This window comes from Curtobacterium sp. Csp1, from assembly GCF_013347185.1.
This window is the reverse complement of sequence record NZ_CP054594.1, coordinates 2178660-2234563: the sequence shown is the minus strand read 5'-3', so window position 1 is coordinate 2234563 and position 55904 is coordinate 2178660. Positions and strand designations below refer to the sequence as shown.

Here is a 55904-nt window from a genome sequence, read left to right as displayed (position 1 = left end):
CGGGTACATCTTCCAGGCCCTGCTCAAGCCGGCCGGCGGGCTCAACGCCATCCTCGGCTTCCTCACCGGCCACGAGGTCACGATCGCCTGGCTCGGCAGCACCACCTGGACGCTGCTCGTCGTCGCGATCATCCACGCCTGGAAGTGGATGGGCCTGTCGATGCTCATCTACCTCGCCGGACTCAAGACCATCCCCGGCGACGTCCTGGAAGCCGCGCGCATCGACGGGTCCGGCTGGTGGAGCACCTTCCGGTCCATCCGCTTCCCGCTGCTCGCCCCCGCGGTGACGTTCAACGTCGCCACCGCCCTGCTCGGGTCGATGAACGGCTTCGACATCGTCCAGGCCACCACCGCCGGCGGACCCGGCGGCACCACCGAGCTGCTCAACATCTTCATCTTCCGGACCTTCGGGCAGGGACTGTTCGCGCAGGCCACCACGATGAGCCTGTCGCTCTTCGTGATGGTCACGCTGCTGGCGTTCCCCGTCATCTTCTTCCTGCGCAAGCGAGAGGACGTGCTCTCATGACCGTCGCGAATCCCGCCTTCCGCCGCCGTCGTCCGGTCAGTCGCTGGCTGCAACCGGTCGTGGTCGTACTGCTCGTCGTCGCGCTGCTCGGGGTGCCGTTCTGGATGGTCGTCGTCACCGCGGGCAAGGACCAGGCCGAGGCACTGAACCCGAACCTCTCCCTGCCGTCACACTGGCAGCTGCTGCAGAACTTCGGCACCGTCCTCACCCAGGGCCGAATGGTCCCCGCGTTCCTCGGCAGCATGCTCGTCATGGTCCCGTCGGTCCTGGGCGTCCTGGTCCTCGGGGCGATGGCGTCGTGGGTGCTCGCCCGCCGGAAGGGCCGACTCGTCTCGATCGTGTACGCGCTCGGCATCAGCGGCATCGTGCTGCCCCCGGCCGTCGTGACGATCGTGCTGCTGCTCCGCCAGCTCGGCCTCGCGGGCACCGCGGTCGGCATGATCGGCGTCTACATGGGCATGTACCTGTCGACGGTGATCTTCTTCGTCACCGGCTTCGTCAGGACGATCCCCGCCGAGCTGGAGGAAGCCGCCCGCGTCGACGGTGCCGGACCGGTCCGGGTCTTCGTGCGGATCATCCTGCCGCTGCTCGGCCCGACCCTGGCAACCGCGACGATCCTGATCTGCCTGTACATCTGGAACGACGTCTTCTACGCGCTGTTCGTCGTCGGCGGCCGGCTCGACACCCTGCCGCTGAACCTGTACCAGGTCGCCTCGAGCGGGCTCTACCTGCAGAACTGGCACCTGATCTTCGCCTACATCATCCTGATGAGCCTGCCGCTGCTCGTCACGTTCGTGGTGATGCAGCGGAAGATCATCGCCGGGATCACCAGCGGAGCGGTGAAGTGAGCGTCATCGTCGGCAGGTCGTATCGTGAGGGGACCATGACCCCGCCGCGCCGCGACAAACCCGTCACCATCAGCGACGTCGCCCAGCTCGCCGGCGTCTCCGTGCCGACGGTGTCCCGCGTCCTCACCGGAGCGGCCAAGGTCAGCGAAGGTCGTCGGTCGCGCGTCCTCGACGCGATCGCCGAGCTCGGGTACCGCCCGAGCGCCGCAGCGCAGACCCTGGCCTCCCGCCGATCGAACGTCATCGGGATCGTCGCCGGGAACACGTCCCGGTACGGCTACGCCGAGGCGATCCGCGGCGTCGAGGAGTCCGCGCGCGCGGCCGGGTTCCTGAGCTTCATCGTCGTGGTCGAGACGGCGGAGCAGGACGACGTGGCCGCGGCGACGGACGCTGTGCTGCGGCAGTCACCCGCCGGCGTCGTCGTCCTGAAGTTCGATCCGCCCGGCGTCGCGGCCCTCGCCGCGCTCCAACCGCACATCCCCGTCGTCGCGCTCTCCGGTGTCCCCGAGAGCGGTGTCCCGCAGGCCGTGCTCGACGAGTCGCACGCGGCCGCGGCGCTGACCCGGCACCTGCTCGGTCTCGGCCACCGCACCGTCCACCACGTGCGGGTCCCGCCGTCGGGCAAGGAGGACGGGCGTACGTCCGGGTGGCGGCACGCCCTGAACGAAGCCGGGATCGCCGTGCCCGAGATCCGCGACGTCTCGTGGGACCCGCGTTCGGCGTACGAGGTCGGTGTCGCCATCGCCGGGGAGTCCGACGTCACCGCGGTGCTCTGCGGCAACGACGAGACCGCCATGGGCCTGATCCGCGGACTCCACGACGCGGGCAAGCGCGTCCCCGACGACGTCAGCGTCGCCGGGTTCGACGACCACCCGCTCGCGGCGATGTTCCTGCCGTCCCTGACGACGGCCCGCCAGGACTTCGCCGAGCTCGGCCGGCACGGCATGGCCCAGCTCGACGCCCTCCTGACCGGGGCCGCGCCGCTCGCGCTCGACACCGTCGACCCGCCCGTCCTGATCCGCGAGAGCACCGCGGCACCGCGCGACGCGGCGCCGCGGGACTGACCGATGCCGTCGTCGGAGCGGCCGACGATCTACGACGTCGTAGCAGCCGCAGGGGTCTCGCACCAGACGGTGTCCCGGGTGCTGAACTGTCCGGAGACCGTCCGGCCCGCGATGCGGACCCGGATCCTGGCCGTGATCAGCTACCTCGGCTACGAACGCAGCCCCGAGGCCGTCCGACTCGGTCGACGGCCGCGGCGCTGAACGGACGTCGGTCTCAGGGGGCGTTCCGACCAGTCCGACTCACTCGCCCGCGTCGGACCGTCCGAGGAACGGCGTCACCCGCCCAGTCCGGTGGTCCTCCCGCAACAGCCCGTACGCCACCGAGTCCCTCGGCGCCGAGCCCTCGACGGGCCACGCCCGCCGGTACTGCGCCTCCTGGACCCACCCGCACCGGACCAGGACCTTCCGCATCGCGACGTTGTCGTCCCGGGTCTGCGCCTCGAGCCGATCGACGTCGGGGTACCCCGTGAACACGGTGTCGGCGAGTGCGCGGACGACCGGCACGCCGAGCCCCCGCCCTCGGGCCCGCTCCGCGAGCCGCACGTCGATCAACGGTGCGCCGTCGTCCAGGTCGTCCAGGGCGACCATCCCCACTGCCGCGCCGTCGGCCTCGACACGGAACAGGGCGTGCGCCGGACCCGAGAAGTCCCCGTCCGCGACGCGCCGCTCGACCTCGTTGCGCGTCGGGGCCGACGTGACGTGGAACGGGAAGCGGTTCGTGGTCAGGAAAGCGACGAGCCATGACCGACCGACCGGGTGCGCCAGGTCCACCGGGAGCAGCGCGACGCTCGGCGCGGTCACGGACCGCACACCGCCCCCGTGACCGGGCACCGGTTCCCGTCGAGCTCGTCCGTGTACTCGTCCCCGTCCCCGAGCAGCACGTGCCGGTACGCCGCGTCACCGATCGGCTCGGCCGACCGGACCGCGGCCCGCAGCACCGTCTCGTCGACCGCGCGCAAGGCACTCACTGCGACGAAGGTGTCCCCGACGACGGCGGCGACCTCGTGTCCGTGCGCACTCGTGCGGACCACGACCCCGTCCGTGGTGGTGCACCCGGTCTCGGGCTCCGACGCACCGTCCGGACCGACGCCCTCGAGCGCCCGTCCGCACGACGGCGCATCCGCGGCAAGGGTGACGACGGTCAGGTCGTCCCCGCTCGTGTTGCCCGGGTAGTGCGCCGGGGAGGCGGGGGACGAGAACACCTGCAGGAAGCCGGGCAGCCGCCGCTCGATGTTCGCCTCGAAGTCGGAGCCGTAGCCCGGCGGCGAGATCGTGACGGGGCGGAAGTCGGCGCCGATCGCGACCTGAGCCCGCGCGATCGCCTGCTGGTCGCGTTCGACCGCGCGGCCGTGCGCCTGCACCCCGAGCACGGTGACGAGCGCGGCGACGGCGAGCACCGCGGTCCCGCCGGCGACCAGCCCTGCGAGCCGCGGCCTTCCGGGGTGCACCAGGAGCGCGGGGACGGCACCGACGACCGCCCCGATCAAGTACGGCAGCGGTGACGGCGCGAGCAGCAGCGGACCCGGTGCGGGGACGAACCACGGGACGACCTCGGTGACGAGGGCGCCGGGCACCAGCACGAGCGACGTCGTCCCGAGCCACCACGCGCGACGACGACCGGTGCCCACGAACCCGCAGAGGCCGAGTCCGACACCGGCCAGGACGGTCACCACCGGCAGGGCGACGAGGCCCCCCACGCCGGTGAGGAACAGCAGGACCACGCCGACGTGCACGAGGTACGCTGCGCCGACCCCGACGAGCGTCGCCGACACGACGTGCCACCACGGCCTTCCTCCGGAGCGGTCGTTCACGGCGCGCTCGGCTCGAGCGTGACCCACTCCTCGTCGCGGACGTAGCCGAGCGCGGTGTTCGCGGCGATGATCGCCGGGTTGTCGGCGGAGCCTCCGGTGCGGAACCGGGTCACGCCGGCGTCGAGGAGCGCGAGGACCGACGCGGCCTTCACCGCGGTCCCGATCCCGCGCCCGCGGTGGTCCGCGGCGACCACCGTGACGTCCGTCTCCGCCGAAACGGACGCGGCAGCGCAAACGGCAGTGGCATCAGAACCGGCAGCGGCATCGGAACCGGCATCAGAACCGGCAGCAGCACCGCCAGCACCGACCAGCACGTCGACGAACGTCATCGCGACGAGGTCGTCCCCGGACCATGCTCCGAACGCTCGCCGCACCGCCGAGGGCGTCGCGCGCTCGCGGTCGAACGGCTCGTGCCGCGTCGCGACGCTGCCCGGGTAGTGCCCGACGGTCGCCACGTCGAGGGCGAGCACCGCGTCGACGTCGGCGACGTCGAGCGCGCGGACCGGCAGCCCGGCCCGGTCCACCAGGGAGCGGAGCCGCGTCCGGTCGACCGCGTCACCGTCGAGCTGCGCCCCGAACGAGCGCGCGACGACCCGCCACCCCCGCCGTTCCAGCTCGACCCGGCGCGGCGCATCCGCCGGCAGCACGACCACGTCCCCCATGCCGCGATCCTGCCACGGCCCGTGGTCACGCCGGGGTCACGATCAGCCGCGGGGCCGGAACCAGCGGATCAGCTCACGGAGCGCCGGCAGCGACGTGACGGAGTCGCCGCCCGCCGCGTCGAGGTCGTCGAAGGTGGTCCGGTACCCGGGCGCCTGCTCGACGTCGGTGTCGGCCGCCGGGTAGCCCATGGTCCACTCCGGGAACTGCCGTTCCTCGATGACCTCCTCGAGCAGCACGGTCACCTTGGTGTGCCGGGCGTCGTGCTTGATGGTGTCCATCTTGCGTCGCACGGCCTGGTCCGGGCCCTCGAGCAGCTGCAGGAAGTAGCCGTTCCGGAACAGGAGCACCCCGGTGATGTCGTTCTCGGCGTTGGCCCGCCGGCTCTGCGCGAGCAGCTGCGCGAGGTCGGCGTCGTCGAGCGCGTCGGTGGCGACGCTCGAGTAGGTCAGGGACAGCATCGGAGCTCCATCTCGACGGTCGGGTCGGGTACGGCCGAGTCAACTCCCCGGCACACGTCCGGCACACGGGAACCAGGGGACGGACGGGAGGATCGTGGTGCGTCCGTCAGGCCGCTGCCGTCACGGGGCGCGCACCTCTGTCAGGCTGGTCGCCATGAGCAGCGTCATCGTCGTCGGAGAAGCCCTGGTCGACGTCGTCGACCGCCCCGAGGGACGGTCCGAGCACCCCGGCGGCAGTCCGATGAACGTCGCGGTGGGGCTCGCCCGGCTCGGCCGTCCGGCCCGGCTCGTCTGTGCACTCGGCGACGACGACCGCGGTGCCGCGGTCCGTGCGCACGTCGAGGCGAGCGGCGTACGGGTGGACGCGACGGCGGTCCCGCGGACCTCGACGGCGGTGGCGACGATCGCCGCGGACGGCGGGGCCTCGTACGAGTTCGACCTGGACTGGCGGATCGACCCGGTCGACGTCTCCGAGGGCACGCCGCTCGTGCACGTCGGGTCGATCGGCGCGGTCCTGCAGCCGGGTGCCGCGACGGTGCTCGACGCCGTGCGCGCCCGACCCACCGGCACACTGCTGTCCCTCGACCCGAACGTCCGGCCGTCGATCACGCCGGACCGCGGCGCCGTGCTCGCGACCCTCGAGCCGCTCCTGGCCGAGGCCGACGTCGTGAAGTGCAGCGACGAGGACGCCGCCTGGCTCTGGCCGGACCGGGACGTCGACGCCGTGCTCGACGGGCTGCTCGCGGCCGGTGCGACGCTCGCGGCCGTGACGCTCGGCGGCTCGGGGTGCGCGATCGCCTCCCGAGACGCCCGCCGACGGATCGCCGCTCCCGCGGTGACGGTGGCGGACACGATCGGCGCGGGGGACTCGTTCATGGCCGGGCTGCTCGCCGCCGTCCTCGCGACCGGGACCGCGCCGACGGCCCTCGACGAGGACGACCTCGGGCGCCTGGCCGCGCTCGCCCTCGCGTGCGCCGCCGTCACGGTCTCCCGCCCCGGCGCGGACCCGCCCACCACGGACGAGCTGCCCGCCGAGGTCCGTCCCGACGCGACCCCATGACGGACGCCACCCCCTGACGGACGGGAGGCACGGTGCCAGCCGGCACCGTGCCTCCCGTCCGTCACCCGGTCCATGTCGGACCGCAGCCGAGCAGATCAGACGAGCGCCGTGAACGACGCGTCGCGGACCAGCAGCGTCGTCGCGCCGTCCTCGACGGCCTGGTCGGGGTCGCTCGACAGGCCGAGCGCCCAGCTGCCGCCGCCCGGCTTCTCGGGCAGGGTGAACTCGACCGTGGTGTCCGACGCGTTCAGGAGCACCGCGACGGTGTCGTCACCCTGCTGCAGCACCAGGAGCACCGCACGGTTGCCGCCGTCGGCCCAGTCGCCGTCCTCGAACCCCTCCGCGTCGGCGCGGAGCACCGTCACGGTCGACTCGGAGTCGCCCGGCGCCGTGCGGAACCACAGCGGGCGGAGCGCCGCGTGCTCCCTGCGGAACGCGATCGCCGACGTCGTGAACGCGAGCAGGTCCCGGTCCGCCGCGGCCCAGTCGAACCACGAGATCTCGTCGTCCTGGCAGTAGGCGTTGTTGTTGCCGCCCTGCGACCGGGCGATCTCGTCGCCACCGAGGATCATCGGGACGCCCGCCGAGAGCAGGAGCGTGCCGAGGAAGTTCCGGCGCTGACGGTCGCGGTAGTCGTTCACCGCGCGGTCGTCGGTCGGGCCCTCGATGCCACCGTTGAACGAGGTGTTGTTGCTCTCGCCGTCGTTGTTGTCCTCGCCGTTCGCCTCGTTGTGCTTCTCGGCGTACATCGTCAGGTCCGCCAGCGTGAAGCCGTCGTGCGCGGTGACGAAGTCGACCGAGCAGAGCGGCGAGCGGCGGGAGCCCTCGTACACGTCGGGGGAGCCCAGGACGCGCTGCACGGCGTCGCCGAGCGTGCCCTCGTCGCCACGCCAGAACGCTCGCAGGTCGTCCCGGTACTTGCCGTTCCACTCCGACCAGTCGGCCGGGAACCCGCCCACCTGGTAGCCCGCGGTGTCCCACGGCTCGGCGATCATCTTCACCTCGCGGAGCACCGGGTCCTGGTGGATGATGTCGAGGAACGCGGAGTGCTTCTCGGCCTCGCCGTCCTGGCGGGTCAGCGTCGTCGCGAGGTCGAAGCGGAAGCCGTCGACGTGCATCTCCTCGACCCAGTAGCGGAGCGAGTCGGTGATGAGCCCGAGCGCCGACGGGTGCGACACGTTCAGGCTGTTGCCCGTGCCGGTCGTGTCGAAGTAGTTCGCCTCGTCGCCCTCGACCAGGCGGTAGTAGGCCTGGTTGTCGATGCCCTTGAACGACAGCGTCGGGCCCATGTGGTTGCCCTCGGCGGTGTGGTTGTAGACGACGTCCATGATGACCTCGAGCCCGGCGGCGTGCAGCGCCTTCACCATCGCCTTGAACTCGGCGACCTGCTGCCCGGCCGTGCCCGAGGACGAGTACTCGTCGTGCGGCGCGAAGAAGCCGATCGAGTTGTAGCCCCAGTAGTTCCGCAGACCCTTGTCGGCCAGGGTCGAGTCCTGCACGAACTGGTGGGTCGGCAGGAGCTCGACGGCCGTGACGCCCAGGTCGGTCAGGTGCTTGATCGCGGCGGGGTGCGCCAGACCCGCGTACGTGCCACGGATCTCCTCGGGCACGTCCGGGTGCTGCTTCGTGAAGCCCTTGACGTGCACCTCGTACACGACGGTGTCGGCGTACGGGGTGCGCAGCTGCGTGTCGCCGTCCCAGTCGAAGTCGCGGTCGGCGACCACGGACTTCGGCATGGCGCTCGCCGAGTCGGTCTCGTCGAGCTGTTCGGGGGCGTCCATGTCGTGGCCGAACAACGCCTGGCCCCACTCGTAGGTGCCGTCGATCGCGGTGGCGTAGGGGTCGAGCAGGAGCTTGGCGGCGTTGTGGCGGAGGCCGTTCGCTGGGTCCCAGGCGCCGTGCACGCGGAAGCCGTAGCGGGTGCCGACCGTCACGTCGGGGACCACGTCGTGGAAGGTGTACCCGGTGCGGTTCCGCAGCTCGGTGCGGTGCTCGGTGCCGTCCTCGTCGAACCGGCAGAACTCCACCCGCTCGGCGGTGCTGGAGAAGAGGGCGACGTTGGCGCCGCCGTCGACGAGCGTGACGCCGAGCGGCGTGCGGGAGGAAGTGGTCATAGTGCCCTTCTAGTGGTGGGCGACTGTGTCCTCGTGGCGGCTGCGTACCCCGGGCCGCCGGCGTCCGGGTGGCCGGGGCGTGCGGCGCGTCGGGGGCGGTGCCCCGCGGCGCCGACGGGATGCGGTCGGGACGCTCTCGGGGCGGTCCGCCGAGGTGCTGGAATTGTGGCACCTCGGCGCGACACCGGCCGTGTCGCGCACCCTCGGCGGTGCGCACGCGGTGGGTCGTGGCACCTGGACGTGCGCGCCGGGGCGCGTCGTGCGGGCGGGCGCGACTCCACACCGGACGGGAGGCGCGGAGCGGGGCCGCCACGTGCCTCCCGTCCGGTGGGTGGTGCGGGGACGCGTGATGCGGGGACGCGTGGTGCGGGGACGCGTGGTGCGCTGGGACGTGTGGGGCGTTCCTGCCCATCGCAGCCGACATGGGTTGCCGATCCGCGCGTGGCGGGGCGGAAGGACCTGCGCACCACGCGCGGATCGGGTCCCGATGCGCGGTTCGGTGCCCGGTGCGCGGAACGGCCTTGCGACACGCGGAACGTCGGCGGGGATCGCGTAGCATTCGAACACACGTTCGAACAGGAGGTCGAGATGATGCTCACGCACGAGATCGCCACGGTGTGGTGGGAGCGCGGCGTGCCGGACCGGATGGTGTGGCGCGACCGGCGCTGGCGGGTCAGTGACAGTCCCACGCGGCTCACCGCGACGGCGGAGTTCCTGCCGTCGGCGATGACCCACGCGCCGGAGCGGACGGTCGGGTGGCGGTTCCAGGTCAGCGCCGACGGGGACGCGGTCGTGGTCGACATCGTGCCGGAGGGCGACGGCTGGGTGGTGGCGCGCACCTGGCGGTGATGCGGGTGCGACGTGCGAGGGTGGCTACGCGCTGCCGCGCCAGACCACCTCGGTCGGCAGGATCAGGCCGTGCGGACCCGCGTCGGTGCCGGCGATCTGTGCGAGGACCTGCTGCGCCGCGTGCTCGCCGAGGGTGCGAGCCGGCTGCCGGACGGTCGACAGCGGGGGGTCGCAGCGGAGCGCCCACGCACTGTCGTCGAAGCCGACCACGCCGACGTCGCCCGGCACCGATCGGCCGGCGCGCTGCAGGACGTCCATCGCCCCGGCGGCCACCGCGTCCGACGCCGCGAAGACCCCGTCGAGATCGGGTGCGCGGTCGAGCAGCTCGCGCATGCCCTCGACGCCCGCGGTGTAGCTGAACAGGGGATTCCTGGCCACGAGTGACGGGTCGAACCGGTCGCCGAGTGCGGCGGTGAAGCCCTCGAGGCGGTCCTGGCCGGAGTCACGGTCGAGCCCGGACGCGAGCATGCCGATGCGCTGCCGACCGGTCTCGACCAGGCGTCGGGTGATCTGCTCGGCGGCGGCGCGGTTGTCGATCGCGATGTACGAGGTGTTCGGGGCATCGGACGGGTGGCCGACGAAGCACGCCGGGAGCCCGATCTCCTCGATGGCCCGGGTGACGGGGTCGCCGTCCCGGGCGGAGAGCACGATCGCGCCGTCCACGAACCCGCCGCGCAGGTACTCGACCACGCGCTCGTTGTCCCGGCCGGAGTCGACCATGATCGTCACGAGCTGCTGGTCCGCCTCGGACAGGACCGTGTTCGTGCCGATCAGGATGTTGCCGATGTTCGGGTCGTCGAGCACCTGGACGCTCGGCTCGTGCACGATGAGCGCAACGGCGCCGGAGCGGCGGGTGACGAGGCTGCGGGCCGCAGCGCTCCGCACGTAGCCGACGCGGCGGACGGCTGCCTGGACGGCCTCGCGGGCCTCGGCGGAGACGTACGGCTCGTCGTTGAGGACGCGGGAGACGGTGCCGCGGGACAGGCCGGCCTCGTCCGCGACGTCCTGGATCGTCGCACGGGTGCGTGCGGCACGGACGTCGGTCATGGCGCAAGCGTATCCGGCGGGCGGGCGGGGGCCGGTCGTGGGGGCGGGCCGCCCGGGCCGCGCGGTGCCGTGATCGTGGCGATGCCGGCTGCCCGTCCGTGGCGACCTCACGCGCCCAGCGACACTTCACGGGCCCGGGCGGCCGTGAAGTGTCGCTGAGGCCGTGAAGTCGCCCCCGCCTCGCGCGAGCACCCCCGGGTTGACACCGGCCGCGATCTCGTGTTCACTCTGGGAGCGCTCCCAGAAACCCTCCGACCCCGATCGGTCGGCGGCGTCTGGGAGCGCTCCCAGAACACTGGGTGGCCTTCGCCGTCGAAGGGGTCGCACGCGACCGGGACGGCGGACCGCCCCGACCAGCGAGGACCACCGTGACCACCACCCTCCCGGCACCAGCCACCACGGCGCTCGGGCTCGGCTCGACCGGACTCGCGTTCGGCTGCGACTACAACCCCGAGCAGTGGGACCCCGAGGTCTGGGTCGAGGACGTCCGGCTCATGCGCGAGGCCGGCGTCAACCTCGTCGCGATCAACATCTTCGGCTGGTCGCACGTCGAGCCGCACCGGGGCGAGTACGACTTCGCCGCGCTCGACCGCGTCATCGAACTGCTGCACGGCGCGGGCATCGGCGTCGACCTCGGTACCGGGACCGCCTCGACCCCGCCGTGGCTGACCACCGCCCACCCCGAGGTCCTGCCCGTGGTCGCCGACGGCACCACCCGCTGGCCCGGCGGCCGCCAGGCGTTCTGCCCGAGCTCCCCGGTGTACCGCGAGCACGCCCTGGCCCTGGTCCGCGCCACGGCCGAGCGCTACGGCGACCACCCCGCGGTCAAGCTCTGGCACGTCTCGAACGAGCTCGGCTGCCACAACGCGCACTGCTACTGCGACGTCTCCGCCGACGCCTTCCGCGGCTGGCTCCGGAACCGGTACGGCACGCTCGAAGCGCTCAACACCGCATGGGGCACGGCCTTCTGGAGCCAGCGCTACTCGGCGTGGGAGCAGGTCCTGCCGCCCCGCGCGACGCTCTCCTTCACGAATCCCGGCCAGACGCTCGACTTCGACCGGTTCTCGTCCGACGAGCTCCTCGACCACCACCGGGCCGAGGCCGCGGTGCTCCGCGAGCTGAGCGACAAGCCCGTCACCACGAACTTCATGGTCGCGGCGCACATCACCGCGCTCGACTACTGGACGTGGGCCGACGACATGGACGTCATCGCGAACGACCACTACCTCGACCACCGACTGCCCCGCCCGCACACCGAGCTCGCGTTCGCCGCCGACACCACGCGCGGTCTGGCCAAGGGGGCGCCTTGGCTGCTCATGGAGCACTCGACGGGCGCCGTGAACTGGCAGCCGCACAACGTCGCGAAGGACCCGGGCCAGATGCTCCGCGACACCGCGACGCACATCGCCCGCGGTGCCGACGGCGTCTGCTTCTTCCAGTGGCGCGCCTCCGTGCAGGGCAGCGAGAAGTTCCACTCCGCGCTGCTGCCGCACGCCGGCACCGAGTCGCAGACCTGGCGCGACGTCGTCGCACTCGGCGCCCTCGTCGAGCGCCTCGGCGAGCTCCGCGGTTCCCGTGTCGTCGCCGACGTCGCGCTCGTCTTCAGCTGGGAGGTCCAGTGGGCCGCCGACCTGGAGGCGCACCCCACCACCGCGCTCCGGTACCTGGAACAGGTCCACGCGTTCCACGCCGCGCTGTGGGACCTCGGCGTCACGGTCGACGTGGTCGCGCCCGGCGCCCCGCTCGACGGGTACGCGGTCGTCGTCGTCCCGGAGCTCTACCTGGTCCGCGACGAGCACGCGGCGGTCGTCGCCGACCACGTCGCCCGCGGCGGCCAGGCCGTCGTCACGTTCTTCAGCGGCATCGTCGACGAGGACGACCGGGTCCGGACGGGCGGGTACCCCGGCGCCTTCCGCGACCTGCTCGGGATCCGCGTCGACGAGTTCCGCCCGCTCGGCGCCCGCGAGACCCTCGCGCTGTCGGACGGCACCCGGGCGCACACCTGGTCGGAGCCCGTCGAGCTGCGCGGCGCCGAGGCGGTCACGACCTACGCCGAGGGGCCCCTCGCCGGACGCCCGGCCGTCACGCGGAACACCGTCGGCACCGGCGACGCCTGGTACGTCTCCACCGTGCTCGAGGACGGCGCCCGCGCGGCCCTGCTCCGTCGGGTGCTCGAGACCGCCGGGGTTGCCCCGGACCCCGTGGCCGAGCCCGGCCTCGAGGTCGTCCGTCGCCGTGACGACGCGCACGAGTGGGTCTTCCTGCTCAACCACACCGACCGCGAGGTCGCGCACACCGTGGCGGGCCACGAGCTCGTCGCCGACCGGCCCGTCGACGGCGTCACCGTCCTCGCTGCCGGCGGCACCCAGATCATCCGCACCGACCGCATCGACGGAGCCCGCCCATGACCACCACCGCCCAGTCGCGCCGCACGACCCGGCCGACCACGCCCCGGCGTCGCCCCGGCGGCACGCGCTACCGGCGCGCGATCGCCGTCTTCGTCCTGCCGTTCGCGCTGCTGTTCGCCGCGTTCTACCTCGCACCGATCCTGTACGCCGTGTGGGAGTCGCTGCAGAAGATCGAGCGCCAGGGCACGTTCGGTGCCCCGACGCAGGTGTTCGGCGGCCTGAGCCAGTACGTGCTCGTGTTCCAGGCCACCGAGTTCTGGGGCTCCGTCCTCCGCGTGCTGCTGTTCGGCATCGTGCAGGTCCCGGTGATGCTCGGGCTTGCGCTCGTCTTCGCGCTGCTGCTCGACTCCCCGCTGCTGCGCGGCAAGCGGTTCTTCCGCCTGGCGTTCTTCGCGCCGTACGCGGTCCCCGGTGTCATCGCCGCGATCATGTGGGGCTACCTCTACGCCCCCGACCTGTCGCCGTTCTCGTTCCTGACGTCGAACGTCGACCTGCTCTCCGCGAGCACCGTCCTGTGGGCCGTCGCGAACGTCGTGACCTGGGTCTACGTCGGCTACAACATGCTCATCATCTACTCGTCGCTCCTCGCGATCCCGACCGAGATCCACGAGGCGGCGAAGCTCGACGGTGCGTCGCAGCTGCGGATCGCGCTGTCGATCAAGATCCCGATGGTGGTCCCGGCGATCATCCTCACCGCCGTGTTCTCCGTCATCGGCACCCTGCAGCTCCTGACCGAGCCGACCGTGTTCCGGCAGTTCACCTCGACGATCTCGTCGACCTTCACACCGAACATGCTCGTGTACTCGACCTCGTCGGTGCCGAACTTCAACCTCGCGGCCGCGTTCTCGGTCGTCCTCGCCCTCGCCACGTTCGTCCTGTCGATCGGGTTCCTCCGACTGACCCAGCGGAAGGCCGCCCAGTGACCGTCAACGCACCCTCCCGACGCGACCTCGTCGCGGACGCAGGCCGACCCCTGAAGCCGAACCGTGCCTCCCGTCCGCACGATCCGGGAGCCCGCGGACCGCGCGAGAGCGTGATCTCGCGCTCCGCCGCGATGATCGTGATGGGCGTCTTCACCGTCTACTTCCTGCTGCCGATCTTCTGGCTCTTCGTCTCGTCGACCAAGACGGCGTCGAACTTCAACACGACGTTCTCGCTGTGGTTCAGCGCGACCTCGTTCCAGGACTTCTTCGGCAACCTGGTCGAGCTGTTCACCCGCCAGGACGGCATCTACCTGCGCTGGTTGCTCAACAGCATCGCCTACGCGGGGGTCGCCGGCCTGCTCGGCACCGTGCTCAGCGCCATGTGCGGGTACGCCCTGGCGAAGTACCGGTTCCGCGGCCGCGAGGCCCTGTTCAACGTGTTCCTCGGCGGCGTCCTCGTGCCGGCGACCGCGCTGGCCCTGCCGCTGTTCCTCATCTTCAGCCAGGTCGACCTGACCGACACGTTCTGGTCGGTGTTCCTGCCGAGCATCGTCAGCCCGTTCGGCGTGTACCTGTCGCGGCTGTTCGCGGCGTCGAGCGTCCCGGACGAGATCATCGAGGCCGCGCGCATCGACGGCTCCGGCGAGGTCCGCACGTTCTTCACCGTGGCCGTGCGGCTCATGTCGCCCGCGCTCGTGACGATCTTCCTGTTCCAGTTCGTCGCCGTGTGGAACAACTTCTTCCTGCCGCTCGTGATGCTCCGCGACTCGTCGCTGTTCCCCGTCACCCTCGGCCTCTACACGTGGAACTCGAGCGTGAACCAGTACCCGGACCTGCGCACCCTCGTGCTCATCGGGTCGTTCGTCTCGATCATCCCGCTGCTCGTCGCCTTCCTCTCCCTGCAGCGCTTCTGGCGGTCCGGCCTCGGCGCCGGCGGCCTGAAGTAGCCCGGCCCCGAGCCGCCACGGCCCACACCCCGTACCAGCACCTCCTCCTCACCCACATCCGAACGGAAACAGCATGAAGACAACGAAGTTCCTCAGCGTCGCCGCCGTGGCGGTCGCCGCGACCGTGGCCCTCGCCGGCTGCAGCACCGGCGGCTCCGGCAGCGGTGGCTCCGACTCCGCCGCCGCGAGCTGCAAGCCGTCGAGCGGCAAGGTCACCCTCGACTTCACGACCTGGGTGCCCAACATGGACAAGGTCGTGGACATCTGGAACAAGGAGAACCCGGACATCCAGGTCAAGGTCTCCATCGTCGCGAACGGCAACAGCGGCACGTACCAGAACTTCTTCAACCAGCTGAAGGCCAAGCAGGCGCCGGACATCGGTCAGGTCGAGTACGACACCCTGCCGGCCTTCCGCGTCCAGGGCGGCCTCGAGGACATCGGCGCCTGCTCCGGCATCAGCGCCGCGAAGAAGGACTTCTCCGACGGCCTCTGGAACCAGGTGACGTTCGGTGAGTCGAAGTCGGTCTACGCGGTTCCGCAGGACTCCGGCCCGATGGCGCTGTACTACCGCAAGGACCTGTTCGAGCAGGCCGGCATCCCGGTCCCGAAGACGTGGGACGAGTACGCGAAGGCCGCCGAGGAGATCAAGGCCAAGGGCGGCAACATCACGAACTTCGCCAAGGGTGACGTCAACCAGTTCGCCGGGCTCGTCTCGCAGGCCGGCGGCCAGTGGTTCTCGAACTCCGGCGACGAGTGGGACGTGAACCTGACCGACAGCGCGTCGAAGAAGGTCGCGGACTACTGGCAGGGCCTGATCGACAAGAAGCTCGTCAACACCGTCCCGAGCTTCACCGACCAGTGGAACGCCGCGTACGACAGCGGCCAGGACTGGACCTGGGTCTCCGCCGTCTGGGGTGCGAACACGATCTCGAGCGGTGCGCCCTCGACCTCCGGCAAGTGGGCCGTCGCCCCGATGCCGCAGTGGAAGTCCGGTGAGAGCAAGTCCGCCGCCTGGGGCGGTTCGTCGAACGTCGTCTTCGCGGGCAGCAAGCACCCGGCCGAGGCGTCGAAGTTCCTCGTGTGGCTGAACACCTCGACCGAGGCGCTCAGCGCACTGAACAAGGAGGCCAACCTGTACCCGGCGTCCTCGACCGGTGCCGACCTGCCGGCACTCACCCAGGGCCTGCCCTTCTACGGCGACCAGAAGATCTACGAGGAGTTCGCCTCGGCCGCGAAGGACATCCAGCCCTTCACCTGGGGCCCGACGATGACGCAGACCTACGCGGACGTCTCGGACGGCTTCGGTGCCGCGGCCTCCGGCTCGGGAACGCTCGAGGACGCGCTGAAGAGCGGACAGTCCAAGACCATCGCGGCCCTCAAGGCGCAGTCGATCCCGGTCAAGGGCTGACGCCCTCGACCTCCCTGACGGACTGGAGGCACGGTGCCGGCTGGCACCGTGCCTCCAGTCCGTCCTGGGGTCGCGGTCCGCGACCCCGGATCGTCGAGACGCCCCCGACGCGCCGAGACGCCCCCGGATCCGGCGGCGTCCTGTGCAGACCGGGGCGTCTCGCGAGCGTGCGACCCGCCCCGCGCGTCAGCGCGTCAGCGCGTGCGCGAGGCCGCGCACCAGGAGCGCCCGCGCGCGGTCCGTGGCCGATCCGTCCGGATCGCTCCACGCGGCCCGGCCGAGCCCGTCGACCAACGCGAGCACGGCATCTGCCACGACCGCCGGCGGTTCCGCGAGCGCGACCCCGTGTCGAGCCGTCCACCGCTCGATCGCGGCGACCAGGGAGTCGTGCCAGAGCGCACGCTCTCCCCGGACGAGCGCATCGTCCCCGCCCAGCGCCGTCCCGCTCAACGACTCGAGCAGCAGGAACCGCTCCGGCTCGGCCCGCACGAGCGCCAGGTACGCCGAGACGCCGGCGTCGAGCGCTCCGGCCAGGTCGTCGTGCTCCTCGGCCGCCGCCAGCACGCGGGGGAGCACGTCCCGCGCCTGCCGCTCGAGCAGTGCGAGCACCAGGTGCTGCCGCGCCCCGAAGGCGTAGTGCACCACCCCGTGGGCGACCCCGGCGCGCTCCGCGACCGCACGGGTGCTGAGCGCCTCGACCCCGCCGTCCCGCACCACGAGGGCGGCCGCGTCGAGCAGCTCGTCGCGGCGTTCGGCACGGCTGCGGTAGGCGCGCGGAGCGGGTTCCGGGGTCATCACAGGCAGCGTACGGGCTGCGTGCAGGTCTGCTCGGGAGACTGCATTCGGCCAAGTGGCCGAATCTGGAGGGAGCCCCCGTGTCGATCACCGTCCGACCCGCCGCCGAGCACGAGGTGCCGGCGGCCGCCGCCGTCCTCGCCGAGGCCTTCGCCGACGACCCGGTCCTCCGGGCGTTCCGCCCACCCCGCGCCGACGAGGACCGCGTAACCGTCCTCACCGACCTGTTCACCGCGCTGGTCCGGTCCGTCCCAGCGGCGTCCCGTTCGCTCGACGTGGCAGTCGAGGACGGCAGGGTCGTCGGTGCCGCCTTCTGGCAGGCGCCGCGGCCGCACGCCGGGGGAGCGCTCGCGTTCCTCCGGCAGGTCCCGGCCTTCCTGCGGGCGCTCGGGGTCGGCGGTGCCCTCCGCGCCGTCCGCCACCTCGGCCGGATGGACCGTGCCCGTCCGGAGGCGCCGCACTGGTACCTCGCCGAGATCGGTGTCGCGGCGGTCGCCCGGGGCAGGGGCGTCGGCGGGCTGCTGCTCGAGCACGCCCTCGACCGCGTGGACGGCCGGGGCGAGGACGCCTACCTGGAGTCGTCGACGCCGCAGAACCGCCGGCTCTACCGTCGGCACGGCTTCGGGGACGGGGCGCCGATCACCGGCCTCGGCGCGGCGCGACCCGTGTCGATGTGGCGACCGGCGGCGACCGCGACGCGCTAGTGTCCGCAGCGGGGCACGAGGCGTGCACCCGGGGGGAGCAGGACCGGTGCGGATCGCGATCACGGGTGGGACGGGGTTCGTCGGACGACACCTCGCCGAGCGGTACCCGGCCGAGGACGTCGTCGTGGTGTCCCGGCGCACCGGAGTGCCGATCGACGACGTCGACGCCCTGACCGCGGCGTTCGCCGGGGTCGAGGCCGTGGCGCACTGCGCGGGCATCAACCGCGAGATCGGCGACCAGACCTTCCAGCGCGTGCACGTCGACGGCACCGCAGCCGTGCTCGAGGCCGCCCGGCGGGCCGGGGTGCAGCGCGTCGTCCTGCTGAGCTTCCTGCGCGCCCGTCCGGGCACCGGCTCGCCGTACCACGAGACGAAGTGGGCGGCGGAGGAGCTCGTCCGCTCCTCGGGCCTCGACCACACCGTGCTCAAGGCCGGGATGGTCTACGGGCACGGGGACCACCTCGTCGACCACCTCAGCCACACCGTGCAGACCGTGCCGCTCTTCGCCTCGGTCGGGTTCCACGAGCGGACGATCAGCCCGATCCCGGTCGCGGAGCTCGTGGAGGTCGTCGTGGCCGCGCTCGACGGTCGGCTGTCCCGCCGGACCGTCGCGGTCCGGGGCGGTGAGGCCCTGCTGCTCAGCGAGGCCGTCCGCCGGGTCGCCCGCGTCGTGGGGCGCCGCGTCCTGGTGTTCCCCGCGCCGGTGTGGGCACACCGGGCGCTCGGCCAGCTGACCGAGTGGACGATGCGGGTGCCGCTCGTGGCGAAGGCGCAGGTCCGGATGCTCGCCGAGGGCGTGACCGAGGCCGCGCCGCCGACGGAGGACCTGCCCGCCGACCTGGCCCCGACGGCACGGTTCGACGACGAGCACATCCGCGCGGCCCTCCCGCCGCGCGGTGGCTTCACGTGGCGGGACCTGCGGCTGCCCGGACGGCACTGACGCCGCCTGCCCCGCGATCTGGGGTACCGGTCGCAGCATCCCCGGCGGTCGTCCCCTCCGAACCATCGGCAACCACCCCCGCCGATCAGAGGGCACCCGCCATGCTCGCCACGCTCCCGGACCCCACCCGGACCACGACCTCCACGCTCGACCACCCGTGCCCGTCCGTGCCGTCACCGTCGGCCGGTGGGCCGGGACGCTCGTCGCCCGTGCCGCCACCGGGGACGACCGGGCGTTCGCCGCGCTCGTCCGCCGGCACGAGAGCATGCTCCGGACCGTCGTCGGCCGGATCCTCGACGGCACGGCCGAGGTCGACGACGTGGTGCAGGAGACCTTCCTCACCGCGTGGCTGCGGATGGCGGACCTCGTCGAGGGCGACGCGATCGCGGGGTGGCTCGCCACGACCGCCCGGCGACGCAGCGACGACCGCCTGCGCGCCCCCGATCGTCGCCGTCGCGCCGAGCTGCAGGCGGACGCGGTCGCCCGGACGGACGACTGCCCGGACGCCGTCGCCGAGCGCGCGGCGATGGTGTCGGCGGCCGAGCGCCTCCTCGGCGCACTGCCGCACGCGCAGCGCCGCTGCTGGGAACTGCGGCACCTCGGGTGCCTGTCCTACCGGGAGGTCGCCGACGCAGTCGGCCTGCCCGAGTCCACCGTCCGGGGCAGATCGCGCGGGCGCGCGCGGCCATCCGCAGCGCGCGGCCGGACTGGCGCTGACCGCCCGTCCCGTGCACCGACGGACGGGAGGCACGGTGCCGGCCGGCCCCGTGCCTCCCGTCCGTCGGGTGGTGACCGTCCGCGCTACGCGACCGCGATCTCGTTCGGGACACCGGGCAGCACGTCGCTCGACGTGCGGACCTCCCCGGTCGCCAGGTCCACGGCGTGCACCTTCCGCTCCGCCGGGTCGGTGACGTACGCGACGTCGCCGACGACCTTCAGCGCGGGGTGCGCGTCCTGCCACTCGGCCGGACCCTGCCACGCGTCGATCACCGGGTACGACGCCGTGAGCTCGCCGGTCTGCTCGTCCATCGTGTGCAGGGCACCGTCCGACCCGAGCACGACGGCCTCGTCGCCGGGACCACGGGCGAGGTCCCGGAACGTGAAGCCGACGCCCTCGGGCAGGTCGGCGACGCGGTACTCGTCGGTCGCGGTGTCGATGAGGGCGACCTGGTCGAGCAGGTACCCCTCGCTGTCCGGGTCGTCGTTGTAGTCACCGACCGCGATGGGGCTCGACTCCGTCGTGAAGAGGTTCCCGGTGCGGCCGTACGTCGTCGGGGCGTCGATCTTCGTGAAGGTGCCGTCGCGGAACACGAGCGCGCCGTCGGTGCACCCGAAGACGGCGACCTCGTCCTCGACGGCCCCCTCGCCGTGCACGTTCGGGCAGGCCTCGGAGCGCGCGGTCTCGGTGCCGTCCTCGTCGAGCGCCCGCACGCCGGAGCGCGACGCCTCGGTCCCGACGGTGGTCAGGAGCGTGCCGTCCTCGAGCTGGATCGCGACGCCGTGGTGCGCGGCCTCGGACGTGGTGGTGCGGGTCTCGGGGAGCCGGTCGCCGTCGAGGTCGTCGTGCTCGAAGACCGTGACGTCGCCCGTCCCGTCCGCGAAGAGCGCGGTCGTGTCGCCGTGCACGACCGCGTGGCCACCGGTGTCGGCGGGGAACACCGCGTCGGTCAGGGCCGGATCAGCAGCCGTGTCGAGCACGCGGAAACCGGACGGGACGGTGACGAGCACGTGCCGGCCGTCCCCGGCCGGGTTGACGCGGGTGAAGCCGTCGATCGGGTCGTCGGCGACGACCCGCAGGTCCTGGCCGAGGGTCAGGAGCCCGCCGTCGTAGGTCACGACGATGCGCGCCCCGTCGGGAGCGGTGGTGTCAGGGCGGTCGTCGGCGCGGTCGGCGCCGCTCGGAGCGGCGGTGCAGCCGGTGAGCAGGAGGGCGGTCGCGCCGAGCAGGGTCGCCGGCACGAGGGCGGTTCGAGGGGTCATGGAGCACACTGTACTGATTCTCATTCTCAATTACGAACCGACAACCCGGCGGCGATCGACGCCGTGTTCGCGCGCATCATGCCGAGGTACGTCGAGGCCGCGCCGTCCGGCGTCAGCGACTCCGTCGCGAGCGAGCGGATCTCGACGTGCACGTCGACCTCGTCCGCCAGGACCTCGGCGAGCCGGGCGGGCTGCGACAGGTCGGCGAAGATCGTCGGGACGCCCGCGTCCTCGATCGCCTCGGCGAGGTCGCGCAGGTCCGCCGCGCTCGGGGACGCGAGCGTGGTGCCGCTCGGGATGACGGCGCCGACCACCCGGAACCGGTACCGATCGGCCAGGTACCCGAAGACGTGGTGGTTCGTGACCAGGGCGCGCCGGTCGTCCGGGATGCGGGCGAAGGCGGCGGCCATCTCGGCGTCGAGCGCGGCGAGCTCGTCCAGGTAGGCGTCGGTGCCGGTCGGGTCCACGCCGACGTCGCGGAGCGCTCCGTCCAGGTCCTGCACGACCTCGGCCATCCGGACGGGATCGGTCCACAGGTGCGGGTCCGGTCCGCTGTCGCCGTCCGCGGTCCACTCGAGCGCGTCGACCGCATCGCCGGCGGTGAAGACCGGGACGCCGTCCGTCGCTGCGGCCTCGACGTGCCGCGCGATGCCCTCCTCGAGTCCGAGGCCGTTCTCGACGACGAGGTCCGCGGAGCGGAGTCGGGCGGCGTCCTGCGCGGAGACCTCGAACGAGTGCGGGTCCGCTCCGGGCGGCATGAGCACGAGGACGTCGGCGGCGTCGCCGACCACCTCGTGCACGACGTCCCCGAGGATGTTCGTCGTCACCGCGACCGTCGGTCGGTCCGACGACCCGGTCGTGCACGCCGCGGTGCCGCCCAGCACGAGGGCGGCGAGCAGGAAGGCGGTGACCGAGCGTCCGCCGCGGCGTCCGACTCCGCGGCGCTCGGCGTCGCGCTCGCCGCGGGTCACAGCCCGACCTCCGCGAGGGCGGCCGGGGCGGCGGGCAGGTCGATCGTCCGGGCCACCCGGGCGCCGTCCGCGAAGTCCACCTCGTGCACGCGTGACCCGGCGTCGTCCGCGACGTAGGCGCGCTGCGCGTCGAGCTGCAGGAGCGGCTCGGCGTCCGGGTCGAGGAGCGGACCGGTCGTCGCCACCGCGCCGGTCGCGACCGTCAGGACGACGACCCGACCGAGGTCGTCGACCCCGACGACGTGTTCCTCCTGGTCGTCGACCGCGACGACCGTCCGGAGCGGTCGCTCGGTCTCGACGAGGCGCCAGCTCCCCTCGCGGGTGTCGAGCAACCACGCACCGCGGTCCCCGGCGGTCCCGGCGACGGTGGGGCGTCCGCCCCGTGCCGCGAAGGACGTCGGTCGCTCAGCGCCGTCGGGGAGCGGGACCACGGTGGCCGTCCCGTCCTCGGCGACGAGCACCGCGCCGTCCGCGCACCCGACGGCGGCCGCCGCGCGCGTCACCGTGCCGCCCGCGGGTGCGGCGCACGGCGTCGCGGCTCCGACGGGCTCGCCGTCCGCGTCGAGGAGCCGGACCCCGGCGTCGGTGGCGGCGACCAGGCCGTCACCGAACGGGAGCAGGACGGCGGCGTCCAGCCGTGCGGTCACGTCGACGTCGCCCTGGCCGAGTGCGGCGCGGTCGAGCACGACGGCCTGCCGGCGCTCCGGCCAGCTGATCGTGGTGACGGTCTCCGACGAGTGGACCGCGACCGGTCCGCCGCCGTCGAGGACGCCCACGACCCGCGGATCGGCCGTGTAGTAGTGCGTGTGGTCGCCGTGGTCGACCGTCCACGCGCCGCCGTCGGTGATCGTGGTCCGGTCGGCGTCGCTCGTCACGAGGAACCGTCCGTCGGTCGCCGAGTGCGCCGGGGCGTCGACCGCGTCGAGGGACGTGGCGGCACCACCGAGCAGGTCGTGGAGCGTCGTCGTGCCGGACGCGGACACGGCGAGCAGTCGCAGCTGTGGCTCCTGCGCCTCGCTCGCCCCCTCGACCCAGCCGTGCGGCCGCGCCGTGGACGAGCGGTCCGGCGACGGTTCGTCGGACCGGCCGGCGGACCCGCCGGTCGTGCAGGCGGTCGCCGACAGGGCGAGTCCGGTGGTCAGGGTGGTCGCGACGGCTGCGGCCAGGAGGCGCGGGGTGCGTCGGGCGGTCGGGTTCATGCTCCCTCTCGTGGTGCTGGGGTCGGTGTGGTCCGCCGGGCGGGACCGGGTTCGGGTCGGGTGGCGGGTGTGGCCCGGCGTCGACGGCCGTGGGCCGCGAGGGCGGCGAGGGTGCGGGACAGTGCGACCCCGGCGACGGCGGCGAACGCGGTGGTGGCGCCGGCCGCGGTGCCGAGGTGCCACGACACGAGCAGGCCGACCGTGACCGCCGCGGACCCCAGGACGGCGGCGAGCACCATCGTCGAGGCGACGTGCCGGGTCCACGCGCGGGCCGCGGCCGCCGGCGCGAGCAGCAGGCCGACGACGAGGAGCGTGCCGACCGCTCGGTAGGACGCGACGACCGCGAGCGTGACGAGGGCGACGAGCACGACCTCGGCCAGGCGCGGCCGCAGTCCGAGCGTCGTGGCCGTGCGCTGGTCGAAGGCGGCGGCGGTGAAGGCGCGGTGGAACACGGTCGCGAGCAGGAGCGCGACGGCGGCGGCGACCGCGAGTCCGACGAGGTCCGTGGGGGTGACCGCCAGGACGTCACCGAACAGGATCGCGGTGACGTCCGTCGCGAAGGACCGCGACGACGAGACGATGATCACCCCGAGGGCGAGCATCCCGACGAAGAGCAGTCCGATCGAGGTGTCGTACGACAGCCGCGCGCGACGTCGGAGCGCCCCGACCCCGAGGACCATCACGCCCGCGCTCGCCGCGGCACCCAGGACGGCCGGGACACCCGTGAGGGCCGCGACCGCGACGCCCGGCAGCATCCCGTGGGCGAGCGCCTCGCCGAGGAACGCCATCCCGCGGACCAGCACCCACGTGCCGACGACCGCGCAGAGCACCGCGGCCAGGGCGCCGCCGACGAGGGCGCGCACCATGAAGTCGACGGAGAACGGGTCGGTCAGCCAGGTCACGGCCGAGACGCTACATGAAAATGACTATCGATACTGATAGCGTGCTCAGGTGCCACCGACCACCACCGACCCCGCCGTGCGGGTCGCCGCGCTGACCGTCCACCGCGGCCACCGCACGGTGCTCGACCGCGTCGACGCGACGTTCCCCGCCGGTGCCGTCACGGCGCTCACCGGACCGAACGGCTCGGGCAAGTCGACGCTGCTCGACGCGCTCGCCGGTGTGGTCGCGCCCGCGACCGGCGCCGTCTCGCGACCGGGGGACGGGGTCGCCTACGTCGTGCAGGCGGTGCCACCGAGCGCCCTGCCGCTGACCGTCCGCGCGACCGTCGCGATGGGGCGCTGGCGCGGGAAGCCCTGGTGGCGACCGCTCGGCCGGCACGACCGGGACGTGGTGGACGCACAGCTCGACCGGATGCGGATCGCCGACCTGGCCGACCGGTCGCTCGACGAGCTGAGCGGGGGCCAGCGGCAGCGGACGCTCGTGGCGCTCGGGCTCGCCCAGCGCGCGCCGGTGCTGCTCGTGGACGAGCCGACGGCCGGCGTGGACGCGGCCTCCGCCTCGCTCGTCGTGGCAGCGCTCGCCGAGGAGGCCTCCCGCGGCGCGGTCGTCGTGCACGCCGCACACGACCCGGTCGCCGTCGCGGCGGCGGACCGCGTCGTCACGCTCGGCTGAGCGCGCCCGGTTCAGCCGCCGAGCGCCGCCCGCGCCGCCGCCACCACCGCGCCGTCGGTCACGAAGTGCCCGTCGCCCCGGTCACCGGCGCCCATCGGGACCCCGGCGTGCCCGTCACCAGCGGGCCGCTTCGCCGACAGGTGCACGGCCGCGACCCCGGTGGCGACGAGCGCCGGGACGTCCGCGGGCGTCACCCCCGCTCCGGCCATCACCTGCACCGGCCCCGCCGCCGCCACCATGCGGGCGATCGTCCCCGCGCCCGCCGCGGCACTCGCCGCCCCGCCGGAGGTGAGCACCCGCGTGAACCCGAGGTCGGCCAGGCGGGCGGCGGCCGCGACGGGGTCGGCAGCGTGGTCGACCGCACGGTGCAGGGTGACCTCGGCGTGCGCGGAGACCGAGCGGGCCGCTTCCACGAAGCGGCGGAGGGCGTCCTCGTCGAGGGTCCGGTCCGGGCGCAGGGCACCGACGACGACGCCGGCCGCTCCGGAGCGCAGGACCGTGCGGACCTCACGCTCGGTGAGCTCGACCTCGGTGGCGTCGAGCACGAACCCGCCGGGACGGCACCGGACCAGGGCGTGCGCGGGGATGCCGGTCTCGTGGGTCATCTCGACCAGCGCCTGCGACGGTGTGAGCCCACCGAGCTCGAGTCCGGAGCAGAGCTCGACCCGGTCGGCACCGGCGTCCCGCGCGACGACCGCACCGGCGGGCGACGTGACCGCCACCTCGAGCGCGACCCCGGCGCCTCCGGCGTCCCTGCCGATCCCGGCGCCTCCGGCGCTCACGCCAGGGTCCCGAGCGGCTCGTCGGACGGCGGTACGATCCGGGCGTGCAGGTCCGGCGGGGACGGGAAGTCCCGGTCGAAGGGGAACAGCGGGCGCTCGACGCGGTGGTGGCCCAGCCGGACGAGGTCCTGGTCGACCCCACCAGGGGTCAGCGCGAGCATCCACCCGGCGGCCATGTCGAACAGCTCGGGCTCGAGGTAGCCGATCTTCACGACGACGACGTCAGCGTCACGGGGCGACAGGTCGAGGTCCGTGAAGTCGTGCTCGTGGTGGTACGGCTTCCGCAGCCGGGTCAGGACCGCGTACACGCTGCCGACCTGCAGCACGACCTCGGTGTCCGCGTCCCGGTCGCCGTGCCGGATCGCGTGCACCCGTCCGGTCATCGTCACCGGGCCGGCGTGCTCGTCGTCCACCGCGGCCCCGGCCGTCACCGTGACGGTCGCACCGACGCCTGCGGCCACCGCGGTGTCGACGGCGGCCGGTCCCGGGACGCTCGCGTAGACGAGCACGGGACCGTCCGGGTCCCGGAAGGCGGGGCGCGCGAGGACCTCGGTCAGCCCCCACGTCATGTCGCCCGATCCGCCGGCGGTCGGGTTGTCGCCCGAGTCCGAGACGAAGTACGGCCGCGGTGCTCCCGGGGCGAGTGCCGCGTCGAGGCAGGCCGCGAAGGTGCCGGTCGGCGCGACGAACCCGAAGTCCTCGCGCGCGTCCCAGAACGCCCGCGCCAGCTGCTCGGCCCCGGCGACGACCGCGTCCCGGTCCCACCCCGTCACGACCGTCACCGCACGGTCCCGCGGCTGGTCGGCCCACGCGTACCCGACCCACACCGCGGCGTCGAGGACCCCCTCGGACGCCTCGACCTCGGGGACCCGCGCGTACAGCGCCGCAGCCGGGTCGACCCGGGTCGAGGTCTGCTCGCCGGCGAGCAGCACGGGGATCGGCACCCACGCCTTCACCGGGCGCCGCTGCCCGGGCGGCCGGGTCGTGAGCACGTCGACCAGGTTGCGGACGGCGCGCTCCTGGGTCTCGACGACGTCCTCGTGCGGGGCGGTCCGGTAGCAGGTGACGAGGTCGAGCTGGTGCGCGAGCTCCGCGGTGACGTTGCCGTGCAGGTCCATCGACGCCGACACGATCGCGTCCGGCCCGACGACCGCGCGGATGCGCCCGAGCAGGTCCGTCTCGGCGTCGTCCAGGCCCTCGACCACCATCGCGCCGTGGATGTCGAACCAGAGTCCGTCGACCGGGCCGTCCGCGACCACCGACGTCAGCCGGTCGACGATCTCGCCCGCGAGCGCCTCGTACGCCGAGCGCAGGACCACTCCGCCGGGGAGCGCGTGCCCGGTCAGGGTCCCGCGCAGGTCGACCACGTCCGCGTACGCCGCGAGGAACGGGGACCGGTCGACGATGTCCTGCCCGCGGACCGGGTGGAACGCCGCGGCGTCCGTCCGGGTCGGCGTGAAGGTCGAGGTCTCGATCGCGAGTCCGGCGATCGCGACCACCGGACGGCGTGGAGCGGCGACGGCGGCGGGGACGGCGGAGTCGGACACGGTCACAGCATAGGCAGCGCCGTCGGCCGGCACGTGTCGGTCGAAGTGCGGACTACCGCACCCCCTGGACGGGGGTCAGGATGGGCCTCCTAGTTGCACCCTGCAACGCAGCAGGGTCCTGACCGAGGAGTCCACATGAAGCACACCCTCGCAGCGGCGCTCGCCGCCGTGGCCGTCGTCGCCGGCGGCGTGTTCGCCGCCACACCCGCCACGGCGCTGCCCGCCGGGACCGAGGTCGTCGGCGGCGAGAAGGCGCCCACCACGACCTGGGCCGTCCAGCTCGAGGCCTCCGGCGGGACCATCCCGTCCGGCTACGTCAGCAACTGCACCGGCGAGCAGATCAACGCCTCGTGGATCCTCACCGCGCGGCACTGCATCGACGGCATCGGGGCGATGAACGTCTACCACTCGAACTCCACGACGAACCGCGGCTCCGCCGTCGCCGTCGACCGGGTGACCGCGGCCCCCGCCGGGGACATCGCCCTCGTGCACCTGCGCAGCACCTACTCCCTGTCGACCTACGCGCCCCTCGACCTGACGGCCGCCGCCAAGTCGAGCGGCACCGGCGTCATCCAGGGCTACGGCCTGCGGGCGAACGCGCAGCAGTCCGACGGGCTCTACCAGGCGACGGTCTCGCTGACCGGCGCCTCGCGTGACGCCTACAGCGGCAAGGCGCAGCACGTCACGGGCGTGACCGGCGCCTCGAACCACGGCGACTCCGGCGGCCCGCTCCTGGTGAACGGCAAGGTGGTCGCCGTCTGCTCGACCGGTGACAGCGCCGACCCCGGCGCGGACACGACGGCCGGCTCGAACTACGCGCTCCTGTCGCAGTCGTCCTCGTGGATCCGTTCCACGGCCGGCGTCTGACCAGCGCCACCACCTGACGGACGGGAGGCGCGGTGCCGGCCCGCACCGCGCCTCCCGTCCGTCGACCCCCGCGTCCGCGACGCGAGCGGACAGCACCCACCCGCGTCCGCGACGCGAGCGGTCTGCACCCGCGTCAGGCGCCGTGCGCCTCCTCGGCGACCGGCTGCCACTCGCGCCACGTCGCGAGGCGCGACTCGTAGTCCTGCTCGGCGATGCCGAGCGGCGCCTTGCCGAAGAAGACCCGCAGCGGCGGCTGGTCCGCGTCGACGACCTTGAGGATCGCGGAGCGCGTGGCCTCGGGCTTGCCCGGGTCGGAGGCGGACGGGCGCTTCGACGCGGCCTCGCGGACGTCCGCGTAGGCGTCGAGCTCCTCGCTGTGCTTCGAGGACGGGCCCGACCAGTCGGTCGAGAAGCCGCCCGGCTCGACGAGCGTGACGTGGATCCCGAAGCCCGCGACCTCCTGCGAGAGCGACTGCGACAGGCCCTCGAGCGCCCACTTGGACGCGTGGTAGGCGCCGACGGTCGGGAAGGCGCTGATGCCCCCGATGCTCGACACCTGCACGATGTGCCCGGAGCCCTGCTCGCGCATGATCGGCAGCGCCGCCTGCGTGACCCAGAGCGCTCCGAAGAAGTTCGTCTCGAGCTGCGCGCGGACCTCGTCCTCGGTGAGCTCCTCGACCATGCCGAAGTGTCCGAAGCCCGCGTTGTTCACGACGACGTCGAGCCGGCCGAAGTGGTCGGCGGCCTGCCGGACGGCGGCGACGTCCGCGTCCTTGTCCGTCACGTCGAGGCGGATCGCCAGGAACGTGTCGGGGTACTGCTCGACGAGCGCCTGCACGTCGTCGGTGTCCCGGGCGGTGCCCGCGACGGAGTCGCCGCGCTCCAGGGCGGCCTCCGCCCACTCGCGGCCGAAGCCCTTCGATGCGCCGGTGATGAACCAGGTCTTGGCCATGTGGTGCCTCCTGTTGCTGTTCGGGTGACCGCGAGCAGGCAACGCCCGTCGCCCGGGCGTGGCCTGGGTGCGCGGGTGACAGCACCCGCTGGACCGGCGCGGAGCAGCCGCCGAGCACCATGGCCCCATGAGCCAGTACGAGAAGCGCGACCCGATCTCCCTCTACCCGAAGCCGCCGTTCCCCGAGCAGGAACAGTCGCTGCCCGGTGCCGCGTGGAAGATGGACCCGGAGCCCGACCACGGCGAGCAGAGCTACGTCGGCAAGGGGCGGCTCACCGGCTTCCGCGGCATCGTCACCGGCGCCGACTCCGGCATCGGACGCGCGGCGGCGATCGCGCTCTCCCGCGAGGGCGCCGACCTCGTCCTCTCCTACCTGCCCGACGAGCAGGAGGACGCCGAGCAGGTCCGCGACCTCCTGGAGTCCGAGGGGCGCCGTGCCGTGCTCGTCCCGGGCGACATCTCCGACGAGCAGTACTGCAAGGACCTCGTCCAGCAGGCCGTCGACGAGCTCGGTGGCCTCGACACGCTCGTCATGGTCGCCGGTCGCATGGACAGCAACGACGACATCCTGACGCTGTCGACCGAGCACTTCGACTCGACGTTCAAGACGAACATCTACTCGCTGTTCTGGCTGACGCAGGCGGCCGTGCCGCACCTCGAGCCCGGGTCGACGATCGTCACGACCGGATCGATCCAGGCGTCGACCCCGTCGCCCGACAAGGTCGACTACGCGATCTCGAAGAGCGCCGTGAAGACCTTCACCGAGGCCGTCGCCCAGCAGCTCGCACCGAAGGGCATCCGCGTGAACTCGGTCGCACCCGGGCCGGTGTGGACGCCGCTGCAGCCCGGCTCCGACGACGCGCAGACGGTGGCGCACTTCGGCGAGCAGGCCCCGTACGGTCGCCCGGGCCAGCCCGCCGAGCTCGGCGCCGCCTACGTGCACCTGGTCAGCCCCGAGTCGAGCTACCAGTCGGGCTCGACGGTGACGATCGCCGGAGGCACCCCCGCCTTCTGATCCGCGCGTAGCGGGTCGTTCGTTCCGACCCGGTACGCGCGGATCCGCATCCCATGTCGGGTGCGATGGGACGGAACGCGCGTGACACCGGACGGGAGGCACGTGGCGACATCGCCCCGTGCCTCCCGTCCGTCCCAGGGGCACGCTGGCAGCATCGGTCACGACGACGGGAGCAGCCGATGGCCGGGGTGACGCACGTGGTGCTGGTGACGTGGGCAGGCGACGACGAGGCCGGGAGCCGCGCAGACGCGCTCTGCCGTGAGCACCTCGTCCGCATCGAGGGGGTCGAGTCGGTGCACTCGGGGCCGAGCATCAGCACGGAGGGACTGGAGGGCGGTTTCGACTGGATGCTCGCGGTGCGCTTCCGGGACCCCGAGGCGCTCGCCGCCTACCTGCCGCACCCGGAGCACCGACCGGTCGCCGACCACATCCGGGCGTCGAGCGAGCGCGTCGTGGTGTTCGACGTCGCCGACTGACGGCACCGGTCCGGCCCGACCGACCGGTCCGGCCCGACCGACCGGTCCGGCCCGACCGACCGGCCCGACCGACCGGTCCGAGCCGACCGACCGACCGACCGCTCAGGCCTGCTTGCGCCGCGGCCGTGCCGACCGTGGCGGGACCGTCCGCATGTGCGCCTTCACCCGGCCCAGGACGTCGTCGAGCGTCTGCACGTCCTCGCGCGACAGGGGCACGAGGAACAGCTGCCGGAGCACCTCGACGTGCCCGGGGAAGACCCGACCGAGCAGCGCGCGGCCGGCGTCGGTGAGCGAGATCGTGACGCTCCGTTCGTCCTCGGCCGAGGGGGCCCGCACGACCAGGCCGTCCCGTTCGAGCAGCCCCACCTGGTAGGTCAGACCGCTCCGGCTGTAGACGACCCCGTCCGCCAGGTCGGTCATCCGCAGGCTGCCGTCCGCGGCGTCGCCGAGCGTGGCGAGCAGCTGGAACTGCACGTAGCTCAGGCCCCCGGCGTCCTTGAGCTGCTGCTCGACCGTGTGCCGGAGCAGGCTGCTCACCTCGATGAGCGAGAAGTAGGCACCGAGTTCGGCGGGGTCGAGCGGCGGCACGGGTTCGGTCACGGCGGCAGTCTAGTGCTGCGAGTTCGAAGCACCTCCTGAGTGCTCTCGGAGGCTCGCGCTGCTGGCTCGGCGCCCCGGGAGCCGTCGCCCCTGCCACCATGGACGGATGACCGACCCTGAGTTCCGCCGCCGTCGGCGCACGGCCGACGTGGTCGGCATCCTCGAACCGAACCCGCGCCCGCTCACCACGGTCCTCGTCGCGGTCGTCGCCGTCCTGGTGCTCACCGTCGTCGGGTTCTTCCTGGGCACGGTCGACCTCGGGCTCGCGAAGGCGTTCAACACCGTGCACGTCGGTGCCCTCGGGGCCTTCACGACCGCGGTCTACCACGTGATCAGCCCGGTGCCGGCGATCGCGCTGACCTTCGTCGTCGCGGGGATCATCTGGTGGCGGGCCCGGGACCTGCGACCGGCGCTCGGCTTCGGGATGACGATCGCGATCACGTGGCTGCCCTCGGCGGTCGTGAAGGAGATCGTGCACCGGGCCCGGCCGGACGTGGCGCTCTTGCCGCACCCGTTCCCCGTGCAGCCCGACCCGAGCTACCCGAGCGGCCACACCGTCTACATCACGGCGTTCGTCATCGCCCTCGTCTGGGTCGTCCGCGAGACCCGGTGGCACCGGCTCGCGCAGGTCCTCGGCGTCGTGGCGATCGTCGTCGTGTTCCTGTCGGTGTCGATCGACGCCGTGCACTTCCCGACGGACGCGGCCGCCTCGATCCTCTGGGCACTCGCGGTGGCCCCGGCGGCACGGGTCGTCTGGGTCGACTGGACCACCCCGCGGATCCCGTTCCTCCGCCCGCGCGAGGGCGCCGCCGTCCCGGTCAGCCCCGGCCGCTGACGCCCGCGTGGCGTGAGCGCCGCCGCGCCACCACGAGCGCCCCGACGGCGACGACGGCCGACGCGAGCATCACCACCGCGAGCGGCGCCGCCGTGCCCTCCCCGCCCAGGCTGACGAGCGGCGACACCAGCGCCGCGAGGCCGAACTGCAGCGCCCCGAGCACCGCCGACGCGCTGCCGGCCACCCCGGGCACCGCCCCGAGCGCGAGCGCCGTCGCGTTGCCGAGCACCAGGCCGAGCGACCCCACCGCGGTGAACAGCGGCACGGCGAGCCACAGGACCGGGGCTCCGGTGACGACGAGCAGCGCGAACGCCACCGTCGACGCCACGACCAGGACGATCCCGAGCGTCAGGACGCCCTCGACCGAACGGGTTGCGGTGAGCCTGGCGGACAGGACGCTCACACCCATCAGCGCGAGCGCGTTCAGGCCGAACGCCATGCCGTAGCCGACCGTGTCGAGCCCGAGCATCCCCTGGTACAGGAACGGCGACGCCGAGATGTAGGCCATCATCACCGCGAACGCGAAGCCGAACACCGCGGTGTACCCGACGAACGTCCGCGAGCGCAGCGCCCGCAGCGGCGACCCGGCCGACACCCGCTCGGCGCGCAGCGCGTCCCGCCGGGAGCGCAGGTGCGTCTCCCGCACGACCGCGAGCACGGCGACGAGCATCACCACCGACAGCCCGAGCACGATCGTCAGCAGCCCGCGCCAGCCGATCGGCCCGGTGAGCAGCCCGCCGAGCAGCGGCGCGACCACGGGGGCGACCCCGCCGACGATCATCATGAGCGAGAACGCGCGCGCCGCGGGCTTGCCGGTCGCGAGGTCGGAGATCACCGCCCGCCCGATCACCATCCCGGCTGCGCCGCCCAGGCCCTGCAGCAGCCGGGCGACGACGAGCACGGCGACGTTCGGCGCGAGCACCGCGGCGGCGCTCGCGAGCACGCAGAGCGCGGCCCCCGCCAGCAGCGGCGGCACGCGGCCGAACCGGTCGGACAGCGGGCCGAACACGAGCTGCCCGGCGGTCACCCCGACCAGGAAGGCGGTCAGGGTCAGCTGCACGGTCGTCGCGGACGCCGCCAGCTCGGTGGTCATCTGCGGGAACGCCGGCAGGTACAGGTCGGTCGCGAACGGGGCGACCGCGCTGAGCAGGCCGAGCACGAGCAGCAGCGGTGTCGTGATGCCCGTCGGCCGGGAGGAGGGCTTCGCCGTCGTGGCGCGGATGGATCCGGTGTCGGTCGTCATGGTTATGAAAGCATAACTGATGCGGTCGGGACGGTACAGTGACCGCATGGCACCAGCGGTCTCCGACGACGCCCTCGCCGAGTTCGCCGACGTCGTCCTGCGCATCGGTCGCGAGGTCGACCCGCACGGCCAGCACGCCCTCGACATCGTCCCGCTCACCGGGACCGAGGCGCTCGTCATGCGCTGGGTGCACCGCAACCCGGGGGCCTCTCCGAGTGCGGTCGCCGAGGCCACGGCCCTCCAGCGCAGCAACTGCAGCGCCGCGCTCCGCTCCCTCGTCGCGAAGGGCATGGTCGAGCGCCGCACCGCCCCGGAGGACGCCCGCACCGTCCAGCTGCACCCGACGCCGCTCGCCGACGAGAGCATCGCCCGACTGCACGCGTCCTGGGCGGGGCGGCTGCGCGCCGCCCTCGGCGGCGACGAGCGCGGCCTCGAGGCCGCAGCGGCCCTGCTGGCACGACTCGACGACGGCCTGCGACGACGGGACTGACGTCGGACGGGAGGATCGTGGCGGGCCCGCCACGATCCTCCCGTCCGGTGTGGGGCCGGTCCGCGCGATCGGGCGAGCGGTCAGGCGCGCTGTCGCGACGCCTCGTCGTCGATCGGGAGCAGCCGGCGGGCGCCGTGACCCTCCGCGCCGAGCGCGTCGCCCGGGTTGACGACCAGGCACACGTTCAACGACACGCAGCCGCAGCCGATGCACTGCGTCATCTCCTGCTGCAGCCGCTCGAGCTCGAGCTGGCGCGCCCGCAGCCGTGCCCGCCACCGTTCGTTGAGCCGTGCCCAGTCGCGGAGCGACGGCATCCGGTCGGTCGGCAGCGCGGCGAACTGCTCGGCGACCTCGGCGAGCGGGATGCCGAGCCGCTTGGCGACCTGGATGATCGCGATCCGCCGCTCGACGTGCCGTGGGTACAGCCGTGTGCCGCCGGTCGTGCGCTCGGGGTGGATCAGGCCCTTGCGCTCGTAGAAGTGCAGGGCCGACGCGGCCACCCCGGTGCGCTGGACGACCTCGCCGATGGAGAGCAGGTCGGTCGGCTTCGGCTCCGGGATCTCCACCATGGTCGAGATCCTACGACCGCGCGCAGCGGCCCCTGGTACCCTCGACCGCGAACAAGACACGCAGTGTGTATCTACCGGCCGTCGGCACCCCGGCGGACAACGGCGGCACCCGATGGGCCCGCTCGATCCAGGCCGGCCCCAGAAGGCACACCCCTGATGCTCCAACCCCGACGCACCGATGCGTCCCTCGTCTCCCTCGCCGGTCGCTGGTACTTCCCGATCGCGTTCGTCGCCCGGCTCCCGTTCGCCATGATGGTCGTGGGCGTCCTGACGCTCGTCGTCGCCTCCCGTGACTCGGTCGCCCTCGGCGGTGTCAACTCCGCCTTCGTCGGCATCGGCTCGGCCGTCTTCGGCCCGCTGGTCGGTGCCGCCGCCGACCGGTTCGGCCAGCGCGCCGTGCTGGTGCCCGTCGGCCTGGCGAACGCGGTGCTCCTCGGCGCGCTCCCGTTCGTCGTCGCGGGCACCGCGCCGGACCTCGCCGTCCTCGCGATGTCGTTCTGCATCGGCGCGAGCGCGCCGCAGGTCGCCCCGATGTCCCGCACCCGGCTCGTCGCGATCATCCGGCAGCGGATGGCGCCGCAGCGGCACGAGCGCGTGCTCAGCGGCACCATGGCGTACGAGTCCGCGGCCGACGAGACGGTGTTCATCGTCGGACCGTTCCTGGTCGGGCTCCTGGCGAGCGCGATCGCCCCGTGGGTCGCGGTCGCCGGTGCCGCCGCCCTGACCCTGGTGTTCGTGACGGCCTTCGCGCTGCACCCGACCGGACGGCTCGTCGTCGGCGGCGCCGAGCGCGAGATCCCGGCACCCGCGACGCAGCTCCTCCGCCCGCGGCTCGTCGTCGTGGTGCTCGGGATCCTCGGCGTCGGCCTCTTCTTCGGCTCGACCTTGACGTCGCTGACCGCGTTCATGGAGCAGCACGGGGAGTCGTCCCAGGCGGGGCTGCTCTACGGGATCATGGGCATCGGCTCCGCGGCCCTGGCGCTCGGCTCGGCGGCCTTCCCGCGGGCGTTCGGCGTCGGGTGGCGCTGGCTCGCCTTCGGCGTCGTGCTGCTCGCCGGCGCGGTGGCGTTCGCGGCGGCGGACTCCGTCGGCGCCGTGGCCCTCGTGCTCGGCCTGATGGGCATCGGCATCGGGCCGACCCTGGTGGCGCAGTACAGCCTCGGGTCCGAGCGCTCGCCGATCGGCCGCTCGGCGACCACGATGACCATCCTCGGCTCGGCGGTCATCGTCGGGCAGTCCGTGGCGTCCGCGGTCGTCGGCGAGGTCGCCGAGCGTGCCGGGACCGGTGCCGCGATGGCCTTCCCGGCGTACGCGGCGGCGATCGTCGTGCTCGCGGCGGTGCTCAACCTGCTGCTGTCCCGCCGCACGGCCTGACCGGCCGGGCCGCCGGAGACCGCAGGCCCGCTCACCGGGGCAGGATGGCGGCATGCGCTTCCTGGTCCTCGGTGGCACCGCCTGGCTCGGCGCCGCGGTCGTCGACGACGCCCTCCGCGCCGGTCACGACGTCACGTGCCTCGCCCGCGGCTCGGCCGTCCCCGCGGGCGCTCGGTCGGTGGTCGCCGACCGGGACCACCCGGACGCCCTCGATGCGGTCGTCGACGACGGTCGGTGGGATGCGGTCGTCGACGTCTCCCGGGTGCCCGCGCACGTGCGCCGTGCGGTCCGGGCCCTCGAGCCGGTCGCTGATCGGTACGTGTTCGTCTCGACCGTCAGCGTGTACGCCTCGCACGCCGAGCGCGGTGCCGACGAGACCGCGGCCCTGCTGCCACCGAGCGACGACCCCGCTGAGTACGGCGCCGCGAAGGTCGCCTGCGAGCGCACGGTGACCGACGGCTTCGGCCCGGAGCGCGCGTCGATCGCCCGGGCGGGACTCATCGGCGGACCGGGCGACCACACCGGCAGGTCGGGGTACTGGCCCTGGCGGTTCGCCCACGCCGCCGCGACCGGCCGCTCGGTGGTCGTGCCGGCCGACGACGACCGCCCCACCGCGGTCGTCGACGTCCGCGACCTCGCCGCCTGGCTCGTCGGTGCCGCGGAGGGTGGTCGGCCGGGTGTCTCGAACGTCACCGGCGACCCCGTCACCCTGCGCCAGCACCTCGGCGCTGCGCGGAGCGTCGCGGGGGCGTCCGCGCCGGTCGTGGCGCTCGACGACGACACCCTGCTCGGGCACGGTGTCGCGCCGTGGGCCGGCGCGCGATCGCTGCCGCTCTGGATCCCCGACGCGGACCACCAGGGGATGAACGACCGGTCGAACGCCCGGGCGGTCCGTGCGGGACTGACGCTGCGTCCGCTCGCCGAGACCCTGTGCGACGCCCTGGCCTGGGCGGTGCGGCAGCCGCAGCACCCGCACGGCGCCGGGCTGTCCGACGACGAGGAGGACGCACTGCTCACCGGGCGCTGACGGCAGCGACGCCCCGGCCGCACCGGCCGGGCCGCCGGGTCAGTCCTCGGTGTGATCGACCAGCAGGTCCTCGTGCCGGTAGTCGTTCGACCGCAGACCGGCCCGGGCGATCATGTGCGACGACACCGGCACCAGGAACAGCTGGAACACCATCACGGGCAGCACGACCCAGAACGCCGTCCAGGTCCCCACCGCGACGACGACCGCCGCGAGCGCCATCGCCAGCCCGAGGACCTGCGGCTTCGCCATCGCGTGCAGCCGGACGAGGGGGTCCGGGAACCGCACGATGCCGATCGCCGCCGCGAGGGACAGCGCGGCGCCGACGAGCAGCAGGACCAGGGCGACCCAGGCGCGGACGCCGGCGGTGTCGAGGAAGGACTCGAGGATCTCGATCACGGGCGGCGCTCCTCGTCGACGGCGTGCTCCGGGGTGGTCGCGTCGAGGCCCTCGTCGGAGGGGTCGGACGACGGGGTGACGATGCGGGCGACCGCGATCGTGGCGAACACGCTCGTGGCCGCGATGACCACGAGCACCGGCACGGCGGTCAGGTCCCGGCGGACCACCATCGCCGCGGCGATGACGATGAGCGCGGTGGTCAGCACGATGTCGGAGCCGATCATCCGGTCCAGGATGGTCGGCCCGCGGACGATCCGACCGACCGCCAGGGCGAGCGTCGCACCGAGCAGCACGAGCAGCAGGACGACCCCGACGGCCATCACGACGACCGCGGCGCTCACCGGGTCACCTCCGGCAGCGGCTCGGCCAGCTCGGACACGTCCTGTCGCGAACCGATCGCCCGGATCACCATCTCCTCGATCCGGTGCGCCTCGCGCGTCGCGGCCTCCACCTGTTCGACGCGTTCGGTGTCGAGCACGTGCAGCAGCAGCCGTCGACGGGGCAGGTCGACGTCGGCGACGTACGATCCCGGCACGAGCGAGATCGCCAGCGTCGCGAGCGTGAAGGTCATCTCGGACGTCGTGTGCAGCTGCACGAGCACGATCGAGCTCCGCCGCACACCGCGCGGCCGGACCGCGACCCAGGCGACCCGGAACGAGGCCGCCACGACGAGCCCGGCCCAGACCACCAGGAACCAGAGCAGCCGGGGCAGCGAGAGCCGCTTCGACAGCGGGACCGGCGGGAGCGGGAGCAGCTGGGTGACGAGCAGCGCGACGACCACGCCGCAGAGCAGCGTCAGGACCGTCCACGACCCCCACAGCAGCGCCCACAGCACGGTCAGCCCGGCGACGAGCGGCACGTCGTAGCGCCACGCGACGGCGATGCGTCGTGCGTTCGAGATCCGACGGACGTCGGTCATCGCGCACCTCCGAGGACGGCCTGGACGTAGCGGTCGGGGGATTCCAGGGACTCCGCCGCGCGGGTCGCGTAGCCGTAGAGCGGCCCGGCGACGACCGTCAGGGCGACCGAACCGAGGACCGCCACCGTCGTGACGGCGACGAGCATGCGGGGCAGGCGGGCCGGCTCCGGCGCTTCGCCGGCGGTGGCCGTCGCGCCGGTCGCCGGACGGGAGGCGCTGCTCGCGTGGGGTGCGTCGGTGACGGTGGTCGATCCTCCCGGGTGGTACGCCTCGCCCGTCTCCTCGGAGACGGTGAGGGGCGCCGGTTCCGGCGACCGCAGGTGCGCGTGCGGCTCGGCCGTCGTGACGTGCGGGGCCGCCGCCTCGGCGGCCGGCTTCGGTCGCCAGAAGGCGGCGTCCCAGACGCGCATCAGCGCGTACAGGGTCAGGAGGCTCGTGACGACCCCGGCGGCGACCGTCACCCACGCCATCGGGGAGCCGTCCTCGGCCGCTGCGCGGAACAAGCCGAGCTTGCCGATGAAGCCGGAGAAGGGCGGGATCCCGCCGAGGTTGAACGCCGGGACCAGGTACAGCGCTGCCAGGAGGGGTGCCGCCTTGAGCAGCCCGCCGAGCGACCGGCTCGAGGTCGTGCCGCCGACGCGCTCCATCACGCCCGACACCAGGAACAGCGTGGTCTGCACGACGATGTGGTGCACCGTGTAGAACACCGCGGCCGCCGTGCCCGCGACCGTGCCGAGGCCGATGCCCATCACCATGAAGCCGATGTGGCTGATCAGCGTGAACGACAGCAGTCGCTTGACGTCGGTCTGCGACACCGCGCCGAGCACGCCGACGATCATCGTCAGGACCGCCACGACGAGCAGGACCGTGTTGAGCTGCGGTCTCGGGAAGATGATCGTCTCGAGGCGGATGATCGCGTAGATGCCGACCTTCGTGAGCAGGCCCGCGAACACCGCCGTGACCGGGGCCGGGGCGGTCGGGTACGAGTCCGGCAGCCAGAACGCCAGGGGGAACACGGCGGCCTTGATGCCGAACCCGATGAGCAGCATGGTGTGCAGGAGCAGCTGCACGTGCTCCGGGAGCTCGGCCATGCGCTGCGAGATCTGCGCGATGTTCACGGTGCCGGTGGCCCCGTACACCAGGCCGATCGCGGCGAGGAAGATCGCCGACGCGATGAGGCTCGTGACGATGTACGTCGTGCCGGCGCGCACCCGCTGCTCGCTGCCGCCGAGGGTGATGAGCACGTAGCTCGCCACCAGGAGCATCTCGAACGCGACGTAGAGGTTGAAGAGGTCGCCGGCCATGAACGCGTCGAGGACACCCGCCGCGAGCACGAGGTAGGTCGGGTAGAAGATCGTGACCGGGGCGTCCTCGTCGTCCGCGGCCAGGCCCTGCCCGATCGAGAACAGCAGGACGAGCAGGAGCACGCTCGCGCTCACGGTGAGGAGCAGGGCGCTCAACCGGTCGACCACCAGCGAGATGCCGTACGGCGCCTCCCAGCCGCCGACCTGCACGACGATCGTGCCGTGCTGGTCGACCAGGACCATGAGCGTCGCCGCGACCGCGACGGCGACCGCGAGCACCGCGACGGTGATCGCACGCTGGAGCTTCTGGTGCCGGAGCAGCCCGAGCGCGACGGCCGCGCCGAGCAGCGGGACGAGGACGAGCAGCGGGACGAGCCAGGTCATCGGGAGGCCTCCTCGCGCTGCGCGGCTTCGGGGTCGGTGTCGATCTCGGGGTCCTCGTCCGCCGGGTCGTCGCGGTCCTTGCCGATCGCGGCGTCGGCCTCGTCGACCTCGACCTCGTCGGCGCGGGAGAGCTTCCAGGACCGGTGGATGAGCGCGAGGAGGAACGCGCTCACGGCGAAGGTGATGACGATCGCGGTGAGGGCGAAGGCCTGGGGGAGCGGGTCGGTGATGCCCTCGGCGGACTTGCCGATCGGCGGCCGGCCTGCGGCGCCGGACATGATGAGCAGCAGCAGGTTGAGCGCGTTGCCGAGCAGCAGGAAGCCGAGCAGCATCCGCGTCAGCGAGCGTTCGAGCAGCAGGTACACCCCGCACGAGAACAGCACCGCCATCGCGATGACGAGGACCAGCGTGATGGTCATGCGGCACTCCCTTCCGGGGTCGAGGCTGCGGCGTTGTCGGCGGGGTCGGACTCGGTCGTGTCGGCGATCGGGGCGCGGGAGTCCTCGAGGCGCTGGCGGTCGACCTCGGCACCGAGGCTCCGGAGCACGTCGAGCACGAGCCCGACGACGACCAGGTAGACCCCGATGTCGAAGAACGTCGCGGTGACGAACTCCACGTGGCCGAGCACGGGGACGGTGGCCTCGAAGAACTCGGAGTACAGGGCTTCCTTCCCGAAGAACAGCGGCACGATCGCGGTCGTCGCCGCGGTCGCGACCCCGAGCCCGAGCAGGCGTCCGGCGCGGACCGGGGCGGCGGCGCCGAGCTCGGCCGGACCACCGGCGAGGTACCGGGCAGCGAGCGCGATCCCGGCGACGAGACCGCCGGCGAACCCACCGCCGGCGGCGTTGTGCCCGGCGAACAGCAGGTAGAGCGACAGGACGATGAGCCCGTGGAACAGCAGGCGCACGACCACGTCGAGCAGGGCCGAGCGACCGGTCGGGATCGCGGCACTCGTCGGCAGCCAGGCGCGGGGTTCCCCGTCCGGGCGGTGCTTGTCGCTCGTCACGCTCGAGGGCAGGTCCCGGAGCCGCGGGAGCGTGTCCTCGCGGGAGTCCAGGAAGATCAGGCTCGCGACGCCCGTGGCCGCGGCGACGACGACGGTCAGCTCGCCGAGGGTGTCCCAGCCGCGCAGGTCGACGAGGGCGACGTTCACGACGTTCAGGCCGTGCCCGAACGAGCTCGTGAGCGCGGGCAGGTCCGGCCAGAGCGGCTCGGCCGTCCGGGCGGAGGCCGCGACGACGACGACGACCGCGAGGGTGACCCCGGCGAGGGCGGCGAAGAGCGCGCGGACGATCCGGAACCGCGAGGGGTTCGCGGTCGCGATCCGCGGGGGGAGCCGGCGGAGCACGAGCACGAACGCGATGAGCGTCACGGTCTCGACCACGAGCTGCGTGAGCGCGAGGTCGACGGCGCCGTGCAGGACGAAGAGCACGGACATGCCGTAGCCGGTGACGCCGACCAGGACGGCCGCGGCGAAGCGGGTCTTCGCGGTGAGCACGGCGATCGCCGCGATCGCCATCACGACGACGACGGGCACCTGGCCCCACGAGTCCGCGAACCGGACGTGGAACGCCCACGGCCCGCCGAGCACCAGGTTCGCGAGGGCGCCGGCGACGAACACCGACAGGATCACGGTGAGGTAGTAGGGGAGCGAGCCGCGCTGCAGGCTGGCGGTCAGGCCGGTCGCGAAGCGGTCGAGCCCGCGCATCAGCCGGCGGTACGTGCCCGAGGCGCTCGGCGAGCCCTCGAGCCGGTCCTGCAGGGCACCGACCGGGCGACGGAGCAGGAACAGGGCCGTGCCGCCCAGGAGCGTCAGCGCGGAGATGCCGAGGGCGGGCTCCAGTCCGTGCCAGAGCGCCAGGTGCGGGACCTCGCCCGGGAGGGCGGCATCGGCGGCAGCCGGTTCGATGCCGTGCGCGACCACCGGGGTCAGCAGGCCGAGGACGACCCCGGCGACGGCGAGCACCGACGGCACGACGCCGAGGCCGTGCAGTCCGTGCGGCTCCGTGGCCGCGACCCCGGGCTTCCGGGCGAAGGTGCCCCAGAGGAAGCGCAGCGAGTACGCCACGGTCAGGACCGACCCGAGCGTGACCCCGATCAGGGCGACCCACGCCCACCCGGCCTGGGCACCGTGCAGCTCCTCGACGAAGCCGGTGAGCACGGCCTCCTTCGCGACGAAGCCGATCGTCGGCGGCAGCCCGGCCATCGACGCGAGGGCGAGCACGCTCACCACGACGAGCCACGGCGTGCGGCGCCCGAGCCCGCTGAGCTTCCGGAGGTCGCGGGTGCCGGTGGCGTGGTCGACCGCCCCGACGACCAGGAAGAGCGTCGACTTGAAGGTGGCGTGCGCGACGAGCAGGGCGACCCCGCCGAGCGCCAGGGCCGGCACGCCCCATCCGACCGCGAGCACCAGGAAGCCGAGCTGCGCGACGGTGCCGTACGCGAGCAGGAGCTTGACGTCGGTCTGGCGCAGGGCGCGGTACCCGCCGATGAGCATGCCGGCGACGCCGAGCACCGTGACGGTCTCGCGCCAGCCGGTCACCAGCGCGAACGCGGGGGCCAGCCGGGCGACGAGGTAGATGCCGGCCTTCACCATCGCCGCGGCGTGCAGGTAGGCGCTGACCGGGGTCGGGGCGGCCATCGCGGCGGGGAGCCAGAAGTGGAAGGGGACGATCGCCGACTTCGTCAGGGCGCCGAGGAGCACGAGCACGACGGCGACCCGGCCGGTCGACGAGCTCCGGGGCCCGCGCGATGATGCCGGACAGGCTCGAGGTCCCCGCGGTCACGGACAGGGCGACGAGCCCCGCGAGCATCGCCAGACCACCGGCGGTCGTGACGATGAGGGCCTGCATGGCGGCCGCGCGGCTGGCGCGCTTCGCGGCGTCGTGCCCGATGAGCAGGTAGGAGAAGACGGTCGTCGCCTCCCACAGCACGAAGAGCACGATCACGTCGTCGGCGACCACGAGCCCGTACATCGAGCCGGCGAAGGCGGTCAGGACGCCCGCGAACCGGCCGGTCCCGGGTTCGTCGCGACCGAAGTACGACGCGCAGTACACGAGCACGAGGGTGCCGACGACGGACACCACGAGCGCGAGCACCCACGACAGGGCGTCCATCCGCAGTGCGATCGCCAGGTCGAGCTCGGGGATCCACCGCCACGTGCTCGTCACCCCGCCGTGCAGTGCGGCGTCCGTCCGGGCGACGGTCAGCACCGCGGCAGCGGCCGGTGCGAGGGCAGCGACGGAGAAGACGTGGCGGCCGAGCAGGGGGGTCAGGGCGGGGACGATCAGGGCGACGATCGCGAACGCGACGAGGACGGAGACCATCGGGCACCTCCTCGGGGTCGGGCTGCAGTCCGGCTCACTGGGCCCTCACAGCCTACGAGCAGGCGGTTGGCAACTTCCTGTACGGCCGGACAGCCGGCGACGTGCGGGAGCAGACTGCCCCACCACTCTGCACCGCGACCGGCGCGGGCGTTGCGGGTCAGCGCTCGTACGCCTTCGCGGGGATCTGCGTCGCGAGCTTCCCGCCGGACACGTCGACGAGGGTCCCGGTGACGTACCCGGCTGCGTCGCTCGCGAGGAACACGAGCAGGTCCGCGACGTCGTCGGCCGATTCCCACCGCCGGATCGACAGCGTGTCGAGCAGCCGGTCCTGCGCGGCGGACGGCATCTCGGCGAACCCGTTCATCGCCGTCGGCACCATGCCCGGCGCGTACGCGTTCACGGTGATGCCCCACGGCCCGAGTTCGGACGCGAGCACCCGGGTGAAGGCGACGACCGCGGACTTCGACGCCGCGTACGCCGCGCTCCCGACGCTCGGCACGATCGCCGCGAACGACGCCGCGTTGAGGATCCGTCCGCGTCCGGCGGCCTGCATGACCGGCGCGACCGCCTGGGCCACCAGGAACGTGCCGCCGACGTTGACGTCCATGCACCGGCGCCAGGCGTCCCACCCGAGCTCGGCGACCGTCCCCTCGACGTTGATGCCGGCGTTGTTCACGAGTACGTCGACCGTGCCGTGCCGGGCGACGACCCCGTCCACCGCCGCGCGCACGGACGCGGGGTCGGTCACGTCGCAGCGGACCTGGTCGACGCCGGTCGTCGGTGCGTCCGGGAACGCGAGGTCGAGCGCCACCACCCGGCAGCCCTCGGTCACGAACCGGTCGGCGAGCACGGCGCCGATCCCTCGGGCGGCCCCGGTCACGAGGACCACGCGGTCGGTCAGGTCGAGGTGCATCGTCGCTCCTGTCGTCGGTGTCGCGCGCCGACCACCGCGACGCCGCGAGAGCCATACTGTTCCACCATGACGGCGAAGGTGCTCTGGACCACGGGTGGCGGCAGCGGCATGGGGGCGGCCGGAGCCGTCGCGGCCGCGCGGGACGGCTGGACGGTCGTGCTCAGCGGGCGTCGGGCGGACCGGCTCGAGCAGGTCGCCGCGACGATCCGCGCCGCGGGTGGCACCGCCGACGTCCTGCCCGTCGACGTCGCCGACGCCGACGCCGTGCGTACGGCGCGGGACACGGTGCTCGAACGGCACGGGAGGCTCGACGGACTGCTGCTCGCGGCGGGCCTGAACACGCCCCGGCGCCGGTGGGACGACCAGTCGCTCGACCAGGTCCGCGCCGTCCTCGACACGAACCTGACGGCCGTCGTGACCGTCGTCGATGCCGCCCTGCCCGCCCTCCGCGCCACCGGCGGCGTGGTCGTCGCCGTGTCGTCCTACGCCGGGTGGTCGTTCCAGCCGGGCGCCGGCGTCGCCTACTCGGCGTCGAAGACCGCGCTCGGCTCGGTGGTGCGGACGCTCAACCAGCAGGAGGCGCAGCACGGGGTCCGGGCGACCCACCTGTGCCCCGGCGACGTCGCGACGGACTTCCTCGACCAGCGCCCCGTCGTGCCGGACGCGGACGCCCGGGCGCGCATGCTGCAGCCCGAGGACGTCGGACGGACCGTCGCGTTCGTGCTCGGCGCCGCGCCGCACGTCCGCATCGACGAACTCGTGCTGTCCCCCGTCGCGCAGCACTGACCGCAGATCCCGGAGGAGACCCCCGTGCAGCTCACCGACCTCGTCCCCGACCCCACCGCGCTCGAGCGGATCGCGACCGGCAGCACCTGGGCCGAGGGGCCGTGCTGGGTCCCCGCCACCGGCACCCTGCGGTGGTCGGACATCCCCGGCGACCGCATCCTCCAGTGGCACGAGGACACCGGGGAGACGACCGAGTACGCCACCGGGGTCGAGTTCACGAACGGCCGCGTGCTCGACCGCGACGGCTCGGTCGTCCAGTGCTCGCACGGCCGCCGTCGGGTCGAACGGGACCGGGACGGCGTCGTCACCCCGATCGTCGACGCGTGGGCCGGCGGACGCCTCAACTCGCCGAACGACGTCGTCGTCGCGCGGGACGGCAGCGTGTGGTTCACCGACCCGGCGTACGGCATCACGCAGCCGCGCGAGGGGCACCCCGGCGAGCGGGAGTACGGCGACCACTGGGTGTTCCGGTGCGGCCCCGACGGCGAGGACCTGCGACCGGTCGTGCTCGACTGCGACGAGCCGAACGGCCTCGCGTTCTCGCCCGACGAGCGGGTGCTCTACGTCGCCAGTTCCTCCGCGGACCTGCCCGTGATCCGCGCCTACGATCGCGACGGCGCCCGGGTCAAGAACGGCCGCGAGTTCGTCCGCCTCGACCCCGGGGAGGGGGTGCCGGACGGCATCCGGGTCGACGAGCACGGCCACGTGTGGTCGTCAACCCACCGCGGGGTCTCCGTGTTCGCACCGGACGGCACCCGGATCGGCGACGTGCCGGTGCCCGAGGTCGTCGCGAACCTGTGCTTCGGCGGCGCCGACGGTCGCACGCTCTTCGTCACCGCGACCACGTCCGTGCACCGCCTGCGCACCACGACCCGGGACGCAACCAGCATCTGACATTCCGTTCTGGTCGACTGCGATGTAGTATTCCACCGCAGCCGAGAGATCAGGAGTGTCGTCATGCCCGAGGTCGCCATCATCGGGACGCGGGGGTACCCGTCCTACTACGGCGGGTTCGAGACCGCCGTCCGACAGCTCGCCCCGTCGCTGGCCGACGCCGGCTGGGACGTCACGGTCTACGGTCGTCCCGGTCAGGAGCGGTCCGACGACCCGCACCTCGACCCACGCGTCGCCCGGCGCACGACCCGCGGACTCGAGACCCGGTCGCTGTCGACGCTCACGTACGGGCTCACCGCCACGCTCGACGTCCTGCGCCGCCGCCCCGACGCCGTCCTCGTGATGAACTGTGCGAACGGGTACTGGCTCCCACTCCTCCGTCTCGCCGGCATCCCCGCGGTCGTCAACGTCGACGGCCTCGAGTGGGAGCGTGCGAAGTGGGGGCGCCTCGCTCGGACCGTGTTCTGGTGGGGTGCCCGGATGACTGCGCGGTGGGGGACCGAGTTGGTCTTCGACGCCGAGGCGATCGGACGCTACTGGCGTCGGGAGCTCGGTCGGGACGGCGCCGTCATCCCCTACGGCGGCACGGAGCTCGGCCCACTGCCGCTCCACGACGACGACGCCGACCTCCACGGCGTGCCCTTCGCGCTCCTGGTCGCCCGGTTCGTCCCGGAGAACACCGTGCCGGAGTTCCTCGCGGCGGCGCGGCGGATCGGCGAGCGGCACCCGGTGGTGATCGTCGGGTCCACCGGGTACGGCGGCGACCTCGACGAGCAGGCCCGCGCGCTCGCCGACGAGCACCCGCGGGTCCGCTGGCTCGGCCACGTCTCGGACGACGCCCGGCTCCTCGCGCTCTGGCAGCACGCCGGCGCCTACTTCCACGGGCACAGCGTCGGCGGGACCAACCCCGCGCTCGTCCAGGCGATGCACTGCGGTGCCCCGGTGGTCGCCCGAGACACCGTCTACAACCGCGAGGTCCTCGCCGACACCGGTGCCCGGTTGGTCCAGCCGGAGCCGGCGGCCATCGCGGACGCCGTGACGGACCTGCTCGAGGATCCGGCAGCGCAGCGGGCGCTCCGGACGGCTGTGCGGGCCCGGGCGGCCTCGGCGTACGACTGGCCCTCGGTGTGCGCCGCCTACGAGCGACTGCTCGCAGAGGTGTCCGGCCACCGTGTCCGGGAGTTCGCTGCCGTATCCTGACCCGGCCATGCAGTGCGACTACTTCGACCGCGGGGTGTGCCGGTCCTGCACCCTGATGGGCCAGCCCTACGCCGACCAGGTGCTCGACAAGGAGATCCGCACGCGCGAGCTCCTGCGCGACGCCGTCGAGCACGCCGGGGGTGCGGCAGCGGTCTCCTGGCTCCCGGCGATCACGAGCCCGGAGTCCGGCTACCGGAACAAGGCGAAGATGGTCGTCGGCGGGACCGTCCAGCGGCCGACGATCGGCATCCTCGACGACCGTCAGCGCGGGGTCGACCTGCGGCACTGCGGCATCTGCACGCCCGGCGTCCAGCGGGCGCTCCCCGTCCTGGCGGACTTCGTCGCGGACGTCGGGCTCATCCCGTACGACGTCGCGGCCCGTCGGGGCGAGCTGAAGTTCGTGCTCGTCACGGAGTCCCCGGACGGCGAGCTCATGGTCCGGTTCGTGCTCCGCTCGGAGGGGCAGCTCCCGCGCCTCCGCGAGCACCTCGGCGCCCTGCGGCAGGTGCTGCCCGAGGCCGTCGTCGTCACCGTGAACCTGCTCCCGGAGCACAAGGCCGTGACCGAGGGGGAGCGCGAGGTCGTGCTCACCGAGCAGGAGACGCTGCCGATGCGCTTCGACGACGTCACGATGCACCTCCGGCCGCAGAGCTTCTTCCAGACGAACACCTCCGTCGCCGCGCAGCTGTACGGCCAGACGTCGACGTGGATCGACGAGGTGGGACCGACGTCGATGTGGGACCTGTACTGCGGCGTCGGCGGCTTCGCCCTGCACGCTGCACGCCCCGGACGCGCCGTGACCGGCATCGAGACGAGCCGTGATGCCGTCCGCTCCGCGAAGCAGTCCGCGCGCGAGGCCGGTCTGTCCGACGTGCGCTTCGCCGCCGACGACGCGACCGAGCACGCCCTCCGCGCTCGTCCGGACGCCGTCCCCGAGCTCGTCGTCGTGAACCCGCCCCGGCGGGGCATCGGCGAGACGCTGTCCAGCTGGCTCGAGCAGTCCGACGTGCAGCACGTCGTCTACTCGAGCTGCAACCCGGTGACCCTCGCGAAGGACCTCGCCCGCATGCCGTCGCTGCGGCTGCGCCGCGCGCGGGTGCTCGACATGTTCCCCCAGACCGGCCACCTCGAGGCGGTCACCCTGCTGTCCAGGGACTGACCAGGAGGCGACCAGGGGACGGACGGGAGGCTCTGCACCAGCCCGCCCCGCGCCTCCAGCCCGTCGCATTGCCAGGGAACTGCCAAGGTCACGTACCCGGGTACGGCGCGATCACCATGGACGCGGCGATCGCCGCGTACAGGAACAGCGGTGGGGTACATAGCAGCAACGGGTAGAACCGTTGGTCTCGGTTTGATAACAGTCCTGAGTTTCCTATGGTGGCCGACCAGACGCCGCCGGCACGAGACCACTGCCCCCGGAGGCGCACCCCACGACACGACCGCGATCGGTCGGGACGGGCAGTGGCGACCGAGACCGCTCCGGCGGCGTGCGGTCCGTGGTCCCGGTGGAGCGATCAACCATGAAGAAGCTTTCCCGTACCCGCACCATCGTCGGTGGCCTGGCGTTCGCCGGCATCGCCGCGACCGGTGTCGGCCTCGCGGCGGCGCCCGCGAACGCAGCGTCCGGCTCGACCTGGGACGCGCTTGCACAGTGCGAGTCCGGCGGCAACTGGGCCATCAACACCGGCAACGGCTACTACGGCGGCCTGCAGTTCACCCTCGGCACCTGGCAGGCGAACGGCGGCTCGGGCAACCCGGCGTCGGCGAGCCGCGAGGCCCAGATCGCCGTGGCCGAGCGCGTCCTCGCCTCGCAGGGCTGGGGCGCCTGGCCGGCCTGCTCCGCGAAGCTCGGCCTGAGCGGGACCGCCGGTGCAGCACCGCAGGCCGCGGCCCCGCAGCAGGCCGCTCCCCAGCAGGCCGCCCCGCAGCAGGCGGCGCCGAAGCAGGTCGCCCCGCAGCAGCGCACGGCGCCGGCGACCACGCAGGCGGCGAAGCCCGCTGCGCCGTCGAAGCCCGCCGCGGTCCCGACGAGCGGCAAGACGTACACGATCCAGTCCGGCGACACCCTGGACAGCATCGCGACGAAGCTCGGCATCGACGGCGGCTACATGAAGCTGTGGGCCGCGAACACGTCGACCATCGACGACGCGAACCTGATCTACGCCGGCCAGGAGCTGCAGCTCCCCGCCTGATCGACCTCCCGATCCAGCACGAGACCCCCGCGAACGAACGTCGCGGGGGTCTCGTGCTGTCCGGGTCCGGGTCCGGGTCCGGGTCGGTGTGGGGTCAGTGGTTCCGGGCGGCGAGCCACCGGTCGAGGTCGTCGGAGCGGAGGGACTGGGCGAGCGTCCGCCGGTCGCCGTCGTCGAGCGTCACGTACGACTGGCCGTCGGCGCTCGTGCCCGAGCCCGCGGTCGGCATCGTGAAGGTCCGGAGGTCGTCGGCCCGGACGCCACGGAGGGACCAGCCCAGCCCGAAGAGCGTCGGGGCGTCCAGGCCCGGGTCGACCGCGAGGTGGCGGCTGGTCACGGCGACGGCCTCCTGGATCCGACCGGGCTGGGTGAGAGTCCCGCGGGAGAGAGCCTGCTGGAACACCCCCCGCATGAACGCCTGCTGGTTGCGCACGCGGGTGTGGTCGGCATCGGCGAAGGCGTGCCGTTCGCGCACGAACGCGAGGGCCTCGGCGCCGTCGAGCCGGTTCGGCCCCGCAGTGAAGGTGTGACCACCGGTGGTGAAGGCCTGTGGCGACGACACGGTGACACCGCCGAGCGCGTCCGTCAGGTCCTCGAACCCGGCGAAGTCGATCTCGGCGACGTGGTCGATCCGGACGTCCAGCAGCTGCTCGACGGTCTGCACGGTGAGGGGGACGCCGCCCCACGAGTACGCCGCGTTGATCTTCGCCTGGCCGTGGCCGGGCACGTCGACCCAGGCGTCGCGCATGATGGACATCAGGTAGACCGCGTGCCGGTCCGCCGGGACGTGCGCGAGCATCAGGGCATCGGACCGCCCGCCGAGGGCCTGGTCGCCGTCGGGGTCGCGGGCTGCTCGCGAGTCCGAGCCGATGAGCAGGACGTTCTGCGCGCCGGCCGTCGGGGCGGGACGCTCCCCGGTCGGGAACGCGTCGGCGATGACGTCCTTCTCGGTGTCGAAGCTCCGGACGAGTCCGCCGACGAACACCGCCCCGACGACGGCCAGCACGGTGGCGACGCCGGCGAGCGAGGCGGTCGCGGCGAGGACCGCGCGGAGGTCCGGACGTCGACGGCGTGGCTTGCGTGCCTGCTGGTCGGGCCGTGGGCGGCGGCTGCCCCGGGATGCTCGGAGCTCGGCCTCGGCCGCCGCGCGGGCGGCGCGGCGCTCGGAGACGGGGGACGGGACGTCGGCACGGTCGGGCACGGCTGCTCCTGCGGGTCGGGTCGACCCTGACGTCGACGACGCCAGCATACCGCAGGTGATATGCGAATATCAGTCGGAGGACAGGATCCTCGTCAGTCGTTCCCGGAGTGCGTCGTCGTCGGGCAGCACCTCGCGCTCGATGTGCCGCGCTGTGTCCCACGCTGCGCGTCCGGCATCGGTGACCGAGACCACCCGGCGTCGACGGTCGTCGGGGTGCGGCGTCCGCTCGACGAGCCCGTCACGCTCGGCCCGCTCGAGCGTCAGGGACATCGTCTGCGGTCGGACGTGCGCCGTCCGTGCGAGGGTGTCGGCGCCGGTCGGCCCGGTCCGGATCAGGATGTCGATGGCGATGAGCGCTGCGTGGGTCAGCCCGATCGCCCGGAGCCGCTCGTCCCAGTCGCGCTCGACGGCCCGGGCTGCTGCGGAGAGCAGGCGGCCGAGGGGCCACTGCTCCGCCTGCTCGTGCATGACCGGAGTCTACGGCGCGCCCGGACGACCAAAGTGATCAGCATGCTGACGATCCGTGTACGCTCGCCGTCGTGCCCCGCTTCCTCCGCATCGTGCTGCCCGCCGTCGTCATCGTGGTCTGGCTCGTCGTCGCCTCCGTCGGCGGTCCGGTCTTCGGCAAGATCTCCGACGTCGCGACCAACGACCAGACGTCCTTCCTGCCGGCCTCGGCCGACGCGACGAAGGTGCAGGAGCGCTCCTCGGCGTTCCGGCAGGCGTCCGGGGCGCCCGCGATCGTCGTGCTCGACCGGGACGGCGGGCTCCGCGACGGCGACCGGACCGCGGCCGAGCAGCTCGCCGCGACGCTCGGCGACCGGAGCGACGTCCAGGGGGTGAGCCCGGTCATCCCGAGCGAGGACGGCGACGCGGTCGAGATCGTGGCGACGCTGACCCAGGACGCCGAGACCGGTGAGGCGGTGGCGTCGATCCGCGCCGACGTCGAGGACGCGCTGCCCGCCGGGCTCTCCGGGTACGTCACCGGTCCGGCGGGCTTCACGGCCGACCTGACCGAGGCGTTCGCGGGCATCGACGGCATCCTGCTCGGGGTCGCCCTCGCCGCGGTCTTCGTGATCCTCGTCGTCGTCTACCGTTCGCCGCTCCTGCCGGTGCTCGTGCTCGGTACCGCGACCTTCGCCCTCTGCGCCTCGATCCTCGTCGTGTACTGGCTCGCGGACGCCGGCATCGTCACCGTGAACGGCCAGGTGCAGGGCATCCTGTCGATCCTGGTGATCGGTGCCGCGACGGACTACGCGCTCCTGTACACCGCCCGGTACCGCGAGGCGCTGCGGGACCACCGGACCGGCTGGGGTGCGACGAAGGCGGCCCTGCGCGGCGCTGTCGAGCCGATCGTCGCCTCGGGCGGTACCGTCATCGTCGGCGTGCTGTGCCTGCTGTTCTCGGACCTCAACTCCAACAAGGCGCTCGGTCCGGTCGCGGCCATCGGCATCGCGTTCAGCCTGCTCGCCGCCCTCACTCTGCTGCCGGCGCTCCTGATGGCGTTCCGGCGGGCTGCGTTCTGGCCGCTGCGGCCGGCGTACGGCAGCGCGCACAAGGTGCTCACCGGGCCGGACGCCCGGGGCCTCTGGGCGCGCGTCGGGCGGCTCGTGGCGCGTCGGACCCGCACGGTGTGGGTGGTCTGCACGGTGGCCCTGCTCGCGATGGGGGCCGGCATCGTCGGGCTCCGGGCGGACGGTGTCCCGCAGAGCGACCTCGTCATCGGGTCCTCGCAGGCCCGGGACGGCCAGGACGTCCTCGCCGACCACTTCCCCGGCGGCTCCGGGAGCCCCGCGCAGGTGATCGGCCCGGAGCGCGACCTCGACCGGCTCGTCACGGCGATCCGCTCGGTCGACGGGGTGGACGGCGTCGTGGCGGCGGCGAAGGACAGCCCGTCCGGGACCACCCCCGTCGGCACCACGACGAAGGCCGACACTGCTGCCCGGGGACCGGTCGCCGACCCGACGGTCTCGGGCGGGGACGTCCTGCTCGAGGCCACGCTCACCGCACCCGCCGACTCGGCACGCGCGGAGCAGACCGTGCGGGACCTGCGGACCGCGGTGGAGCGGGTGGCGCCGGACGCGCTCGTCGGCGGGGTCACCGCCACCGCCCTCGACACGAACGACACCGGCATCCGCGACCGGACGGTCATCATCCCGATCGTGCTGGTGGTCATCCTGCTCATCCTGATGCTGCTGCTGCGGAGCGTCGTGGCGCCCCTGGTGCTCATCGGGAGCGTCATCGTGTCCTTCGTGGCCGCGCTCGGCGTCGGCGCGCTCGTCTTCGACCACGTCCTGCACCTGCCGGGCGCCGACCCCTCGGTCCCGCTGTTCTCGTTCGTGTTCCTCGTGGCGCTCGGGGTGGACTACAACATCTTCCTCATGACCCGGGTCCGCGAGGAGGCCCTGCGGCACGGACCGCGCGAGGGCGTGCTCCGCGGCCTCGGGGCGACGGGCGGCGTGATCACTTCGGCGGGCATCGTCCTCGCGGCGACGTTCGCGGCGCTCGGCGTCATCCCGATCCTGTTCCTCGTGCAGATCGCGTTCATCGTGGCGTTCGGCGTCCTGCTCGACACGGTCGTGGTCCGCTCCCTGCTCGTGCCGGCGGTCGTGTACGACCTCGATCGCCGCGCATGGTGGCCGTCGCGCCGCTCGCGCGCGACCCATCACATGTGACACGCTGGTCCCATGCCCGTACCCTCCACGCAGCCGGCCGCCGAGCGGAAGCTCCTCCGCGACACCGTGCAGGACAAGATCCGTGACGCGATCATGGACGGCACGCTCGAGCCCGGCGAACGTCTGAACGACGACGACCTGATCGCCTGGCTCGGCGTCTCCCGGACGCCCATCCGCGAGGCGCTGGCGGAGCTCGCCCGGGCCGGCCTCATCGAGATGGCGCCGAACCGCTACACGCGGGTCGCCGCACCGTCCAAGGACGAGATGCTCGACGCATTCCGGACGCTCGGCGTGATCTACGGCGGAGTCGTCCGGCTCGCGGTGCCGCGGTTCACGGCGGCGGAGCGGAAGAAGATCGTCGCGATGCTCGACGACGTCGCGGCCCGGATGGACGCGCAGCACCAGGCCGAGGTCGTCCGCGAGGGCTCGGACCTGTACGGGATGTGGGCCGACGCCTGCGGGAACCCGTCGCTCGCGCAGCTCTGCCGCGCGACCACGGACGGCCTCGCGTTCAAGCTGCGCGTGCCGGAGTTCGCCGAGCTCGTCCCGATCGAGGTCGTCCGGCCCGAGCTCGACGACCTGAAGGCCGCCGTCCTCGCCGAGGACCCGATCGCCGCCGAGCTGGCGATGGAGGCCATCCACCTGCTCCCGACGCGCTCCTGACGGATCGGCACCGCGACGCGGCTGCGGTCGCGGACGCGGTGCGTGCCGGACGGGAGGCACGTGGCGGCGCCGCCACGTGCCTCCCGTCCGGCCCGTCCCGGCCCCGCGCCGGGGCGAGTGTCCAGGACTCTCCCTGTCCGTTCCACGCTGTGCGGTTATGGTTTCCGGGTGAGCATCGATCCCGAGCAGACGACGCGCCGCGCCCGCCGCGGCCACGTGCCGCCGCGCCACGGGCGCCAGAAGCGCGGGGGCGGGGTCGTCCTGCCCGCCGTCGCGGGAGTGCTGGCGATGGGCCTGGTCCTCACCGGCGGGTACGCCGCGTTCGCGTACGCGAGCCTGTCCAACAACGTCACGAAGATCGACGCGATCGTCCCGAAGGCCAAGGGGGCGGACGACGTCGACGGCACCGCGCAGAACATCCTGCTCGTCGGTGACGACCACCGGCCGGACAACGCGACGCCGGAGGAGATGGCGGAGCTCAGCACCGAGTCCGACGGCGGCGCGACGAACACCGACACGATGATCGTGCTGCACATCAGCGCCGACGGGTCCCAGGCGACGATGATCTCGTTCCCGCGCGACTCGTACGTCGACATCCCGGGCGTCGGCAAGGGCAAGCTCAACAGCGCCTTCTACTACGGGACGCTCAACGGCGGTGGCGACACCGGCGGCGCGAAGCTCCTCATCCAGACGATCCAGGACCTCAGTGGCCTGACGATCGACCACTACGTGCGCGTCTCGCTGCTCGGCTTCTACCAGGTCGTCAAGGAACTCGGGCCGGTCGAGGTCTGCCTGAACCAGCCCGCCAAGGACCCGTACTCCGGGGTGGACCTGCCCGCGGGGACGTCGCAGCTCGACGCGAAGCAGGCGCTCTCCTTCGTGCGGCAGCGGCACGGACTGCCGAACGGCGACCTCGACCGCAACGTCCGCCAGCAGTACTTCCTGTCGCAGGAGGCCCGCAAGGTGCTCTCCGCCGGGACCCTGCTCAACCCCGTCAAGATGAACAACATCCTCAGCGCGGTGGGCGGCTCGGTGCAGACCGACACCGACCTCATCTCGCTCGCGACGCAGATGCGGAACCTGCGGCCGGGGAACATCCAGTCGGCGACGATCCCGACGCTCGGCACCCCCACGATCTACGTCGGCGGCTCCGCGCTGTCGATCGTCCAGGTCGACACCGTCGGGCTGCCCGCCTTCGTGCAGGGACTCGTCGGCGAGCCCGAGGAGTACACGAAGGCGACCGCTGCGGAGCCCGCGGCGACGACCGTCACGGTGCTGAACGGCAGCGGTGTCACGGGTGCCGCGGCCGCCGCGGGAGAGAACCTGACAGCGCGCGGCTTCCAGGTCGGCGCCCCGGGGTCCTCCGACGAGACGAAGACCACCCAGGTGCAGTACCCGGCGGGCCAGGAGGCGCAGGCGAAGGCCGTCGCCGCGGTCGTGCCCGGTGCCGTCGCGGTGCGCTCGACGAAGGTGACCGGCGTGACGCTCGTGCTCGGGTCCGACGGCAAGACCGTGTCCGCCCCAGCCGCCCCCGCGTCGCCGGACGCCGGCTCGTCCGAACCCGCTGCGCCGGAGTCGTCGTCCTCGTCGGAGTCGTCGGAGCCGTCGCCGTCGTCGACCGACGTGAAGTCGTACGGCAAGGAAGGCGTCTGCATCAACTGAGTGCTGCCCGGCAGGGTGCTGTGACGGTGCCCGTCGATTGGCGCTCGCGCCGACCGGCATGTGGAATGTCACGGTGCGAGCGCAACTGCAGACGAACCGGGACGAAGAACGTGCGTGGCTCCTTGCGGCCGCCAAGGGTGACCGGCTCGCGTTCGGCCGGTTGTACGGTCGGCTCCGACCACTCGTCGAGCGGTGGGTGCGACTCGTGGTGGTCGACCCGTGGCAGTCCGAGGAGGTCGTGCAGGACGTCTTCCTCGAGGTGTGGCAGATCGCCGGACGGTACGACCCCCGGCACACTGCGGTCGCGTGGATCCGGACCATCGCCCAGCGGCGGGCGATCGACCGGGTGCGGTCGAGCCAGGCCGATCGGCAGCGTGACCTGCGCATCGGGGCGCGGCACCTCGAGCTCGTCGACCACGCGTCGCTCGAGCGGGCCGAGGGGGTGCTCGACCGGGCGGCCCTCCGCGACGCCGTCCGGTCGCTGCCGGACCGACAGCGCGAGGCGGTCGTGCTCCGCCACCTGGTCGAGCTGAGCGGCCCGGAGCTCGCGGACCGGCTCGGGGTCCCGCTCGGGACCGCGAAGAGCCGTGCGCGCGACGGCGTCTCGGCGCTCCGGCGTTCCCTGGCGCACCGGGCAGGACCGCCTCGGTAGGTTCGTGCCGTGACCTCCGCCGCGCGCCCGATCACCCTGATGACCTACAACGTGAAGAACCCGGACCCGGCCCACGACTGGCCGGCCCGACTGCCGCTGGTCCTCGAGGTCATCCGGCGGCACGACCCCGACGTGCTGTGCGTGCAGGAGGCGTTCGACCACCAGATGGACGACCTGCGAGCCGGTCTGCCGGACCACGGTGACGTCGGGCAGGCCCGCGAGGGCGGAACCGCGGGGGAGCACGCCGCCGTGTTCTTCCGCCGCGACCGACTCCGTCCGGTGGACGAGGGCACGTTCTGGCTGTCGGACACCCCTGACGAGCCGGTGTCGAACACGTGGGGCAGCCTGTACCCGCGGGTGGCGAACCACGCCCGGTTCCTCGACGTCGACGGGTCGTCCTTCACGCTCCTGACCTCGCACTTCGACCACGAGGAGAACGCGCACGGCGACGACGTCCGACGGCGGAGCGCCGCGCTGGTCGTGGAGCGGCTCCACGCGGTCGACGGACCGGTCGTGTTCGCGGGCGACTGCAACGAGCCGGCGGGCGGTGGCGCCGCCTGGCAGGTCTTCGTGGACGCCGGGTACCGCGACGCCTGGCTCGACGCCGGGGACCCGGGCGACCGGACGGCGACGTACAACGACTGGCAGGCGCCGGTGGACTCGGGGGAGC

At 73.2% G+C, this 55904-nt stretch carries 56 protein-coding genes and 2 pseudogenes (2 of these 58 cut by a window edge); 31 read left to right on the top strand and 27 right to left on the bottom strand.

Going from position 1 to position 55904, the window contains the following annotated elements:
* The 4 genes in view from HUN58_RS10705 to HUN58_RS10690 are tightly spaced (at most 35 nt apart) and all read left to right on the top strand, a layout consistent with a single transcriptional unit that may run on beyond the window.
* Positions 1-526 carry the 3' portion of a carbohydrate ABC transporter permease gene (locus tag HUN58_RS10705; RefSeq protein WP_114850654.1) on the top strand. It extends 428 nt beyond the left edge of the window, so 526 of the gene's 954 nt are visible here — the last part of the coding sequence; the start codon falls outside the window, past its left edge; its stop codon occupies positions 524-526.
* Positions 523-1374, top strand: coding sequence for a carbohydrate ABC transporter permease (locus HUN58_RS10700; protein ID WP_114850655.1), 852 nt, complete (start codon positions 523-525; stop codon positions 1372-1374). The genes HUN58_RS10705 and HUN58_RS10700 overlap by 4 nt, the downstream gene beginning before the upstream one ends.
* Positions 1375-1409: 35 nt before the next feature.
* Positions 1410-2438: a LacI family DNA-binding transcriptional regulator gene (locus HUN58_RS10695; RefSeq protein WP_114850656.1), complete on the top strand. Its 1029-nt coding sequence runs from the start codon at positions 1410-1412 to the stop codon at positions 2436-2438.
* A gap of 3 nt (positions 2439-2441) precedes the next feature.
* Positions 2442-2639: a LacI family DNA-binding transcriptional regulator gene (locus tag HUN58_RS10690; RefSeq protein ID WP_114850657.1), complete on the top strand. Its 198-nt coding sequence runs from the start codon at positions 2442-2444 to the stop codon at positions 2637-2639.
* Between the two features lie 39 nt (positions 2640-2678).
* Here the strand turns inward: HUN58_RS10690 and HUN58_RS10685 are convergent, their stop codons facing one another.
* Genes HUN58_RS10685 through HUN58_RS10670 form a run of 4 tightly spaced genes read right to left on the bottom strand, consistent with a single transcriptional unit; the run spans position 2679 to position 5370 of the window.
* Positions 2679-3239 carry a GNAT family N-acetyltransferase gene (locus HUN58_RS10685; protein WP_244289125.1) on the bottom strand — a complete coding sequence of 187 codons (561 nt, stop codon included), beginning with the start codon at positions 3237-3239 and terminating at the stop codon, positions 2679-2681.
* A complete protein-coding gene (locus tag HUN58_RS10680; RefSeq protein WP_141859805.1) occupies positions 3236-4249 on the bottom strand; it encodes a hypothetical protein in 1014 nt (337 codons plus the stop codon). The genes HUN58_RS10685 and HUN58_RS10680 overlap by 4 nt, the downstream gene beginning before the upstream one ends.
* Positions 4246-4911, bottom strand: coding sequence for a GNAT family N-acetyltransferase (locus tag HUN58_RS10675; protein WP_180225878.1), 666 nt, complete (start codon positions 4909-4911; stop codon positions 4246-4248). Before HUN58_RS10675 ends, HUN58_RS10680 begins: the two co-directional genes overlap by 4 nt.
* Positions 4912-4953: 42 nt before the next feature.
* Positions 4954-5370 (bottom strand): BLUF domain-containing protein, encoded by a 417-nt coding sequence (locus tag HUN58_RS10670; RefSeq protein ID WP_114850661.1) that lies wholly within the window; start codon positions 5368-5370, stop codon positions 4954-4956.
* Between the two features lie 154 nt (positions 5371-5524).
* Between HUN58_RS10670 and HUN58_RS10665 the strand changes: the two genes are divergently transcribed.
* Entirely contained in the window at positions 5525-6430 is a 906-nt protein-coding gene (locus HUN58_RS10665; RefSeq protein ID WP_180225879.1) for a carbohydrate kinase, read from the top strand.
* 95 nt (positions 6431-6525) lie between these two features.
* Here the strand turns inward: HUN58_RS10665 and glgX are convergent, their stop codons facing one another.
* Positions 6526-8544: a glycogen debranching protein GlgX gene (glgX, locus tag HUN58_RS10660; protein ID WP_180225880.1), complete on the bottom strand. Its 2019-nt coding sequence runs from the start codon at positions 8542-8544 to the stop codon at positions 6526-6528.
* 588 nt (positions 8545-9132) lie between these two features.
* Here glgX and HUN58_RS10655 point away from each other — a divergent pair.
* A complete protein-coding gene (locus HUN58_RS10655) occupies positions 9133-9393 on the top strand; it encodes a hypothetical protein (RefSeq protein WP_180225881.1) in 261 nt (86 codons plus the stop codon).
* 24 nt (positions 9394-9417) lie between these two features.
* Here HUN58_RS10655 and HUN58_RS10650 read toward each other — a convergent pair whose 3' ends face one another.
* The gene (locus HUN58_RS10650; RefSeq protein WP_180225882.1) at positions 9418-10440 is read right to left on the bottom strand and encodes a LacI family DNA-binding transcriptional regulator; all 1023 of its coding nucleotides are present in this window, start codon (positions 10438-10440) and stop codon (positions 9418-9420) included.
* Positions 10441-10808: 368 nt separating this feature from the next.
* Here HUN58_RS10650 and HUN58_RS10645 point away from each other — a divergent pair, with 368 nt between their 5' ends.
* From HUN58_RS10645 to HUN58_RS10630, 4 genes are all read left to right on the top strand, one after another.
* A complete protein-coding gene (locus HUN58_RS10645) occupies positions 10809-12848 on the top strand; it encodes a beta-galactosidase (protein ID WP_180225839.1) in 2040 nt (679 codons plus the stop codon).
* Positions 12845-13771 (top strand): carbohydrate ABC transporter permease, encoded by a 927-nt coding sequence (locus tag HUN58_RS10640; RefSeq protein ID WP_180225838.1) that lies wholly within the window; start codon positions 12845-12847, stop codon positions 13769-13771. The genes HUN58_RS10645 and HUN58_RS10640 overlap by 4 nt, the downstream gene beginning before the upstream one ends.
* 113 nt (positions 13772-13884) lie before the next feature.
* Positions 13885-14718 carry a carbohydrate ABC transporter permease gene (locus HUN58_RS10635; RefSeq protein ID WP_058742639.1) on the top strand — a complete coding sequence of 278 codons (834 nt, stop codon included), beginning with the start codon at positions 13885-13887 and terminating at the stop codon, positions 14716-14718.
* 73 nt (positions 14719-14791) lie between these two features.
* The gene (locus HUN58_RS10630; protein ID WP_180225837.1) at positions 14792-16126 is read left to right on the top strand and encodes an ABC transporter substrate-binding protein; all 1335 of its coding nucleotides are present in this window, start codon (positions 14792-14794) and stop codon (positions 16124-16126) included.
* A gap of 186 nt (positions 16127-16312) precedes the next feature.
* Here the strand turns inward: HUN58_RS10630 and HUN58_RS10625 are convergent, their stop codons facing one another.
* Positions 16313-16921 carry a TetR/AcrR family transcriptional regulator gene (locus HUN58_RS10625; RefSeq protein WP_180225836.1) on the bottom strand — a complete coding sequence of 203 codons (609 nt, stop codon included), beginning with the start codon at positions 16919-16921 and terminating at the stop codon, positions 16313-16315.
* An 80-nt stretch (positions 16922-17001) separates the two neighbouring features.
* Here HUN58_RS10625 and HUN58_RS10620 point away from each other — a divergent pair, with 80 nt between their 5' ends.
* The 3 genes and pseudogenes from HUN58_RS10620 to HUN58_RS21020 form a co-directional block, all read left to right on the top strand.
* The gene (locus tag HUN58_RS10620; protein ID WP_254631451.1) at positions 17002-17625 is read left to right on the top strand and encodes a GNAT family N-acetyltransferase; all 624 of its coding nucleotides are present in this window, start codon (positions 17002-17004) and stop codon (positions 17623-17625) included.
* 46 nt (positions 17626-17671) lie between these two features.
* Positions 17672-18565: an SDR family oxidoreductase gene (locus HUN58_RS10615; protein ID WP_180225835.1), complete on the top strand. Its 894-nt coding sequence runs from the start codon at positions 17672-17674 to the stop codon at positions 18563-18565.
* A pseudogene (locus tag HUN58_RS21020) lies at positions 18522-19169 on the top strand (RNA polymerase sigma factor); the annotation flags it as partial. The gene HUN58_RS10615 and the pseudogene HUN58_RS21020, both read left to right, overlap by 44 nt.
* 197 nt (positions 19170-19366) lie before the next feature.
* On the opposite strand, the gene HUN58_RS10605 reads toward HUN58_RS21020, so the two are convergent.
* Genes HUN58_RS10605 through aztB form a run of 4 tightly spaced genes read right to left on the bottom strand, consistent with a single transcriptional unit; the run spans position 19367 to position 23617 of the window.
* The gene (locus HUN58_RS10605) at positions 19367-20545 is read right to left on the bottom strand and encodes a hypothetical protein (RefSeq protein WP_180225834.1); all 1179 of its coding nucleotides are present in this window, start codon (positions 20543-20545) and stop codon (positions 19367-19369) included.
* 26 nt (positions 20546-20571) lie between these two features.
* Positions 20572-21516, bottom strand: coding sequence for a metal ABC transporter substrate-binding protein (locus HUN58_RS10600; protein ID WP_254631449.1), 945 nt, complete (start codon positions 21514-21516; stop codon positions 20572-20574).
* Entirely contained in the window at positions 21513-22715 is a 1203-nt protein-coding gene (locus tag HUN58_RS10595) for an ABC transporter (protein ID WP_180225833.1), read from the bottom strand. The genes HUN58_RS10600 and HUN58_RS10595 overlap by 4 nt, the downstream gene beginning before the upstream one ends.
* Positions 22712-23617, bottom strand: a complete 906-nt coding sequence (gene aztB / locus HUN58_RS10590) for a zinc ABC transporter permease AztB (RefSeq protein WP_083520095.1) — start codon at positions 23615-23617, stop codon at positions 22712-22714. Before aztB ends, HUN58_RS10595 begins: the two co-directional genes overlap by 4 nt.
* Before the next feature lie 49 nt (positions 23618-23666).
* Here aztB and aztA point away from each other — a divergent pair, with 49 nt between their 5' ends.
* Positions 23667-24290, top strand: coding sequence for a zinc ABC transporter ATP-binding protein AztA (gene aztA, locus HUN58_RS10585; protein WP_254631448.1), 624 nt, complete (start codon positions 23667-23669; stop codon positions 24288-24290).
* A gap of 11 nt (positions 24291-24301) precedes the next feature.
* Here aztA and HUN58_RS10580 read toward each other — a convergent pair whose 3' ends face one another.
* A complete protein-coding gene (locus tag HUN58_RS10580; protein ID WP_254631447.1) occupies positions 24302-25072 on the bottom strand; it encodes a copper homeostasis protein CutC in 771 nt (256 codons plus the stop codon).
* Complete coding sequence (locus HUN58_RS10575; protein WP_180225832.1) at positions 25069-26619, bottom strand: M81 family metallopeptidase; 1551 nt, start codon at positions 26617-26619, stop codon at positions 25069-25071. Before HUN58_RS10575 ends, HUN58_RS10580 begins: the two co-directional genes overlap by 4 nt.
* A gap of 135 nt (positions 26620-26754) precedes the next feature.
* On the opposite strand from HUN58_RS10575, the gene HUN58_RS10570 reads away from it, so the two are divergent.
* Complete coding sequence (locus HUN58_RS10570) at positions 26755-27486, top strand: trypsin-like serine protease (protein ID WP_114850675.1); 732 nt, start codon at positions 26755-26757, stop codon at positions 27484-27486.
* A 133-nt stretch (positions 27487-27619) separates the two neighbouring features.
* Here the strand turns inward: HUN58_RS10570 and HUN58_RS10565 are convergent, their stop codons facing one another.
* On the bottom strand, positions 27620-28438 hold the full coding sequence (locus tag HUN58_RS10565) for an SDR family oxidoreductase (protein ID WP_114850676.1): 819 nt from the start codon (positions 28436-28438) through the stop codon (positions 27620-27622).
* 127 nt (positions 28439-28565) lie between these two features.
* Between HUN58_RS10565 and HUN58_RS10560 the strand changes: the two genes are divergently transcribed.
* Together HUN58_RS10560 and HUN58_RS10555 are read left to right on the top strand one after the other, a co-directional pair.
* Positions 28566-29453 carry an SDR family oxidoreductase gene (locus tag HUN58_RS10560; RefSeq protein WP_058742871.1) on the top strand — a complete coding sequence of 296 codons (888 nt, stop codon included), beginning with the start codon at positions 28566-28568 and terminating at the stop codon, positions 29451-29453.
* 179 nt (positions 29454-29632) lie between these two features.
* Complete coding sequence (locus HUN58_RS10555; RefSeq protein ID WP_180225831.1) at positions 29633-29929, top strand: Dabb family protein; 297 nt, start codon at positions 29633-29635, stop codon at positions 29927-29929.
* Between the two features lie 102 nt (positions 29930-30031).
* Here the strand turns inward: HUN58_RS10555 and HUN58_RS10550 are convergent, their stop codons facing one another.
* Entirely contained in the window at positions 30032-30529 is a 498-nt protein-coding gene (locus tag HUN58_RS10550; protein WP_180225830.1) for a MarR family winged helix-turn-helix transcriptional regulator, read from the bottom strand.
* A 106-nt stretch (positions 30530-30635) separates the two neighbouring features.
* Here HUN58_RS10550 and HUN58_RS10545 point away from each other — a divergent pair, with 106 nt between their 5' ends.
* A complete protein-coding gene (locus HUN58_RS10545; RefSeq protein WP_114850678.1) occupies positions 30636-31364 on the top strand; it encodes a phosphatase PAP2 family protein in 729 nt (242 codons plus the stop codon).
* Here the strand turns inward: HUN58_RS10545 and HUN58_RS10540 are convergent.
* A complete protein-coding gene (locus tag HUN58_RS10540) occupies positions 31348-32607 on the bottom strand; it encodes a multidrug effflux MFS transporter (RefSeq protein WP_114850679.1) in 1260 nt (419 codons plus the stop codon). The genes HUN58_RS10545 and HUN58_RS10540 overlap by 17 nt on opposite strands.
* A gap of 46 nt (positions 32608-32653) precedes the next feature.
* Here HUN58_RS10540 and HUN58_RS10535 point away from each other — a divergent pair, with 46 nt between their 5' ends.
* Positions 32654-33097, top strand: coding sequence for a MarR family winged helix-turn-helix transcriptional regulator (locus HUN58_RS10535; RefSeq protein ID WP_114850680.1), 444 nt, complete (start codon positions 32654-32656; stop codon positions 33095-33097).
* An 80-nt stretch (positions 33098-33177) separates the two neighbouring features.
* Here the strand turns inward: HUN58_RS10535 and soxR are convergent, their stop codons facing one another.
* Positions 33178-33666: a redox-sensitive transcriptional activator SoxR gene (gene soxR / locus HUN58_RS10530; RefSeq protein WP_180225829.1), complete on the bottom strand. Its 489-nt coding sequence runs from the start codon at positions 33664-33666 to the stop codon at positions 33178-33180.
* A gap of 156 nt (positions 33667-33822) precedes the next feature.
* Between soxR and HUN58_RS10525 the strand changes: the two genes are divergently transcribed.
* Positions 33823-35040: an MFS transporter gene (locus HUN58_RS10525; protein ID WP_180225828.1), complete on the top strand. Its 1218-nt coding sequence runs from the start codon at positions 33823-33825 to the stop codon at positions 35038-35040.
* Between the two features lie 52 nt (positions 35041-35092).
* A complete protein-coding gene (locus HUN58_RS10520; protein ID WP_180225827.1) occupies positions 35093-36067 on the top strand; it encodes an NAD-dependent epimerase/dehydratase family protein in 975 nt (324 codons plus the stop codon).
* A 39-nt stretch (positions 36068-36106) separates the two neighbouring features.
* On the opposite strand, the gene mnhG is transcribed toward HUN58_RS10520, so the two are convergent.
* The 8 genes and pseudogenes from mnhG to HUN58_RS10485 all read right to left on the bottom strand — a co-directional run bounded on the left by mnhG (position 36107) and on the right by HUN58_RS10485 (position 43309).
* A complete protein-coding gene (gene mnhG, locus HUN58_RS10515) occupies positions 36107-36463 on the bottom strand; it encodes a monovalent cation/H(+) antiporter subunit G (protein WP_180225826.1) in 357 nt (118 codons plus the stop codon).
* Positions 36460-36804 (bottom strand): sodium:proton antiporter, encoded by a 345-nt coding sequence (locus HUN58_RS10510; RefSeq protein WP_114850684.1) that lies wholly within the window; start codon positions 36802-36804, stop codon positions 36460-36462. Before HUN58_RS10510 ends, mnhG begins: the two co-directional genes overlap by 4 nt.
* Positions 36801-37382: a Na+/H+ antiporter subunit E gene (locus HUN58_RS10505; protein ID WP_114850685.1), complete on the bottom strand. Its 582-nt coding sequence runs from the start codon at positions 37380-37382 to the stop codon at positions 36801-36803. Before HUN58_RS10505 ends, HUN58_RS10510 begins: the two co-directional genes overlap by 4 nt.
* A complete protein-coding gene (locus HUN58_RS10500) occupies positions 37379-39070 on the bottom strand; it encodes a Na+/H+ antiporter subunit D (RefSeq protein WP_058741434.1) in 1692 nt (563 codons plus the stop codon). Before HUN58_RS10500 ends, HUN58_RS10505 begins: the two co-directional genes overlap by 4 nt.
* On the bottom strand, positions 39067-39489 hold the full coding sequence (locus tag HUN58_RS10495) for a Na(+)/H(+) antiporter subunit C (RefSeq protein WP_058741433.1): 423 nt from the start codon (positions 39487-39489) through the stop codon (positions 39067-39069). Before HUN58_RS10495 ends, HUN58_RS10500 begins: the two co-directional genes overlap by 4 nt.
* Entirely contained in the window at positions 39486-41780 is a 2295-nt protein-coding gene (mbhE, locus tag HUN58_RS10490; protein ID WP_254631446.1) for a hydrogen gas-evolving membrane-bound hydrogenase subunit E, read from the bottom strand. The genes HUN58_RS10495 and mbhE overlap by 4 nt, the downstream gene beginning before the upstream one ends.
* A 97-nt stretch (positions 41781-41877) precedes the next feature.
* Positions 41878-42186, bottom strand: a pseudogene (locus HUN58_RS20510) (proton-conducting transporter membrane subunit); the annotation flags it as partial.
* A 367-nt stretch (positions 42187-42553) separates the two neighbouring features.
* The gene (locus tag HUN58_RS10485; protein ID WP_141859854.1) at positions 42554-43309 is read right to left on the bottom strand and encodes an SDR family NAD(P)-dependent oxidoreductase; all 756 of its coding nucleotides are present in this window, start codon (positions 43307-43309) and stop codon (positions 42554-42556) included.
* Between the two features lie 66 nt (positions 43310-43375).
* On the opposite strand from HUN58_RS10485, the gene HUN58_RS10480 reads away from it, so the two are divergent.
* The 5 genes from HUN58_RS10480 (at position 43376) to HUN58_RS20935 (ending at position 48381) form a co-directional block, all read left to right on the top strand.
* Entirely contained in the window at positions 43376-44095 is a 720-nt protein-coding gene (locus HUN58_RS10480) for an SDR family oxidoreductase (RefSeq protein ID WP_141859856.1), read from the top strand.
* 24 nt (positions 44096-44119) lie between these two features.
* Positions 44120-44989 carry an SMP-30/gluconolactonase/LRE family protein gene (locus HUN58_RS10475; RefSeq protein WP_180225824.1) on the top strand — a complete coding sequence of 290 codons (870 nt, stop codon included), beginning with the start codon at positions 44120-44122 and terminating at the stop codon, positions 44987-44989.
* 63 nt (positions 44990-45052) lie between these two features.
* Positions 45053-46189: a glycosyltransferase gene (locus HUN58_RS10470; RefSeq protein ID WP_180225823.1), complete on the top strand. Its 1137-nt coding sequence runs from the start codon at positions 45053-45055 to the stop codon at positions 46187-46189.
* A gap of 7 nt (positions 46190-46196) precedes the next feature.
* A complete protein-coding gene (rlmC, locus tag HUN58_RS10465; RefSeq protein ID WP_180225822.1) occupies positions 46197-47348 on the top strand; it encodes a 23S rRNA (uracil(747)-C(5))-methyltransferase RlmC in 1152 nt (383 codons plus the stop codon).
* 361 nt (positions 47349-47709) lie between these two features.
* Complete coding sequence (locus HUN58_RS20935; RefSeq protein ID WP_180225821.1) at positions 47710-48381, top strand: transglycosylase family protein; 672 nt, start codon at positions 47710-47712, stop codon at positions 48379-48381.
* A gap of 94 nt (positions 48382-48475) precedes the next feature.
* Here the strand turns inward: HUN58_RS20935 and HUN58_RS10455 are convergent, their stop codons facing one another.
* Both HUN58_RS10455 and HUN58_RS10450 read right to left on the bottom strand, forming a co-directional pair.
* Positions 48476-49582 carry an LCP family protein gene (locus HUN58_RS10455; protein WP_180225820.1) on the bottom strand — a complete coding sequence of 369 codons (1107 nt, stop codon included), beginning with the start codon at positions 49580-49582 and terminating at the stop codon, positions 48476-48478.
* Between the two features lie 69 nt (positions 49583-49651).
* On the bottom strand, positions 49652-50050 hold the full coding sequence (locus tag HUN58_RS10450; RefSeq protein ID WP_175325485.1) for a MarR family winged helix-turn-helix transcriptional regulator: 399 nt from the start codon (positions 50048-50050) through the stop codon (positions 49652-49654).
* Between the two features lie 71 nt (positions 50051-50121).
* Between HUN58_RS10450 and HUN58_RS10445 the strand changes: the two genes are divergently transcribed.
* The 5 genes from HUN58_RS10445 to HUN58_RS10425 all read left to right on the top strand — a co-directional run.
* The gene (locus HUN58_RS10445; RefSeq protein ID WP_180225819.1) at positions 50122-52257 is read left to right on the top strand and encodes an efflux RND transporter permease subunit; all 2136 of its coding nucleotides are present in this window, start codon (positions 50122-50124) and stop codon (positions 52255-52257) included.
* A gap of 12 nt (positions 52258-52269) precedes the next feature.
* Positions 52270-52920 carry a GntR family transcriptional regulator gene (locus HUN58_RS10440; RefSeq protein ID WP_180225818.1) on the top strand — a complete coding sequence of 217 codons (651 nt, stop codon included), beginning with the start codon at positions 52270-52272 and terminating at the stop codon, positions 52918-52920.
* Between the two features lie 168 nt (positions 52921-53088).
* Positions 53089-54582 (top strand): LCP family protein, encoded by a 1494-nt coding sequence (locus HUN58_RS10435; RefSeq protein ID WP_141859870.1) that lies wholly within the window; start codon positions 53089-53091, stop codon positions 54580-54582.
* A 73-nt stretch (positions 54583-54655) separates the two neighbouring features.
* Positions 54656-55234, top strand: coding sequence for a sigma-70 family RNA polymerase sigma factor (locus HUN58_RS10430; RefSeq protein ID WP_167509968.1), 579 nt, complete (start codon positions 54656-54658; stop codon positions 55232-55234).
* Between the two features lie 9 nt (positions 55235-55243).
* A protein-coding gene (locus HUN58_RS10425) for an endonuclease/exonuclease/phosphatase family protein (RefSeq protein WP_180225817.1) crosses the window boundary here: on the top strand, positions 55244-55904 show its 5' portion. It continues 122 nt past the right edge of the window; 661 of the gene's 783 nt are visible here — the first part of the coding sequence; it begins with the start codon at positions 55244-55246; its stop codon lies off the right edge, out of view.

What these genes read in the sequence shown, in the direction of transcription:
- HUN58_RS20935 (WP_180225821.1), top strand. Translation starts at nt 47,710, where the DNA reads ATGAAGAAGCTTTCCCGTACCCGCACCATCGTCGGTGGCCTGGCGTTC.
- HUN58_RS10450 (WP_175325485.1), bottom strand. Translation starts at nt 50,050, where the DNA reads ATGCACGAGCAGGCGGAGCAGTGGCCCCTCGGCCGCCTGCTCTCCGCA.
- HUN58_RS10480 (WP_141859856.1), top strand. Translation starts at nt 43,376, where the DNA reads ATGACGGCGAAGGTGCTCTGGACCACGGGTGGCGGCAGCGGCATGGGG.
- HUN58_RS10540 (WP_114850679.1), bottom strand. Translation starts at nt 32,607, where the DNA reads ATGACGACCGACACCGGATCCATCCGCGCCACGACGGCGAAGCCCTCC.
- glgX (WP_180225880.1), bottom strand. Translation starts at nt 8,544, where the DNA reads ATGACCACTTCCTCCCGCACGCCGCTCGGCGTCACGCTCGTCGACGGC.
- HUN58_RS10625 (WP_180225836.1), bottom strand. Translation starts at nt 16,921, where the DNA reads ATGACCCCGGAACCCGCTCCGCGCGCCTACCGCAGCCGTGCCGAACGC.
- HUN58_RS10675 (WP_180225878.1), bottom strand. Translation starts at nt 4,911, where the DNA reads ATGGGGGACGTGGTCGTGCTGCCGGCGGATGCGCCGCGCCGGGTCGAG.
- HUN58_RS10440 (WP_180225818.1), top strand. Translation starts at nt 52,270, where the DNA reads ATGCCCGTACCCTCCACGCAGCCGGCCGCCGAGCGGAAGCTCCTCCGC.
- HUN58_RS10500 (WP_058741434.1), bottom strand. Translation starts at nt 39,070, where the DNA reads ATGACCTGGCTCGTCCCGCTGCTCGTCCTCGTCCCGCTGCTCGGCGCG.
- HUN58_RS10495 (WP_058741433.1), bottom strand. Translation starts at nt 39,489, where the DNA reads ATGACCATCACGCTGGTCCTCGTCATCGCGATGGCGGTGCTGTTCTCG.
- HUN58_RS10655 (WP_180225881.1), top strand. Translation starts at nt 9,133, where the DNA reads ATGATGCTCACGCACGAGATCGCCACGGTGTGGTGGGAGCGCGGCGTG.
- HUN58_RS10525 (WP_180225828.1), top strand. Translation starts at nt 33,823, where the DNA reads ATGCTCCAACCCCGACGCACCGATGCGTCCCTCGTCTCCCTCGCCGGT.
- HUN58_RS10650 (WP_180225882.1), bottom strand. Translation starts at nt 10,440, where the DNA reads ATGACCGACGTCCGTGCCGCACGCACCCGTGCGACGATCCAGGACGTC.
- HUN58_RS10520 (WP_180225827.1), top strand. Translation starts at nt 35,093, where the DNA reads ATGCGCTTCCTGGTCCTCGGTGGCACCGCCTGGCTCGGCGCCGCGGTC.
- rlmC (WP_180225822.1), top strand. Translation starts at nt 46,197, where the DNA reads ATGCAGTGCGACTACTTCGACCGCGGGGTGTGCCGGTCCTGCACCCTG.
- HUN58_RS10630 (WP_180225837.1), top strand. Translation starts at nt 14,792, where the DNA reads ATGAAGACAACGAAGTTCCTCAGCGTCGCCGCCGTGGCGGTCGCCGCG.
- HUN58_RS10670 (WP_114850661.1), bottom strand. Translation starts at nt 5,370, where the DNA reads ATGCTGTCCCTGACCTACTCGAGCGTCGCCACCGACGCGCTCGACGAC.
- soxR (WP_180225829.1), bottom strand. Translation starts at nt 33,666, where the DNA reads ATGGTGGAGATCCCGGAGCCGAAGCCGACCGACCTGCTCTCCATCGGC.
- HUN58_RS10690 (WP_114850657.1), top strand. Translation starts at nt 2,442, where the DNA reads ATGCCGTCGTCGGAGCGGCCGACGATCTACGACGTCGTAGCAGCCGCA.
- HUN58_RS10695 (WP_114850656.1), top strand. Translation starts at nt 1,410, where the DNA reads ATGACCCCGCCGCGCCGCGACAAACCCGTCACCATCAGCGACGTCGCC.
- HUN58_RS10595 (WP_180225833.1), bottom strand. Translation starts at nt 22,715, where the DNA reads ATGAACCCGACCGCCCGACGCACCCCGCGCCTCCTGGCCGCAGCCGTC.
- HUN58_RS10605 (WP_180225834.1), bottom strand. Translation starts at nt 20,545, where the DNA reads ATGACCCCTCGAACCGCCCTCGTGCCGGCGACCCTGCTCGGCGCGACC.
- HUN58_RS10505 (WP_114850685.1), bottom strand. Translation starts at nt 37,382, where the DNA reads ATGACCGACGTCCGTCGGATCTCGAACGCACGACGCATCGCCGTCGCG.
- HUN58_RS10555 (WP_180225831.1), top strand. Translation starts at nt 29,633, where the DNA reads ATGGCCGGGGTGACGCACGTGGTGCTGGTGACGTGGGCAGGCGACGAC.
- HUN58_RS10545 (WP_114850678.1), top strand. Translation starts at nt 30,636, where the DNA reads ATGACCGACCCTGAGTTCCGCCGCCGTCGGCGCACGGCCGACGTGGTC.
- HUN58_RS10535 (WP_114850680.1), top strand. Translation starts at nt 32,654, where the DNA reads ATGGCACCAGCGGTCTCCGACGACGCCCTCGCCGAGTTCGCCGACGTC.
- HUN58_RS10700 (WP_114850655.1), top strand. Translation starts at nt 523, where the DNA reads ATGACCGTCGCGAATCCCGCCTTCCGCCGCCGTCGTCCGGTCAGTCGC.
- HUN58_RS10470 (WP_180225823.1), top strand. Translation starts at nt 45,053, where the DNA reads ATGCCCGAGGTCGCCATCATCGGGACGCGGGGGTACCCGTCCTACTAC.
- HUN58_RS10570 (WP_114850675.1), top strand. Translation starts at nt 26,755, where the DNA reads ATGAAGCACACCCTCGCAGCGGCGCTCGCCGCCGTGGCCGTCGTCGCC.
- HUN58_RS10565 (WP_114850676.1), bottom strand. Translation starts at nt 28,438, where the DNA reads ATGGCCAAGACCTGGTTCATCACCGGCGCATCGAAGGGCTTCGGCCGC.
- HUN58_RS10665 (WP_180225879.1), top strand. Translation starts at nt 5,525, where the DNA reads ATGAGCAGCGTCATCGTCGTCGGAGAAGCCCTGGTCGACGTCGTCGAC.
- HUN58_RS10640 (WP_180225838.1), top strand. Translation starts at nt 12,845, where the DNA reads ATGACCACCACCGCCCAGTCGCGCCGCACGACCCGGCCGACCACGCCC.
- HUN58_RS10560 (WP_058742871.1), top strand. Translation starts at nt 28,566, where the DNA reads ATGAGCCAGTACGAGAAGCGCGACCCGATCTCCCTCTACCCGAAGCCG.
- HUN58_RS10485 (WP_141859854.1), bottom strand. Translation starts at nt 43,309, where the DNA reads ATGCACCTCGACCTGACCGACCGCGTGGTCCTCGTGACCGGGGCCGCC.